43 protein-coding genes (2 of these 43 cut by a window edge) are annotated in these 57,671 nt (G+C 59.8%); 17 read left to right on the top strand and 26 right to left on the bottom strand.

The genetic code is table 11. The features are described 5' to 3' along the window. Together NG895_RS24870 and NG895_RS24865 are read right to left on the bottom strand one after the other, a co-directional pair. Positions 1-222, bottom strand: partial view of a hypothetical protein gene (locus tag NG895_RS24870; RefSeq protein WP_252855257.1) — the 5' portion only. The gene continues 15 nt to the left of window position 1, outside the view; 222 of the gene's 237 nt are visible here — the first part of the coding sequence; the start codon lies at positions 220-222; its stop codon lies beyond the left edge, outside the window. 158 nt (positions 223-380) lie between these two features. Next, positions 381-1,742 carry a hypothetical protein gene (locus NG895_RS24865; RefSeq protein ID WP_252855256.1) on the bottom strand — a complete coding sequence of 454 codons (1,362 nt, stop codon included), beginning with the start codon at positions 1,740-1,742 and terminating at the stop codon, positions 381-383. 274 nt (positions 1,743-2,016) lie between these two features. On the opposite strand from NG895_RS24865, the gene NG895_RS24860 reads away from it, so the two are divergent. The 4 genes from NG895_RS24860 (at position 2,017) to NG895_RS24845 (ending at position 8,160) form a co-directional block, all read left to right on the top strand. Continuing rightward, positions 2,017-3,081 (top strand): hypothetical protein, encoded by a 1,065-nt coding sequence (locus NG895_RS24860; protein WP_252855255.1) that lies wholly within the window; start codon positions 2,017-2,019, stop codon positions 3,079-3,081. Between the two features lie 290 nt (positions 3,082-3,371). Further along, on the top strand, positions 3,372-5,264 hold the full coding sequence (locus NG895_RS24855; RefSeq protein WP_252855254.1) for a peroxidase family protein: 1,893 nt from the start codon (positions 3,372-3,374) through the stop codon (positions 5,262-5,264). 608 nt (positions 5,265-5,872) lie between these two features. Further along, on the top strand, positions 5,873-6,496 hold the full coding sequence (locus NG895_RS24850; protein ID WP_252855253.1) for a hypothetical protein: 624 nt from the start codon (positions 5,873-5,875) through the stop codon (positions 6,494-6,496). Positions 6,497-7,110: 614 nt separating this feature from the next. After that, entirely contained in the window at positions 7,111-8,160 is a 1,050-nt protein-coding gene (locus NG895_RS24845; protein ID WP_252855252.1) for a TolB family protein, read from the top strand. Between the two features lie 41 nt (positions 8,161-8,201). Here NG895_RS24845 and NG895_RS24840 read toward each other — a convergent pair whose 3' ends face one another. Continuing rightward, positions 8,202-9,269: a glycoside hydrolase family protein gene (locus NG895_RS24840; RefSeq protein ID WP_252855251.1), complete on the bottom strand. Its 1,068-nt coding sequence runs from the start codon at positions 9,267-9,269 to the stop codon at positions 8,202-8,204. Between the two features lie 248 nt (positions 9,270-9,517). Here NG895_RS24840 and NG895_RS24835 point away from each other — a divergent pair, with 248 nt between their 5' ends. After that, on the top strand, positions 9,518-10,054 hold the full coding sequence (locus tag NG895_RS24835; protein WP_252855250.1) for a DUF4303 domain-containing protein: 537 nt from the start codon (positions 9,518-9,520) through the stop codon (positions 10,052-10,054). A 111-nt stretch (positions 10,055-10,165) separates the two neighbouring features. Here NG895_RS24835 and NG895_RS24830 read toward each other — a convergent pair whose 3' ends face one another. After that, positions 10,166-10,492, bottom strand: coding sequence for a rhodanese-like domain-containing protein (locus tag NG895_RS24830; RefSeq protein WP_252855249.1), 327 nt, complete (start codon positions 10,490-10,492; stop codon positions 10,166-10,168). Positions 10,493-10,820: 328 nt separating this feature from the next. Between NG895_RS24830 and NG895_RS24825 the strand changes: the two genes are divergently transcribed. Next, positions 10,821-11,639 (top strand): ZIP family metal transporter, encoded by an 819-nt coding sequence (locus tag NG895_RS24825; protein ID WP_252855248.1) that lies wholly within the window; start codon positions 10,821-10,823, stop codon positions 11,637-11,639. A 27-nt stretch (positions 11,640-11,666) separates the two neighbouring features. Here the strand turns inward: NG895_RS24825 and NG895_RS24820 are convergent, their stop codons facing one another. From NG895_RS24820 to NG895_RS24785, 8 genes are all read right to left on the bottom strand, one after another. After that, the gene (locus NG895_RS24820; protein WP_252855247.1) at positions 11,667-12,173 is read right to left on the bottom strand and encodes a gamma-glutamylcyclotransferase family protein; all 507 of its coding nucleotides are present in this window, start codon (positions 12,171-12,173) and stop codon (positions 11,667-11,669) included. A 27-nt stretch (positions 12,174-12,200) separates the two neighbouring features. Further along, complete coding sequence (locus NG895_RS24815) at positions 12,201-14,735, bottom strand: glutaminase family protein (protein ID WP_252855246.1); 2,535 nt, start codon at positions 14,733-14,735, stop codon at positions 12,201-12,203. Between the two features lie 156 nt (positions 14,736-14,891). After that, positions 14,892-15,332: a transthyretin-like family protein gene (locus NG895_RS24810; protein ID WP_252855245.1), complete on the bottom strand. Its 441-nt coding sequence runs from the start codon at positions 15,330-15,332 to the stop codon at positions 14,892-14,894. Positions 15,333-15,378: 46 nt separating this feature from the next. Continuing rightward, positions 15,379-16,449 carry a DUF1559 family PulG-like putative transporter gene (locus NG895_RS24805; RefSeq protein ID WP_252855244.1) on the bottom strand — a complete coding sequence of 357 codons (1,071 nt, stop codon included), beginning with the start codon at positions 16,447-16,449 and terminating at the stop codon, positions 15,379-15,381. A 68-nt stretch (positions 16,450-16,517) separates the two neighbouring features. After that, positions 16,518-19,550, bottom strand: a complete 3,033-nt coding sequence (locus NG895_RS24800; RefSeq protein WP_252855243.1) for a dockerin type I domain-containing protein — start codon at positions 19,548-19,550, stop codon at positions 16,518-16,520. 74 nt (positions 19,551-19,624) lie between these two features. Continuing rightward, positions 19,625-20,578, bottom strand: coding sequence for a PEP-CTERM sorting domain-containing protein (locus NG895_RS24795; protein WP_252855242.1), 954 nt, complete (start codon positions 20,576-20,578; stop codon positions 19,625-19,627). A 52-nt stretch (positions 20,579-20,630) separates the two neighbouring features. Further along, positions 20,631-21,875 (bottom strand): LamG domain-containing protein, encoded by a 1,245-nt coding sequence (locus tag NG895_RS24790; RefSeq protein WP_252855241.1) that lies wholly within the window; start codon positions 21,873-21,875, stop codon positions 20,631-20,633. A 35-nt stretch (positions 21,876-21,910) separates the two neighbouring features. Continuing rightward, the gene (locus tag NG895_RS24785) at positions 21,911-23,971 is read right to left on the bottom strand and encodes an arylsulfatase (RefSeq protein ID WP_252855240.1); all 2,061 of its coding nucleotides are present in this window, start codon (positions 23,969-23,971) and stop codon (positions 21,911-21,913) included. Positions 23,972-24,381: 410 nt separating this feature from the next. On the opposite strand from NG895_RS24785, the gene NG895_RS24780 reads away from it, so the two are divergent. The 3 genes from NG895_RS24780 to NG895_RS24770 all read left to right on the top strand — a co-directional run bounded on the left by NG895_RS24780 (position 24,382) and on the right by NG895_RS24770 (position 28,483). After that, the gene (locus NG895_RS24780) at positions 24,382-24,927 is read left to right on the top strand and encodes a sigma-70 family RNA polymerase sigma factor (RefSeq protein WP_252855239.1); all 546 of its coding nucleotides are present in this window, start codon (positions 24,382-24,384) and stop codon (positions 24,925-24,927) included. Between the two features lie 87 nt (positions 24,928-25,014). After that, positions 25,015-26,778: a FecR domain-containing protein gene (locus tag NG895_RS24775; protein WP_252855238.1), complete on the top strand. Its 1,764-nt coding sequence runs from the start codon at positions 25,015-25,017 to the stop codon at positions 26,776-26,778. Between the two features lie 13 nt (positions 26,779-26,791). Beyond that, positions 26,792-28,483, top strand: a complete 1,692-nt coding sequence (locus tag NG895_RS24770; protein WP_252855237.1) for an arylsulfatase — start codon at positions 26,792-26,794, stop codon at positions 28,481-28,483. Here NG895_RS24770 and NG895_RS24765 read toward each other — a convergent pair. The 7 genes from NG895_RS24765 to NG895_RS24735 all read right to left on the bottom strand — a co-directional run bounded on the left by NG895_RS24765 (position 28,449) and on the right by NG895_RS24735 (position 37,830). Next, on the bottom strand, positions 28,449-29,801 hold the full coding sequence (locus NG895_RS24765) for a GDSL-type esterase/lipase family protein (RefSeq protein ID WP_252855236.1): 1,353 nt from the start codon (positions 29,799-29,801) through the stop codon (positions 28,449-28,451). The two genes, NG895_RS24770 and NG895_RS24765, sit on opposite strands and share 35 nt — an antisense overlap. Positions 29,802-29,862: 61 nt before the next feature. Further along, positions 29,863-31,674: a hypothetical protein gene (locus NG895_RS24760; RefSeq protein WP_252855235.1), complete on the bottom strand. Its 1,812-nt coding sequence runs from the start codon at positions 31,672-31,674 to the stop codon at positions 29,863-29,865. Between the two features lie 61 nt (positions 31,675-31,735). Continuing rightward, complete coding sequence (locus NG895_RS24755) at positions 31,736-32,689, bottom strand: PEP-CTERM sorting domain-containing protein (RefSeq protein WP_252855234.1); 954 nt, start codon at positions 32,687-32,689, stop codon at positions 31,736-31,738. Between the two features lie 202 nt (positions 32,690-32,891). Continuing rightward, positions 32,892-33,674 carry a PEP-CTERM sorting domain-containing protein gene (locus NG895_RS24750; RefSeq protein WP_252855233.1) on the bottom strand — a complete coding sequence of 261 codons (783 nt, stop codon included), beginning with the start codon at positions 33,672-33,674 and terminating at the stop codon, positions 32,892-32,894. Positions 33,675-33,761: 87 nt separating this feature from the next. After that, positions 33,762-36,452 (bottom strand): FAD-dependent oxidoreductase, encoded by a 2,691-nt coding sequence (locus NG895_RS24745; protein ID WP_252855232.1) that lies wholly within the window; start codon positions 36,450-36,452, stop codon positions 33,762-33,764. A 47-nt stretch (positions 36,453-36,499) separates the two neighbouring features. Beyond that, a complete protein-coding gene (locus NG895_RS24740; protein WP_252855231.1) occupies positions 36,500-36,916 on the bottom strand; it encodes a hypothetical protein in 417 nt (138 codons plus the stop codon). Beyond that, positions 36,913-37,830, bottom strand: coding sequence for a DUF1559 domain-containing protein (locus NG895_RS24735; RefSeq protein WP_252855230.1), 918 nt, complete (start codon positions 37,828-37,830; stop codon positions 36,913-36,915). The genes NG895_RS24740 and NG895_RS24735 overlap by 4 nt, the downstream gene beginning before the upstream one ends. Positions 37,831-38,131: 301 nt before the next feature. On the opposite strand from NG895_RS24735, the gene NG895_RS24730 reads away from it, so the two are divergent. Beyond that, complete coding sequence (locus NG895_RS24730; RefSeq protein WP_252855229.1) at positions 38,132-38,752, top strand: sigma-70 family RNA polymerase sigma factor; 621 nt, start codon at positions 38,132-38,134, stop codon at positions 38,750-38,752. A gap of 35 nt (positions 38,753-38,787) precedes the next feature. Then, entirely contained in the window at positions 38,788-40,998 is a 2,211-nt protein-coding gene (locus NG895_RS24725) for a FecR domain-containing protein (RefSeq protein WP_252855228.1), read from the top strand. A gap of 103 nt (positions 40,999-41,101) precedes the next feature. On the opposite strand, the gene feoB is transcribed toward NG895_RS24725, so the two are convergent. Both feoB and NG895_RS24715 read right to left on the bottom strand, forming a co-directional pair. Beyond that, the gene (feoB, locus tag NG895_RS24720) at positions 41,102-43,141 is read right to left on the bottom strand and encodes a ferrous iron transport protein B (RefSeq protein ID WP_252855227.1); all 2,040 of its coding nucleotides are present in this window, start codon (positions 43,139-43,141) and stop codon (positions 41,102-41,104) included. After that, positions 43,138-43,404, bottom strand: coding sequence for a FeoA family protein (locus tag NG895_RS24715; RefSeq protein ID WP_252855226.1), 267 nt, complete (start codon positions 43,402-43,404; stop codon positions 43,138-43,140). Before NG895_RS24715 ends, feoB begins: the two co-directional genes overlap by 4 nt. Positions 43,405-43,512: 108 nt before the next feature. On the opposite strand from NG895_RS24715, the gene NG895_RS24710 reads away from it, so the two are divergent. Further along, positions 43,513-44,424, top strand: a complete 912-nt coding sequence (locus NG895_RS24710; RefSeq protein ID WP_252855225.1) for an Fpg/Nei family DNA glycosylase — start codon at positions 43,513-43,515, stop codon at positions 44,422-44,424. A gap of 256 nt (positions 44,425-44,680) precedes the next feature. On the opposite strand, the gene NG895_RS24705 is transcribed toward NG895_RS24710, so the two are convergent. Both NG895_RS24705 and NG895_RS24700 read right to left on the bottom strand, forming a co-directional pair. Beyond that, a complete protein-coding gene (locus NG895_RS24705; protein ID WP_252855224.1) occupies positions 44,681-45,211 on the bottom strand; it encodes a hypothetical protein in 531 nt (176 codons plus the stop codon). A 621-nt stretch (positions 45,212-45,832) separates the two neighbouring features. Next, a complete protein-coding gene (locus NG895_RS24700) occupies positions 45,833-46,423 on the bottom strand; it encodes a glycosyltransferase family 2 protein (RefSeq protein WP_252855223.1) in 591 nt (196 codons plus the stop codon). Positions 46,424-46,732: 309 nt separating this feature from the next. Between NG895_RS24700 and hisI the strand changes: the two genes are divergently transcribed. Continuing rightward, on the top strand, positions 46,733-47,125 hold the full coding sequence (gene hisI, locus NG895_RS24695) for a phosphoribosyl-AMP cyclohydrolase (RefSeq protein WP_252855222.1): 393 nt from the start codon (positions 46,733-46,735) through the stop codon (positions 47,123-47,125). A gap of 20 nt (positions 47,126-47,145) precedes the next feature. Further along, positions 47,146-47,610, top strand: a complete 465-nt coding sequence (locus tag NG895_RS24690) for a RidA family protein (RefSeq protein ID WP_252855221.1) — start codon at positions 47,146-47,148, stop codon at positions 47,608-47,610. A gap of 15 nt (positions 47,611-47,625) precedes the next feature. On the opposite strand, the gene NG895_RS24685 is transcribed toward NG895_RS24690, so the two are convergent. After that, positions 47,626-49,002 (bottom strand): MSCRAMM family adhesin, encoded by a 1,377-nt coding sequence (locus tag NG895_RS24685; protein WP_252855220.1) that lies wholly within the window; start codon positions 49,000-49,002, stop codon positions 47,626-47,628. 212 nt (positions 49,003-49,214) lie between these two features. Continuing rightward, positions 49,215-50,666 carry a trypsin-like peptidase domain-containing protein gene (locus NG895_RS24680; protein WP_252855219.1) on the bottom strand — a complete coding sequence of 484 codons (1,452 nt, stop codon included), beginning with the start codon at positions 50,664-50,666 and terminating at the stop codon, positions 49,215-49,217. 457 nt (positions 50,667-51,123) lie between these two features. Here NG895_RS24680 and metG point away from each other — a divergent pair, with 457 nt between their 5' ends. Further along, complete coding sequence (metG, locus tag NG895_RS24675) at positions 51,124-53,199, top strand: methionine--tRNA ligase (protein ID WP_252855218.1); 2,076 nt, start codon at positions 51,124-51,126, stop codon at positions 53,197-53,199. A 1-nt stretch (position 53,200) separates the two neighbouring features. Here the strand turns inward: metG and NG895_RS24670 are convergent, their stop codons facing one another. Continuing rightward, positions 53,201-54,367, bottom strand: coding sequence for an AraC family transcriptional regulator (locus tag NG895_RS24670; protein ID WP_252855217.1), 1,167 nt, complete (start codon positions 54,365-54,367; stop codon positions 53,201-53,203). Between the two features lie 258 nt (positions 54,368-54,625). Between NG895_RS24670 and NG895_RS24665 the strand changes: the two genes are divergently transcribed. After that, a complete protein-coding gene (locus NG895_RS24665; RefSeq protein ID WP_252855216.1) occupies positions 54,626-55,552 on the top strand; it encodes a sugar phosphate isomerase/epimerase family protein in 927 nt (308 codons plus the stop codon). Between the two features lie 74 nt (positions 55,553-55,626). Continuing rightward, on the top strand, positions 55,627-57,671 hold the 5' portion of the coding sequence (locus NG895_RS24660) for a serine hydrolase (protein ID WP_252855215.1). 832 nt of this gene lie beyond the right edge of the window; the window shows 2,045 of its 2,877 coding nt (coding positions 1-2,045); the start codon lies at positions 55,627-55,629; its stop codon lies beyond the right edge, outside the window.

Below are 57,671 nucleotides of genomic sequence, written 5' to 3'. Positions count from 1 at the left end.
GCTCGATTGAGGAATGGTGAACCGCGCTCGTTCGCGCGACGTGGCTTCGTTACGAATCTTTTTGCCCAGCACCGCGGCGTCATACCAACTGAAGCTCAGTTCCGGATTCGCGGCATGGCGACCCAGCATTCGCAAGGCGTCGGCCTGCTGCGAATCGTCGAACAGAAAGATGTAGCGTTCTTTGCCTTTGACCAGTGCAAGCACATTGATGTCGTCGTTCACAGCCGGGGCCTCCGTGCAGGCGGGTTCGTGCGGGGGGAAGTTGCGGGCCGCAGCGGAGCAAGCGGTGCAATCACACACCGCAGCTCAACGGCTATTACCTGCTGGGGCCGAATCCGCGGCCCGGTCTGCAAGTCTTGCCTAGACGCTGCTACAGGACCCTATCGGCTATTTGACCAATGCCGCACCACTCGGGTTTCGGTTGCTCCGCCACGCGCCGAGAGCATCTCGCTGATATGCAGGTGGCAACAGAAGCGAATGAAGTCTTCGCTGCGTTCCAAGTACGAACGCCACCCGCCAAACCGCGCGTCGTCGCGAAATTCGACATAGGCCGCAAGGGCCGAAGTGAATTCAGGATCATTACCCAAGAATATCCGAGTATGCGTCATGACGGGGCCGGGATTGTTGATGCAGGGAGGCCGCACAGGCGAAGGACCAGGTGGAATGAAACCGTGCGGATCAGGCCAATCGGGCGGCAACCCGCCCCCAAAATTATTTTCCATCCCCGGAGCGATTGCGCTAGCGGTAGCGATTGCATCAGACGCTGGCGGTGCTTGCGCTTCGTGGACGGCCACCTTGTATGTCGACTGCTTGCGCGGTCGCCACACGGTTTCGTCTCCTGGGTTGCTTTCCGCAGGTGCTTCGTAGGTTGGCGAAACATCCGCATCCTGTGAGCCGTGGCTTTCCTCGGCTGGGAGGTCGAAATCTGCGGGCTGCTGGTCCTTGGTTTCCGCAGGCAGCGCGTCGGTGTCAGGTTCTGCGGCGGTCGGTGGAGTCGAAGTGAAACGACTACGGATATCAACCGGTGGTGCGCCACTCTTTGACGTACCGCCAGGGGTAGAGTCCAGTCTGGTTGGCGGCTTGGGAAGCGGTGGTACCGGCAAGTCCTCGTCCGATGGCATCACCGACGGTGGATACATGGGCTGCGCGTCGATCGGTAGCATGTAGGCCGGTTCGCCAATCTTGCTGCAATCGGGCGATTGGGTTTTCATCTGCTCGCGGGCCAGGGCCATCTCCGCTTCGAACACGATGTCCTGCGGAATGTACTCCTCTTGCCGCGTGCCCCAAGGCAAACCATAGCCAGCCGGTATCTCGTGGAAGCCGGGGTTCGTGGCGTACCACTCGACCCGCATACCGCACCGCGGCGGATAGTAGGGGGTGTAGTCGGTAACCGCTCCCACCACTACGGCGTCGGCGCCCAGGATGTTGCCCAGGCGTCGCACTTCCTCGGGGTCCGCCGTGTTGATGTTGTTTTCCAGAATGGCTTCTTCCACCACGCCCAGTGGTATGACTTCGAAGCCCGGTACGGCCTGTAGCTCGGCAAAATAAGCCAGCGCGAACTGCCGTCCGTTGACGGTGGGTTCGTCGCTCAGGTTAAAGAACGGCAGCACCGCCACGCGGCTGAGCTGTGGAAACGGGTTGTGCACCACCGGCATGGTTGCCACTTCGGGAAGCACAAGGCTGCACCCCGTGGCGAGGGTGGTAAGCAGAATAAGCGAGCAAAGTCGCGTGAGCAGTCGCATCGACAGTTTCGCTTTGTGGCCGGCAGGCCCCCCTGCTAGCAACACAAGCACCCGGCGCGCACGCCCGTGCCTGCAAAGTACATCGGCACAATCGCGATAATCGCTTTAACCGAAAACCTGGTTTGTCGCGGCCCACTCGGACTGCTGGCGTGAACTACGCTTTCGGAACGCCGCGGTATGCCTGAGCGCATGGCGTCGGCCCTTTTCCCTCGCCGGCACTGAGTCTGGCGACACTCCCCTGCCCTACCCTGCATTTTCTGTCGTTGGAGAATTCATGATTCATTCGTACACTGCGCGACTGCTACTCACTGTGACTCTGCTTCTGACGCTGGTTGTCTGTGGCGATGGCTTTGCCCGTGGGCGTGGCGGCCCGCGCGCTGCTGGTGCCCGTCCGGCGGGTGCGGTGCAGCCCGGTGCACGTAACTTCAGCGCTGCCTCGGCCAACAACCTTCGCACGGCTGCTCCTAGACCGGGCAGCCAGAACTACGGCAACTTAAACGTCGGACAGCTCAACCAGACTCAGCAGAATGTAGGTCGGGCTGCCACCCCATCAGCCACTGAGCGACGAGCCACCTCGCCGCAGCAGGTGCAGCAGTTCCTCTCTGGTAAGGCTCAAAGCAATGCGGCGCCAAGCCAACCAGGCAGCCGCACCAATCAGATCCAAACGAACCGGTTCGATACCACTATTCAAAACTTCAGTTCCACAAACATCGAAGTGCAGACCAATCCCTCGGCTGGCAATGTGCAGTCGGCCGTCAACAACTGGCAAACGGGACCCGAGCCCTTCACCCCTGTCTGGTACGCCAACCACCCCAACGCCTGGCAAGCCACGCATCCTTACGCTCGCCCAGCGGCTGTTGCTACGGCCGCCAGCGTCCGGGCTTGGACCGCCGCGACGGCGTACCCCGCGTCCTATTCAGCCGGGCGACCGACGGACGCGGTCGGCGGCGACCCTTACTTCTACAATAGTGCGGCCTACGACGAGGCTTCCGGCGAGCCGGCCCCAGCTCCGCTGGCGGCCGAGGGCGGCGAAGAGTGGATGACACTCGGCACCTTCGACCTTTCACCGGGCCCCAACTCGCCCCCCACCCGCGTGATGCAACTGTCGATCAGCCGGCAGGGAAAGGTACGAGGCGTGTACTCCAACCAAACCACCGGCGCGACACAAAACCTGTCGGGCTCGCTCAACCGCGAGCAGGAACTGCTTACCTGGACTGCCGACGGTAAACCTTCGGAGGAGTATTCCACGACGATCAACGACCTGACATCCGGGCACGGAAAGGTTTTGGTCATGAAGCCCAGTGGGGCCTTCGAATGGATTGTCACCCGCCGCGATTGAGCCCCCCGGCTACAACAATCCATCCCGGAAACACACCCCGCCGCGGTGCCGCGCTACGATTGATTCGTCATCGTAACCGGCGCCGCGGTGTTGTTTTTGGCGGGCTGCCCTTCTCTACGCTGATGTGTTGTCTGCATCGTGGTGGCGAAGGAGCCGGAGAGTTCGTCGGACGATGTAGCCGGTACGGAATTCGTGTCCTGTTTTTCCATTGTGGCGGTCGGCAGCTTCGGGTATCATAAATCCCCTAATCTCATGGCCTCTAGGTCGATGTGAAACAGGGGTGCGATTCGATGATAAAAGCTCTATCCCAGGCCACGCTCGCTTTGGTGTTGGTCGCTGGATCGGCCCAGGCACAGTACCGCACGTACGACGGCACCAACAACAACCTTGGATTCCCTGACCGGGGGGCCGCTGGCACGGGGATGATTCGCTTTGGTTACAGTGCCCGGTTTCTCGACGGCCAGGGAAACATGATTGGCGACGAGCAGCGAGCCAATGCTCGGGATATCAGCAACGCCGTGTTCGCCCAAACACAATCGGTGAAGAGCGTTCGTGGCTTGAGCGATATGGCTTGGGCCTGGGGGCAGTTTGTGACGCACGACCTGGAAATGGTCATGACCGACGATGGTCCGGAGGTTAACGGCGAAGCCCCCATCGCGATCAACGACGCCGGCGATCCGCTGGGACCGGCGCCCATCCCGTTTGTACGTGCCAATTGGGAAGGTACGGGGGGACGCAGTCCACGGACTCCCGTTAACAATGTGACGAGCTATTTGGATGCGTCGCTCGTCTACGGAAACGACGCAGATCGCGCAGCCGCACTTCGCGCCGCAGGCGGTAAGCTGGCCATGGGCGCCAACAATCTGCTACCCAAGAACACCGCCGGCCTCGAAGTCGAGAACCACGGCCCGCTCCCGAGCACCGACATGTATCTGGCAGGCGATATTCGAGCCAACGAGAACCCGCTGTTGACGTCGCTGCAAACCGTTTTCGCACGTGAGCACAATCGCCTGGTGGATGCCATTGCTACGGCCGATCCCCAGTTGGACGACGAGGGCCGTTTCCAACTCGCCCGCAAGTTGGTGGGGGCGGAGATTCAAGCGATCACCTATAACGAGTTCCTGCCTGCTCTGATCGGCGATGGACCTACCACGCCCCGTGCGTCGGATCACGCCTACAGTTCCAGTAGCACAGCGGCGATAACCAACGCGTTTGCCCATGCCGCGTTTCGCTTGGGGCACAGCCAGGTGTCCAGCAATCTGCAGGTGAGGGACGCCGAGGGCAACGCCACGGACTTGCCGCTACGCAATGCGTTCTACAATCCCACGCTCATTGATGGCGATCCTGGCCTAATCGATGGCTTGCTTCGCGGGGCAGCCGCGCAGCGTGCAGAAGAAATCGACACGCTCATGGTCGACGATCTGCGCACGTCGCTGTTCGGGCCGCCCGGCGCTGGGGGTATGGACCTGGCGGCGATCAACATCCAGCGTGGACGAGACGCTGGACTGCCTGACTACCTCGATCTGCGACGCAACCATGGCCAACCAAGCCTCTCCAACTTCGCCGGTATCACTCACGACACTGAGCTCGCTGCGGCGTTGGCCGATCTGTATAGCAACAACATTTTGAACGTCGACGCTTGGGTCGGCGGCCTGGCCGAAGACCACGTGCCTGGTGCCAGCGTTGGCAATTTCTTCAAGGCCGTGATCGACAGCCAGTTTGCCCGCCTGCGCGACGGCGATCGCTTTTTCTACACCGGCGACGTGGCCGGGCTCTACCAGGACGGCGCGCTCGCCCCCGACATCGCCGCGATCGTCGACCTCGACACACTCACGCTAGCCGATGTGATCCAAAGCAATACCGACGTAACCGGCTTGCAAGACAACGTGTTCTACGTGCCTGGCTTCGTGGAACTCAACGAAGGCGACTTCAACAACGATGGCAAGGTAGACCTGGCCGACTACACCACCTGGCGCAACCACCTCGGCAACGGCATGAACCAGGATGCCTATGAATTGTGGAAGGCCAACTTTGGGTTGGTACTGGGTGAGGTGCCTGGCGTTCCCAGCGGCGGTCCGCGTCGCCTCGCCGTACCCGAGCCGTCGTCGGTAGTCACCGCTTGCCTGTTGGCTGGCGTGGCTGCGATCTTTTCGCGAAGCTCAGTGTCGATATCGGAGCAATAGCATCGACTCGCGCGCTCGCGTTTTGGGACAAGTTGGACAACGTCCCATTCATTGTCCCAAAACTCGCCCCGCGCCAGCCCCCATCGAATTTCTAAGTCATTTTAAGACAACACCTTACGACTCCTGCCGGTTTCAGGGCCTCTCGAGTTTTGGAACAGCTGTTGTTCCACAGCTTTTGAATCCACCGATAGTGGCCAATCGCTCTGCGAATGAGCGAAGCGCTCCTGGCGCACAGTTACTAACAACTTCTCAACCTTTAACACAACCAGGGGCCTCACGGCCCTCGCTCGCTGTTTGTACAGAATACTACGTGGCTCAATTAGATCACTCTGAAAGACAACTTCAACAGCGAAGTTTTTACACTGTCGAGTTGGTGGAGTTTGGCGGAAGCAGGCAGTCGGACTGGCAAGAATTCGGAGCGAGAGCAACACCAATCATCACTAATAGCAGACCAGCTACGCGAAGTTATGGCAGAACGGTGATATTTGTAGTGCGAAAAGAGTGCACAGGGCGATGTGGCCGCGGGAGCATGGAGTGGACAGCGGTTGCCGCACAGGAGTTTTAAGCCGAGGCAGTTTGGCGAGGCGGAGTCACGGAGATTATATTCAGTGAAGAAGCGTATCCACCATTTCCTCACTCCGAAAGATGCTGATTGTAGGTACAATGTGCGAAGGCGATTCACTCTCCAGAGTACCCTACTCGGGGTCAGCGTTTTCTGCATCATCGCGGCTATTGCTGTGGGTTTGAGTTGGTACATCTTGCACCGACGCCCGATTGAACAACTATTTGGTGGTTCCCGGAACGTTGCAATTGTAGCGCATCCCGAACGTGTTGAAGCATGGCGTGTGGGGCCGTTGCCGGAAAGTATCAACTGGCAGGACGCCCTATTCACGGATTATCCTATAACGTCAGGACCGTTCTTAGTTTCCGAAGCAACAGCCAGCGAAGTTTCAACAGCCTTGCTTTCGCCTCGTACATATGTATGGGACTCCGCGAAGTCGTGCGTTCCAGCATACGGAATGCGACTGTCCTTCGTTAACAAGTCTGGAAGAGTAGACATCTTGCTTTGTTTCGAGTGTGACGTCCTGCTTGTGGGTCGCGATGGCCACTTCATCAGCGGCGAAGATTTTGATTGTTCCCGTGCAGTCTTCGTGCGTGCCGCTAAAGAGGCATTTCCAAACGACGATTTGATGCAACAACTCGACGAAGACCGTTTTAACGACGGGACATAAGCGAAGTCCGTGCCAACCAAATGGTTGTGTCTCAACCCCACATTTGCACTGGTCCTGGTCCGGTCCTGCTGTTGTCCCTATCGCCCTTGGGGCGTCCGCTAGAATCCGCCTCGGCTTCATAGTCCTGTGCACTTTCCGACTGCTTGGAAATGCCGTTGAGCGTGACACTCCTGCGCACCTTACCCCTGCTCCATCTAAACCGAGAGGAACGGAATCACCGGAACAGTTCGCGCATAGCGTCAGGCAATCTCTGTTCTCTCCGTTTCCTCCTGTTCAATAGACACACCGCGGCCCAATGGCGGTCTCGGAAACGCTCCGGCTAGTGGATAATCGACTGCTCGACCGCTGGTTGGGTTCCCTGTTAACCCAGGGCCGCACTTGGCTCGTCCCTCGCCGGCGCTTGCCCTGGGCTATCATATTTCGCCCCTTCGGGGCTGCCCCAGCGTGATACTCCTCACTACTTTCGAGGTGGCCATCCATTACCCGCCCTACAGTCGTCACAACCGGCCAGCGCCCGACGCGCAGTATGAGCTAAGGTTTAGAAACACCGTACACGTCGGGTTTGTGTGCGGCACGGGATTCAGCCCTCACCAGCCGTCCGAGAGAAGTGAAACATGGCCTTTACATTGAGCGGAACGATCGCCTTTGCCAGCGGCAAGACCGGCGACTACGACATCTGGACCTGCGATCTCGAGTCCGGAAGCCTCAACCAGTTGACCTTCGGCAAAGGTTGGAACGATAAGCCCAAGTTCTCGCCCGATGGCCAGTGGGTGGTGTTTGTCAGCGACTTGACCGGCGCCCGCGAGATCTTCAAGATCCCGGCCACCGGTGGCGAAGCCATTCAGCTCACCGACTTGGGCGGACGGTGGGCCGACTCGCCGGCGTTCAGCCCCGATGGTAAGTACATCGCTTACGTTTCCAACGCGGCTGGTAACAACGACCTGTGGCTGATGGACACGGACGGTAACAACCAAACGCAGGTAACGACTCACGAAGGGGCCGATGAATCGGTCGCCTGGACTCCCGATGGTCAGGGGCTCTTATGGTCGAGCGATCGTGGTGAGGACGCCGATATCTGGCACTACGACTTTGCCTCCGAAGCTCGCACACAACTCAACGAAGACCGTGGCGGCGATTACACACCCGTGCCCAGCCCCGATGGCTCGTTGATCGCGTTTGTTTCCAACCGCCAGGAGAAACCCGATCCCGCCAATCCGTACAAGGACCGCGACAAAGACATCTGGATGATGACCAGCCAAGGCGAGCTGGCGGTCAAGCTCACCGAGAACCAGGGCGCGGACTATTCGCCCTGCTGGTCGCCGTGCGGCAACTACCTGCTGTACACGGCCGACGACAACCGCAAGGATTGTCACCTGCGGGTGCTGAATGTGGCGAACGTGGTGAAGGCCTACGCCACGGGCGAACTGCACAACGTCGAACGAGCGGCCGGCCACGTCCGCACCCAAGCGGTTGCGCTGGATCGCGAGCCACTCAAGGCCGAGGTCGACGCCACGCGGCATGCCACTTTCCTGACCGCCTGGTTGCCAGAGAGCTGGATGGCTTCGTGCTACCCGGCCGGCTACTTTGGGCTGGAGCGGAACCCCGCTTGGACGGGCGTCCGCGTTTCGGCCGGCAGCAGTGCGGCGAGCTCGACGCTGGGTTAGAATTGCTCAGCACGAACGTCGTCTGTCAAAGCGGCTTGCGCTTAACGACTATTCACCCGCCCCGCATTCTGTCGTAGATGATCCGCCTCGTCTTTGGTCAGGTGGATCACCGATCCATGCTTGGGCGAGCTGAAGTTGGTGCTCTTCATCACGCCTTCGTTGAAGCGTCCCAGGTTGGTGTAGGTCTGGAAGTCGGAGGTCTCGCTGAAGCCGAAGTTGTGGGGGCGAATGCCGAACACGTCGTACATTAGCACCCACTTGTCCTCGCCGATCCGCTTCCACACCGTGGGGGCTTCGCAAGCTTGAGGTTCGGGGTCGACCCAGTCCGGCTCGAACTCGTAGCCGGAGTTGATCGAGTCGCTGGCAGCGTGCTTCACGCCGGCACCGCCATCGTGCGGAGTGTAGAACATGTGGAACTTGTCGCCCACCTTGGTGATGTCGGCATCGATGTACGAGACGTCCTTCGGATACTCGAACAGCAGCTTCGGCTCGGTCTCCATGGCGGTGAAGTCGTCGTTCATGTAGGTGTAGTACACCTTGTTCTTGCCATTGCCGAACCGCATGGTGTAGTAGAGCATGATCTTGCCCTGCTCGGCGTCGAATATCAGCTCGGGCGCCCAGGCGCAGCCGATGTTTGCGAGGCTCGGAAATGCCTGATCGACCCGCAGGTTAGTGTGCGTCCAGTTCACCAGGTCGGTCGACTTCATCAGCACCAGGGCGTTGTTGTTGCCCCAACCGTAATCACTGCCCGGGCGTTGCCGCTCGGTATCGCGGAGCCCCGCGCGTTGAGCGAAGATGTGCAGGTCGGTCATCGCCATGTAGAAGACACCATCGGGCCCGCGCATGATGTACGGGTCGCGAATGCCCTGCTGCAGCGCGATCTCGCGGCCATCGATCAGCGGTTTATCGTTATTGAGCGCCGTGAAGCTGTACCCATCGTCGCTCAGCGCCATGTGCAGGCTATGATCGGAGTCGCTGAAGTAGACCATCAAGTACGCCGCCATGTCTTCTTCGGTCGGTACAGGCTCTTGCGCCTGTGCGGATCCGCATGTCCAGGCCAGACACGTGCCTAGGATTGCCACCGCCCACAGAGTATGAGACTCACGCATGTTGTCGCTCCTATCCTACGGGTTCTTACCGCTTCATTATATTGGAAAGGTGAGCGGGGCGTAACAAGCTGCGCGTGGCGTAGAAACGTAGGCCGTAACAAGCTCCGCGCCGTTACGGCGAAAATGAGTTTACGCGCCACGTACTTCATCTTGTGGCTCACGTACCTCTCTGACTCTTGCTCACCCAGCGCCGGTTGGTAGACTGCTTTTCCAGGCTAGCAATCCGACTCGATCATAAGAAACAACGAATGGACAGTGTCAGCGACATCGACTTTTCGAGCCTTTCGCAGCAAGTGACCCAAGCCGCGGCGGCGATTCTTGCCTACTGCGAACAGCAATCGCCCGACGCCAAGGTGGTGGGCCTGGCCTTCTGTCCCGACGAGGACGTGCGTTCGGTGTATTGGGTTGCCAATACCTCCGAGGCGGTCGAAGAGGATCCCTACTCGGAATTTGAGTTCGTTGATTGGCCGCTCAGCGAGGATGAACTCGGTCCGATGGGCAGCTTTGACGGCGACTTGGGATTGACCGAGATCTGGGATTCCGTCGATTCGTCCGGCCTGGACTTCGAAGCTTCCTTTGAGGTTTACCAGCAGGTGAAGGCAAAGTGCTTGGAGGCCATTGCCGAAGGACTTCAGAGGTTCCGGGCTGCGTCGTTGCAGGACCAAGAGGACTTTGCCCTGCTGGTAGCCATTCCCGACGACGACCCGAGCGACACCGTCCATTTAGTCAAGCAGCTGAACTCCGAGGCTGTCTATCAGCGATATACGGAAGCGACCGGTTTGTAAGGACTCCTTGTCCCCCAAGCTACACCATTTAGCCTCTTCGGGGCTGACCTTACTCGACGCCCTTACCCTCAATCGTAAACGGCCAGCTCTCTTCGCAGTCGGCTAGGTCCCTTAGCGTGACTCCAACGGTAGCCCTGCCGCCTGCCAATCGGCTTTGCCGGCCGCATACTCGTACACTTCGCCGTACCCCTCGTCCTCGAGTGCCTGGCTAGCCTTGGCCGCCAGGTCGCAGTCGCGGTCCTTGCCGTACACGACCACGGGCGTCTTCTTCCAGGGGACTGCTTGGTGCAGGTCTTCGGAGAAGTGTTCCGACCAGGGCACGTTGATCGCCGCGGGCAGATGACTGTCGGAGTATTCTCGCTGTTCGAGCACGTCGACCACGGCTACGTCGTCGTGTACCAATAGCAGATTCACTTCGTCGCGTGAGATAGTCTTCATCTTGTCCTCCTCTGAGTGTTTTCCGTTCTCCAGTCGTCGAATTGTCTTTGGCTGAAACTGCTGAATTCCAGTGTGCTGGTGATAGATAGCGCCTCGAACGCTCGAGAGCCATTCGATGAGCGGTGCAGGTTTGTTCTAACGCGCGCCTGGCTAGGCTACAAATGCCGCAACTGTGATGCCAACTGCAATCGCGTGATTGAACGGATTTGCATTCGTGTGCGAAGACAGGCAAGGTAGTTACTGCGGAGAAGAGACGCCGCCAGGGGTGTGTTACACTGGCAGTTTATCTCCAACACCAGAAGCAAGACGATCGTTCACTCCCCGCTCTATGCCTATTCCATCCGTATTTGAGGAATTACCCCCAGTCTTGCAGGCGTTAATCGCCGGACTGTTCACGTGGGGACTCACCGCACTGGGGGCATCGCTCGTGTTTTTTCTACGGGAGGTACCTCGCAAGTTGTTCGACGCGCTGCTGGGCTTCTCGGGTGGTGTGATGCTGGCCGCCAGCTATTGGTCCTTGCTTGCCCCCGCCATCGAGATTTCCGCCCACGGATCGCTGCCGAAATGGATTCCCCCCGCGGTAGGATTCGCACTAGGTGGTTTTTTTCTTTGGATGCTCGATTGCGTACTGCCTCACTTGCATATTGGGTTGCCGATCGAGCAGGCTGAGGGCCCGCCAACCACCTGGCACCGAGCCATTCTTTTGGTCTCCGCCATCACGCTGCACAACATCCCCGAAGGCCTGGCCGTGGGAGTCAGCTTTGGCGGGGCGGTCGCTGGTCTGACATCGACTGGACTCGCATCGGCCGTCCTGTTGGCGGTTGGCATTGGCATCCAAAACTTCCCCGAGGGCATGGCCGTCGCAATGCCGCTACGGGGCGAGGGAGTGAGTCGTTGGAAGTGCTTTTGGTACGGGCAGCTCTCTGCCGTAGTGGAACCCGTGGCCGCGGTAGTGGGAGCAGCGGCCGTCGTTTTTGCCGCGCCGATGTTGCCCTACGCCTTGAGTTTTGCGGCCGGGGCGATGGTCTATGTGGTCGTCGAGGAACTTATCCCCGAGTCCCAAAGCGCCGGCAACGTGAACCTGTCGACACTGAGTCTGATGGGAGGTTTCTTGGTGATGATGAGCCTGGACGTAGCGTTGGGGTGAAGTCCCGCCCCAGTCGCGCAGTCGCCACTATCCTGGGTCGCTGCCCTCGTAAACCGCCAATTCCCTCCGCAGGCGGACTTCATCGGCGTCGCGAATCACCTTTACGCGCTCGATCGCGGTTACGTATTCGTCGCTTAGTCCATGTTGCTTCGCGCCGGTGATAACGTGGTGTCGGTACCAGCAGAGCGGTTGCAGGGAGGAATCGATGGCGGTGGCAATGTACGTGAAGGCCTGCGTGCGATTGCCGTATTCATCGAAGACTTCAACTTGCTGCCTAGTGTAGCCGCGACCTGCGCCCTCCGCCTGGTCGAGCAGATCGACTTTCATGGGGTCGAGCACGTACACGACTCCTTCCACACGGTCGGCGTCGTTTCCCGTGAAATACGCGTCGCACTTCGCGGTGCCATCCATGCCCACCTTATGGAACCGGAGCGTGTGGCCCCGCAGTTCGCAGACTCCATGCACCGCTGCGCTCGGAACCCGAGCTTTCAGCCGCGGCACGGACATGTTGGAACCATAGGCGAAGTACTTCACGGCATCGCCGCTCCTGCGGATGGAAGCTCAGTCCTCGTACTCCACGGTTGCCAGGCCCACATCGATGTACTGCCCACCTTCGCTCTGATGGCAGTGCACGGCGATGACGTTGCCGGTGGGTTTGAGCGTGGCGAGGGCCTCGTCGCTGATTGGGTAGTTCTCGTAGCTGCTGGTGTACCCCTCGAACTTACCGGCCAGCACGCCGTTCAGGTAGACCTCGGCTTCCTCATCGTGGTGGATGTGCAGCTTGAGTTTCTGGGGAATCTGCTTCAGATCGAAGGTGCGGCGAAGCCAGATGTCCGAAGTGTTCCAAGTGGTGGCCACCAGGGCGCCAGGAGTCGAACGCGTTCCGAAACCGGACCGACCTTCACGCCAGGCCGAGGAGTCGAACTCGGGCTGCATCCACTCGTCAGCGGGTTTCTTGGAGGTCCACTGCCACTTCATCGGCGTACTGTCGGCCGTCGGCACGACGAGCGTCACCTTCGGCGGACGGGGCAGGTCGGCGTAGCCGTTGGCCTGTGTCTGGTCACGCGAGGCCCACTTGTCCCACAGGTCGCCGTTGTGCAGTAACTGCATGAAGACACCGCCCACCACGGGACGCGCGGTAAAGCCCACTTTCTTGCCCGTCTTGGTCTGGTACCAGTCGGTCATCGGCGAACGATTTGGTGTGTCGTTCAGGAAGCGGTGCACGGGGGCGACCAGGGTGGTGAAGTCGTCCTCGTTCTGCGTAAGCGTGGCGGTCCACAAGATCCAGTCGAGCTTGGTGTAGTCCTTGCGGTTGTCGAGCGGCAGGCCGTACTTGTTCTGCACCTCACGGTAGTAGTCCATCTCCTTGCGCAACACCGAATCGGGGAACAAGTTCAGCCCCAACACGCGATCCCACACCAGGTTGTACTTCTGACTCCAGGTGCCCGGCTTGTCGAAGGCCAGCCGATAGTGATCGCCGTCTTTGGCCGCATTCATCCACTGCTGTGCATATTGCTGAGCGATAGTGCGGTACTCTTCGGCAGTCTTGGTGTCGCCACGCAATTCGCAGAGCTGTGCGAACGCGCCCAGACCACAGATGGCTTTGGCCGACAGGTTGACGTTGTGGGCCATGTGCCCGGCAAAGTCGTCGGTGCAGAGTTGGTTTTCGGGATCGAAGCCGGTCTCGCGAAGATACTCGGCCCATTCGACCAGCCGCGGCCAGTAACGATCGGCGAAGTCGGCATTGCCGTCCAGCCTGGCGATGGCCGCCATCAGGATCAGCATGTTGCCCGACTCTTCCACGGGCATCTGGTTCTTTTCGCTCCGCTCGCCACCCCCGTACACCTGGCCGTTAGCCTTGGGGTAGGTGCCCAGGTCGTGTGGCGCAAACGGGAAGGTCCAGCGGCTGCTTTCGGCGTACTCCATGAACGGTACGATGAACGACTTGGCGAGCGAAGGACCGAACAGCAAGAACTGCGGCGACATGGGATAGAATACGTCGGACGTCGCGATGCAGCCGTTGGAGTGATTCTCTTTGCTGAACTGCAGCGGTTGACCATTAGCGTCGGCGACGAACTTGCCGGCCGCCAGGCACTGGCGATACGCCAGGGCCGCAATGTCGGCGTACTGCTCGCCACCGGCCGCCTGGAGATCGGCCATCAGCTCTGCATCAAACGACTCGCAGCGAGCTTGCAGTTTTTCGTAGTCCCGCAGTGCCTCACTGACCAGGCCGTCGCCATCGAGTCCGTTGCGACGCCAGTAGGGGCGAAGCGGGTGATGCATGAATTCGATGGAGTACAGGTCGTCGTATGCCAGCAATAGCCACTGATTGACCGGTTGCGCGCCTACTTCCACCGGTTGGAAGACCAGCGCCAAGGCGACTTCGCCACCTGCCACTTTGTCAGCGGGATCGACCTTCGCGGCTACGGCCGACGATTGCAGCAGCTGAGCGACGTCCTCCAGTGTGGTAGAGGTCACCGACTCGACCAGCGACTCGCGGGCGGCCAGGTAGAAGTAGCCCCAGTCGATTCGCAGGTCGTCGCCTTTTTTGCCCAGCACGTTCTGCTGGACCGATCCCACCCGCAGGCCGCTGGTGTTGTCGATGTCCAGCGGCTGGACTCTTACCTTCTGGCTGGGGTTGTTCACAGCGACTTCGCCAGCGGCGGCGAATGCCAGCTGCACCTCGTGCTCTTTGCCGTCGGTGGCGGTGAGTTCGTAGCTCAGGTAGGTGATCGGCCGGCTTAAGAGGTCGATGTCCTCGGGCACCGCGGGCGTGGTAAACGTGAGTTTCGCCTTTACGCCTGCTGCTTCCAGCACAAATACGCTGCGAGTCGGCAGTACCTGGTGCGAGGTTTGCTTGAAGGCCGGCAGGTCCTGCGGCGTGGCGCCCAGCAGACGGAACGTCTGGCCGTCGACGCGGATCAGGCTGGTCAGCCGATGCGGCTTGCCGGTCCAGTGTGTCGTATCGGTGTCGACCAGCGTCTTGCCAGTCGACCAGATACTGAAGTAGGGATCGCACGCCACGAGCGGGAACGCGGGAGGTGTCCAGGCGTCCTCGGCGGCAGCAACCTGCGCCAGACCGGCGGAGGTATTCAAGGCTAGCACAGCCAGACAGAGCCCAGCGGTTGCAAGAATCGAAGGGTAAGCGGAAGAACGGTAGATTTTCACAGTGTAACCCTGAAGCGTGATAGGTCCGACGCACGGCGCCGGCAATTGGAGTAATGAAAGTGGACACCCCGCAGCGCGTCGCACCTATTTCGATTTTAGTTCAAACCGCACGTCGCGGGCACCTTTGGATGGCACCGAGAGCGTGAGTTTCTCGCCGTTGGTGTAGGCGTCGTCGAGCAGTTCCTGGCGGACCACCACGGTCTGGCCGCGTCGGTTCTGGTCTTCGAGTTTGGTGAGAATCGAAACCCGATGATCGCCCACCACGGCGCCGTCGATCACTCGTTTGTCTGGCGTGATCGACACCAGGGTGAAGTGACCCGAGTCGTCCGTCACTCCGCGAGAGGTCGGCATCGCGCCGTCCACTGTCACGTCGTCGCAGGAGAGTACCACCTGGGCCTTGGCGATGGGTTGGCCATCGACGGTAACGACACCTTCGACGGGGGCGTAGCTCAGTTGATTGCCGCTGCAACCTGGCAGCACCAGAGTGCTACCGAGGCACAACGTGAGCAGAAAACTTCGTAGCATGAGAGCCTCGCTCCTCAATGAATCGATGTTGGGAAACTCGGTCGGCCTACCGTTCGGGTGGCCCCGTGGCGGCTTCCACGGCGGCGCCGACTTCTCCCCCTCGCATGGTGGCCAGTGCTTGCCAGACCAGGCGGTCGGTATCGACCCCCAACGTGTCGACGTGGCCATCGGCGTAGACGCACTGCAGGATGCCGCCGGCATGCAGCGACGACACCCCCTCTTCGCATAGCCAGTGCGGGCTCATGCCCAAGCTGCTGCAGGCCGTGAAATCGGTGAGTCCGAACATCGCCGCGTGTTGATCCTGCTTGATGAACGCGGCAGACAGCGCCGCGTAGGCCGCCGGAGCAGCCCACCCTGCGTAGTAGATCTTCCTGTGAGGGGCGCTCGACTTGTAGGACCGCAGGACGTGCCATTCGGTGATCGCCACGGTGGCCGAAGTGCCATCGGTAACGCTACGCAACCTCACAGGGCGCACGCCGGCTGGCTCGTAGACCACCGTTAGCACACCACGTTTCTCCTTGCCGGCTGGCTTCTCCGCCAATCTCGTGGGCGAGTTGCTGCCAATATTGATCACGTCGTATACGCGGCCCCAGGAGATGGTGCCAGCCGCGGCACCGCTAACGCCCTTGTACGAAGCCCGTGCGTGGGGCTGTCCGTTGTAGTCCTCGGGCCCTGGATCGCTGGGGCAGATGAACATTGGCAATTCCTGTTGCAGAATGGCCTGATTTGCCGCGTCGCTCATCGAGCGGGTGTCGTCCAGGGCATCGAAGATCTGCCCTTGCTCCATGTACGGGCCAATGGCCATCGCCCAGGTTTGCTTCAGATCGACGAACGAACTGTTCGGCGCGACGCGCGGTCTGCCAGAGGTCGGGTCCTGGTACACCTCGACGCCGGGAGGAAGCGACTTCTGGCTGGACTCGTAATTCAACATGCCCAGGGCGCACTGTTTCAGGTTGTTCGAGCACTGTGCACGACGCGCCGCCTCGCGGGCAGCCTGCACCGCGGGCAGCAACAGCGCCACCAGGATGCCAATGATCGCGATCACCACCAGCAGTTCGACCAGGGTGAATCCAGACACACCTTTCGTTTTCTCATTGCGTGTTGGGCAGATACGCATGGTTCTAAGGTCCCTTCGTTGGAACCACTTCGAGGAAAGCTCCGTTGCTAAACCATCGAAGTGGTTGATTATTTTCCACGGCGGCAAATAAGCCCCGCCGTAAGTGCCAGGCCCAGGATTGCCAGGCTCGCAGGTTCGGGCACCGAGGCATTGCCCTCGACGGCCGCCACGCTGCCGGCCATCGCTCCGAAGTTGGCTTTCCATTCGCTGTAGTCGGCGGCGTCGACAACGCCGTCGCCAGTTGCGTCGCCTTGCGAAAGTGTGGCGCCCGTGGCGCCGAGGTGATTCCGCCACACGGTGTAGTCGGCAATGTCGACAATGCCATCGCCGTTGAAGTCGGGCAGCGAGGGTGTCGTGCTGACGTACTCCACGAAACCGGCGTAGGCGGTGCCGTCGGTGTCGTAGAACGTGAACTCCAGGTCGCGGGTGTCCAGGGTCGTGTTGTAGATGACGCCCAAAGAAGCCGCGGCGGCCCCGCTCGACACGGTGGACGATCCACCGATGTACGATTCGCTTAGCAGCGACGAAGTCTGAATGCCGTTCAGCTCCCAACCAGCGCCGAAGACGGTGCCGTCTGGATAGCCGGCAGCGGCCTGCAAGCCGGTGTAACTCCCTTCGACCAGTCCCAGACCAGCGCTGCTGATTTCGTAGAAGTCCAAGACATTCTCACTGTCGCCGCCGGCAAGCGAGACAACGCCGGTCGCGGTGTTGACGAACAAGCGAAGCGGATTGATGTTGGCCTCCGTGGTCGACTCGATCGAAAAGTTGTCGAGCCGCACTGCCGTACCATCGCGACCGTCGAGGCCGACGTAGTTCGCCGCGTCGTCGCTCCAGCGAAATACTCCGCTGCCCTGCGACACGCCGTCGAAGAATACCTCGTAGGCGACGTGCTGTCCCGCGTCAAAGCTCGGTGCGGCAAACGTGGCGGTAATAGTGCCTGTGTTGGCACCGACGTCCAGGCCTTGCACGTTGCCGGTGTTGCTACCCCAGGCCAGCGTGTTGTTACCCCGCAGGGTGAGCCAGAAGTCGGAAATGACGTCGTCCTGAACAGCATCGCCGTTGTTCGTGAATCCGTTCAATCCACTGGTCATCACGGGGGAATCTGCCGGTAAGCTACGAGCGTCTCCCGCGCTGGCCGCTTCGGCCTCGGTCATGCCGATCGCGAAACCACCACCCTGCTGATTGCTCGTGCCGGTCATGCCAGCGACATCCAGCGACACGCTGAATCCACCATCGCTGAGGATGTCCGGATTGGTGAAATTATGGTTCACAATCGCGTTGGAAGTACCCAAACCAACGGCTAATTGCAGCTCTTGAGACAATATCTGTGTTCCGCCTCCATTGTCGCCGTTGCCGTCGACCACACCGGTGTCATTCCAGTCCGGATCGAGATGTGGCTGGGTGTAGACCCCGTCGGCCGGTAGTGTCGCCCCAACCGTACCGGTGATGCCAGTGGTAACCTCATCGATGTTGCGGTTGTCGGGACGATCGAACGTGTCGGAAAAGAGCACCACGGCTTGGGCCTGACCAGCGAACGCGGCGATCGCGACCAGTGCCAAAGCGGCCTTCGGGACCCTCTGGAGGACGCGCCGGAAGGCGAGACCGACCACGGCGAGCCCCAGAAGCACCATAGCTCCCGGTTCGGGCACACTGGTACCCGCTAGCAGGACGGCGAAGGAGCCGACGCCCTGATCGGCCTCGTACAGGTTCTTGAACTGCCGGTAGTCGAGTTGATTGACCAGGCCGTCGTTGTTGAGGTCGCCGTGCAGATAGCGCTCGAGCGGGGGCAACTCCGAAACATCCGAAATCAAGTTGTCCCTCACAGTCGGCCAGTCGAGGGCATCGACCGTGCCGTTGTCGTTATAGTCGGCAAACGCAAGTTCAGTACCCGTATATTCAATCAAGAAGGGGATGTCGTCGCCGTTGGCGTTGCGAAGTTCAAACTCCAGGTCTTCAAACGGACTGCGAATCCAGGCTTCGCCGAGGTCGATGCTGTCGGTAGCGGTTCCCGCGGCACCCAACGTGTACTCGCCAAGCGTGCCTTCGGAGATGTCCGACGCGATGCCCGACGGATGCGACGTATCGGTCAACGTGATCCATTCGTCATTTGTATCTAGCCCCTGTTGTTCGATAGTCTCCCACTGGTTGAGGTCGAATGCACCGCGTTCGGTTGTGATCGAATAGACCACCATCGACAGCGGTTGATTGGTGTCGTTGGAGAGCGTGATGTTGCCTGTGTCGCGGTTGATGGTAAGCGTCGGGACGGGAGGGGGTGAGGCGGACTCGATCAGAAACGAATCGAAGGCTACGTAGCCGTTGTCACGTCCGTCGAGACCGATGTAGTTTTCGTTGGTGCCACTCCAGGCGAAGCTGCCAACGCCTTGCGACACGTCGTTGTAGTAGATTTCGAAGTTCACATCCGACCCGCTGTTGAAATCGGCGATGCCGAACACGACTTCCACGTTGCCATTGTCCGCGCCGACATTAATGATGCCCGAACCTCCGTTGCCACCCCATTGCAGATTGTTGTTGGCCTTCAGGGCAATCCAAAAGTCGCTGATCGGATTGGCTTGCGAATTAAACGCACCGAGGAAGGTCGATACGCCGTTAGCACCATTTGCATCGCCGGCCATGTCGGCTTCCGCCTGCGACATGCCGATGGCGAATCCACCGCCCTGCCCACCATTGCCGCTGGCTCCCTCGGTCTCAGCCACCACCATCGAAACGGACAGACCCCCATCGGTGAGAATGGCCGAGTCGATGAAGTTGTGATTGACATAGGCGTTCGAAGTACCCGCGCCAACGGCCAACTGGAGAGTTTGATTAATAATCTGAGCACCGCCACCATTGGTGGCATCGCCATCCTGCGGCCCCGGGTCGTTTGCCGGATCGATAAAGGGCTGGGTATAGACCCCGTCGGCCGGTAACGTCGACCCAACCGTACCGGTGATGCCAGTGGTGACCGCATCGATGTTGCGGTTGTCGGGCCGGTCGAACGTGTCGGAGAACAACACGATGGCCTGTGCGGAGTTCGCACCGATCCCCAGCAGGGCCGCGATCGCCACAGTGAATTTTGAAAGTGAGTTACTTGTGCGTTTCATTTCCGTTAATCCTCTGCGGCGCCGTGGCCATTCTGGAAGATCAGTAAGTCAGTAGTGAAAGATCAAATTCGCGTCTACGACTTCCGCCGGCAACACACGATGCCAGCGCCGACCGCCAGCAGCGTCAGCACCGCCGTGGAAGGTTCGGGCACGCTGACCGTGAAGTTGTCGAAGCTAACGTAGCTACCGTGGCGGGCATCGATGCCGATGTAGTTTTCGTCGGTCCCCGTCCAGACGAACGAGCCGATATCAATCGGCTGGTCGTTGAAGAACAGGCGGTATTGCACCGACGTACCGTCGTTGAAGTCGGGTGCATAGAACACGGCCTTGATGGTGCCGGTGTTGGCTCCCACGTCGATGCTGTTGAGATGCCCCGGACCAAACACGCCCTCGCTGGCTGGGAAATTGTGTCCTTTGGTGCCGACTTGCAGGAATCCATCGCCTCGCAGCACGGCCCAAAAGTCGCTCACGGCCACATCGGATACTTGATTGCCGCCGTCCTGCAGACCGTCTTGCATCTTGAAGTCGCCATCGCCCGCACCAGTATTGCCGTTCTGGGCGTCGCCCGTGCTCAGGGCTTCTGCTTCGCTCATGCCAATGGCAAAGCCACCGCCGTGTCCGCTGCCTGCGCCGCCATCGTAGCCCGTCAGGTCGAGCGAGACGCTGAATACCTTGGAGCCCAGGTTCACAAAGTTGTGGTTAACAAAAGCATTGGAAGTTCCAGGTCCCACAGCCAGGCGAAGTTCATTCTCATGAATCTTTGCCGACCCTCCATCGCCGGCACCGCCACTTGCGCCGCCGCCGGGGTAGGCCGGGTCGACAAACCCATTGCCGTAGACGCCTCCAGCAAATGCGTTGCCGGTGTTGTTGGTGATGCCAGTCATGGAGCCATTCAGATCAAACTCCGTTTCTCGATCGAACGTGTCCATAAACACAACGGCCGCTTCGGCAGTGACATTCATCCCGGTGGCACAGGCCACGGCCAGTAGTGCAAACAGCTTGGTCCAGTTGTCAAACATTAGCTTCATCTCCCAGTTGCAAGAATAGAGAAGGCCCGTGTGGGCAGATCGATGATGAGTATTAGCCTCTGGAGTATCGTGTTGCTAAAGCCAGGCCCACAGCGCTGATAGCCAGCAGCAGCGCTGCGTCGGGTTCTGGTACAGCTACCGGGAGGTTGATTGGTTGGGAAAAAGCGGCCACGCCGGCGCTGATGCCAGTGGCTCGCAGTTGGAACCAATCGTCGACGTCGGTGTCGCCGTCGAGATCGAGGTCGCCCAATCCGAGGGTCACGTAGTCGCCAAGGGCAGGGCCCCCGCCTACCGTGGTGCCCGGATTTGGCGAGAGCCAGCCCGCGATGAAGGTATCGATGTCACCGGCATCCAAGGTGCCATCGAAATTGATATCGCCTTTCACCCACTCGATGTCGTTGTGTTGATCGCCGTCGGTGTCGGAGAAACTGTAACCGGCCTGCTCCGGCAGAAAGACGTCGGTGAAATAGCCGTTGTCGGTCGTGTAATCGAAGGTGCCGAATCCTCCACCCAGGACGAACATTTCGACATCGGACACCAAGCCGATAAAGCGGGGCGTGTACACGGACGGTGGGTCCACGAGGTTGTCACGTTCCACATTGGCACCAATCGCCAGGGAGAGATCGGACGAAGGGTAGTCGCCCGTTTGAGTAGCAACAGCCCGACCATTCACCCAGCCAAAGGCACCTCCGCCATCGCCATTGGGGCGTACCTGGGCGAGGTGAACCCACTGGTCGGATACAGCTTGCGTGTTGCCAATCTGCACGCTGGTGCGGATCTCGAAGCCAAAGTTGCCACCAGAGTTGATCAATACCTGGTGAACGTCGCCATCGTCCAAGATGGATTGCTCGGTACCATTATCAGCCGCAGTCGGCTTGGCCCACAACTGATAGCCGCGATCCGTAATGCCTGTGTAGTCGTTGTTCGGCCTGGCGGCCTCGGCGGGAATGTTCAGATTCGGCCCGTGCAGATACTGCGTCGTTCCGTCGAATGAGATGGCGTAGTCGTCGAGCGTGGCGTTGGCGTGGGGGCGATCGGCCGAGATGTTGACGTACAGCGGCGACCCAACGGCGGTGAGATCGGCCAGTTGCGAGGGAGATTGGCCAAGCTGTCCCGAGCTGTCGTAGGTGAAGGTGACCGCGCCGTTGTTGCTTGCCGACTCGGCAGAGTCGTCGCCCATGCGATACCATCGGTCGAGGGTGTAGGCCGCATCAGCATCCAGGCAGGGGAGCATCAAGCCAAGAAGCGCAAACGGGTACAGCACTCGGGATGCATCTTGCCACGTGATCGCCTTCATCGTGCCACTCCTTGATGTGTCATTAAGCTAAAGTGTTATGGACGCTGTTCAGTCGAGGTCGAGGACCGAGAAAATAAGTGAAAACCAGCCAGGAGCCCGGCCGCCACGACCAGCGAAGAAGGTTCAGGGACGCCCTGAGATGCACCGAACTCGGCGATCAGCTGCCCCTGACCGCCAAGTTCGAATGCCTGCCGCATGAGGATGAAGTCGTCGACGTCAGTGTCGCCGTCGAGATCGACATCCCCATGGGCGAACGTCTCCATGCTTCCAACGGGGGCTGCATCGAGCCATCCACTGACGAACGCCTCAAGGTCCAGCGTGGTGAGCTGGCCATCGCGGTCGAAGTCGGCCGCCGACCAGGGCAGGGTACCGGTAACTTTGTTCTGGTAGGCCCAACGCTCGTAGCCGGCCAGCATGAATGCGAATTTGTCGGCAAACTCCGGATTGTCCGAAAGGTCATTCGCTTCGGTTGGATCGTCGGCCAGGTTGTAAAGTTCCCATTCGTTGATACCGGCGCCGCCGGTGGTGCTGCCGAAGTTGCTCGATACGAGCTTCCAGTCGCCGGAGCGAAACGCGCGGTTGCCCTCGTGTTCCCAACCAAGTTCGCGGTCGTCGACTGCCGTGCCTGTAGTGAGGTAGTCGGCCAGGCTTTCCGTCAGCAGAGCCTGGGTCTGGTAGGTCTCTCCCGACAGATCGGTCCACTCATCGGGATACTCGGTACCAGCCAGGGCGAGTAGGGTGGGCATCAGATCGCGAACGTCGCCAACTTGGTTGCTGATCTGGCCGGCCAGCGACGGATTGAGGCCGTTGTTCCACTGAATGATGGTGGGCGACTTCACGCCCCCTTCGTGGGTGTAGTGCTTGTAATTGCGAAACGGCGTGGCACTGGCGTTCGCCCAACCCGAGCCCAGGAAGATGTGCTCGTCCACGGCGTTGGTCGTCGTTCCCATGCTGTCGAGAGCGGCACCGGTGCGAGGAGTTTCGCCGGCATTGAATCCATACTCGTGCCACTCGGCGTCGGCTCCGTTGTCGGACATGAACACGACGATGGTGTTGTCGAGTTCGCCATTAGCTTCCAGATTGTCCAGAATGCGGCCGATGTTGTAGTCCACCCGCTCGACCATGGCCGCGTAGATGGCCATGCGGCGCGTGAGGTCGTCCTGGCGGTCGCTGCTGAGGCTGTCCCAGGCGCGGATCTGATGCAGGGCCTCGCCGTGTCCGGTGTTGGCCACATCGCCCCGCTGGGGAAGATCGACACTCGGATCGATCAGGCCCAGCGACTTCATATTCGCCAAGCGATCTTCGCGAATCTGGTCCCAGCCGACCTCGTACCGGCTGACCAGCGGATCGACCCACTCGTCCCGGGCTTGCAGAGGAAAGTGAGGGGAACCATAGGCCACGTAGGTAAAGAACGGAGCGTCGGTTCCTTCGCTGGCGTTTTTGTCGCGATTGTGCTGCAGGAAGTCGAGCGTGTAGTCGGTAATGGCGTCCGTTTGATAGAAGGTGCCGGGCTCGCCAGGGCTCGTGCCGCTGGTGGTATAGCTGCGTTCGGCCACCTCGTCGGACAACAATCGATAGGAACCCTGGAAGTTGTCCTGACTGTGATTCTCCGTGTATCCCCAATAGTCATCGAAGCCACGCACGCGAGGATCGCGAACATGACCATCGGGAACCGAGCCGAAGTTCTGGGTGTTGCCTAGGTGCCACTTACCACTCATGTAGGTGTGATAGCCGCTTTGTTGCAGTACCTCGCTGATGAACACGTGGTTCTTGGGCAATTGAGTGCCGTCGCCGGCCAGATTGGGCAACCCCACGGCGTGCGATTGTTGTCCGGTCAGTAGGCTGGCTCGAGTGTTGGAACATCGAGGTGCCACGTAGAAATTACTCATCCGCACACCGTTGGTCGCCATGCTCTCCAGGGCGGGGGTGTTCATCTCGCCACCAAAGGGCGAGACATCGGAGTACCCCAGGTCGTCGGCCAGCACGACCAGGATGTTCGGGCGGTCAGCCGCAAGAATCTGCGCCGCGGACGCAGGGAGGATCACACTGCATGCAAGCGCGACGATGCATCGCTGGATGCGACACCGGACATTCATAGTTGCTATGTTTTCTGTGTACGAGTTCCGCCGACAGGTGGAGAAGTCGAGCACCACTCGTTGGTGCGATGGGAAGAGGCCGCCTATTGCCTTTCAGATCGACTTAGCGTCGCGCAACCGCCTGGCGGGTTTCTCGCCGGCGGGCGTCTCGGCTATCTTCCTATTGGCGAGCAGTCGGCCGAGTCTGATTGGAGAAGTATGAAATTATCTTGAAATCTTCGCTGCCCGCATTCCGGCTTCGGTCATGTGCACCCGACGGGCTTATTTCCGTCGACTTTCCCAGAAAGCGAATCAGATCAGGTGTTCACAAACCAACTGTTTAATAGGGACATTGCAGTCTTATCCCGAGAAAATTCATGGCGAAATAACCGCACATCTGAGATGATGGCGGCAGGCGAAAGTTGTCGGTGATGGAAAGCTTTGAAAGCGACTCTCCGCAGGAGCAACGTTTTGTCCGGCTCTTCGCGCAAACGCAGAGGGCGCTACACGCTTATATCGTGGCCTTGGTCTACGATCCGAACGTGGCGGCCGACTTGCTGCAGGAAACCAACATTGTGCTGTGGAGAAGGTTCGCCGACTACGAAGAGGGAATGTCGTTCCTGGCCTGGGCGCGCGGAATCGCACGCCGCACCGTACTGAACTATCGCCGCAGCAGTGCCCGACAAATCGCCACGCTCGATCCCCAGTTGCTTGAAGAGCTAGCGACCCGACTTTCGAACATCGCAGAGGAACCGATCAGCCGATTGGAAGTGCTAAACGAGTGCCTCCGCAAACTCAAAGACACGGACCGTCAATTGATCATGGCTCGCTACGAACCCGGCAACTCCGTCAACTCGATGGCGGACAAGCTGAGCAGGCCGGTGAACAGTGTATCGCAATCCTTGTCACGGATTCGACGAGTGTTAGCCGACTGCATGGAACGCAACGTACAAGCTGCGCAGCGGTGCGCCGATTAGTGCCCCCACCAACCTCGCCCCTGAATCTTCCACCTAATTCATAACGTTTTCAGGTTACGCACCCTTTCATCTGGGTAAATTCCATCTATGGATGCCAAAAAAGACCACCTGATCAGCAAGTTGATCGAGCAGCAGCTTGAGCCTGCGGAGCTGGAAGAGGTACAGGAGCTCTTGCGATCGGACGAGCGCGCGGTGGAGCAGTACTTGAAACTGCTGCAGGTTCACACCGAACTGTCCGAGGCGGTGGCGCCGGTCCGGGCCTTTAGCGCCGAGGAACTGCTGGCCATCCAAGCGATCGACGAGAAACTCGATCGGTATGTAAGTTCGGGCACCGATGAGGACGAAAACGCAGAGCTGGCCCCGGCCCCAATAGCCCACCCGACCCCCCATCACCTCGGCCACCGCTCGGCTTGGCTGGCGTGGAGCATCGCCGCGGCGTCGCTGGCGGCTACGGTGGCGCTGCTTGTTTGGCCGCGGGATGAAGCGGTTGTTCCCACCAATTCCCTGGCGAAGCCCACCCCCGCCGTGGCGACCACGGATACCGTGGCCACGGTGATTCGCAAGGTCGATTGCGACTGGGAAGAGGACCGTTGGGGCGTGAACACTTCGGCCGCAATCAAGGCCGGGCAGCAGATCAACCTCTCGCGGGGCTTGCTGGTGTTGAGGTTCAACTCGGGGCCCGAGGTGACACTCAGCGGTCGCACCACGTTTATTGCCAGGTCCGAGACCAGCGCCCAGCTGATTCAAGGCACCCTCAGTGCTCGAGTACCGGAACAGGGCCGCGGTTTCACCGTGGAGACCCACGCCGGCGACTTCATCGATCTGGGGACCGAGTTTGGCATGATCATCACCGAAGAAGGAAGCGTGGAAACGCACGTCTTCGAGGGCCAGGTGCGGGCGGAGCCAACGCCCACCGCGACGTCCAGTAGCGAGCACGTGCTGCTCGAGAAAGGCAAGGCCTGGAGCCGTACGGACTCGGGCGGTACCAATGCCGAGGGAGTATCGCAGCCTCAGCGGTTCATGCGGCCGCTCGCCACAGGATCGGTAGCCGCCGGCACGAACATCCCGGTGACCGATCGTCTGGTGCTGTGGTTTGACGCCGCCCAGGCCACCCAACGGGACGACGCCGGCCGCGTATACGCGTGGGGCAACCTCGCGGATAACGACCATACAAGAGCGGTCGACGCCTGGCAGGTTGAATCATCCATGCGGCCCACTTGGCATGCTAAAGCCATGAACGGTCATCCGGCGCTGCATTTCGATGGTGAATCGGGGTTGGTCACTGAGCCGCTCAGCATGGGACCATCGCATACTTCGGCCGTAGTGTTCCGCTTGGAGCCAAGAAAAGCCATCAAGCGGATCCGCGCCCGCAACGAATATCGCCACTTGGGCGTCCAGCTGTTAAACCTGAATGGCCCACCTCACACGGTGCTGCAGGTCAATGAGAATCTCACGCTCGAATCGCGGGTGCACCTGGGTTGGCTCAAGGATCACGTCGATCCGGTCGACGTGGGGGTCATCCGAACACTCGTTCCGCTAGATCGCGGACTGCACGTCGCCGCGTACACGTACGACGGCGGAAACTCGAAGGCGTCGTTGTGGCTCGATGGACAACTGGTAGCCGAATCGAACGACGCCCCGCGGCTTCAACCTACCTCGGCACCTCGTTTCCTGGGGGCCCACTTCGAACGAAAAGGGTTTGGATTCACAGGTTTTATTTCCGAGTTTGTGGTACTGGATAAACCACTTTCCAGCGCAGAGATGCGCAGTCTCAATGAATGGCTAGACGCCAAGTATAGCTCTAAGCTGCAGGTGTCCGACTCGCCGTTGGTGCCTCTGGCGGCTGAATAGGTGAAAACGGTAAATGCGAAGTTTTTTCAGGTCGGATGCTCTTGTTGTTCTTGTCGGACTCTTACTAACCAACCCTGTGCTGGCTGCAGCGCCGGCGGCGACCAACGATCGACCCAACTTCGTGGTCATCATGGTCGACGACATGGGATTCTCCGACCCCGGCTGCTACGGCGGCGAGATCAACACTCCCAACATCGATCGGCTGGCCTCCGATGGGCTACGGTTCACGCAGTTTTATAACTGTTCGCGATGTTGCCAGACACGTGCCAGTTTGCTTACCGGCGCTTACCCCGAACGGGTTGGCATGCGTGACTTCGGTCGCTCGATGGATACCGATGTGCCGACGCTGGCTGAGAACCTCCGCCGGGGCGGCTACGCAACCAGCATGAGCGGCAAGTGGCACCTTACCGAATTGCCCGCGAAGCCTACCGGCGCTCAGCGCATTCTGTGGATGAACCACGAACTGCAACTCAAACGCCCCTTCGGCAACAAGGCGACCTATCCCACGCGACGCGGGTTCGAGAACTTCTACGGAATCATCTGGGGTGTTGTCGACCACTTCGATCCCTTCAGCCTGACCGATGGCGAGACGCCCGTGGCGGATGTGCCCGACGACTACTACGCGACGGACGCCATCACATCGCACGCGGCGCAATACATCGAAGACGCGGTGGACACCGACAAGCCATTCTTCCTCTACGTGGCCTACACGGCTCCGCATTGGCCCATTCAAGCGCCGGCAGCCGATATCTCGAAGTACCACGGCAAGTACAGCGACGGTTGGCAGTCGCTTCGCCAGCAACGTTTCGCTCGGCAGCAAGAGCTCGGCCTGTTCGACACCTCGGTACCGCTGGGCGAATTGTCCGGCCGGTCACCGGAATGGGACAACATGTCACCGGAGGATCGGGAGTTCGAAGCCGCAAAGATGGAAGTCCACGCCGCGATGGTCGACCGCGTCGACCAGGGTATCGGCAAGCTCATCGCGGAACTGAAACGGTCTGGCGTGTACGAGAACACCTGTATTCTGTTTCTGTCCGACAACGGAGCCTCGCCAGAGATTCCCGGAGGCCCCGGCTACGACCGCTACAGTGGCACTCGCGACGGACGCACCGCCTGGCGGGATGCCAAACTACGCCGGCCCGAGAATCGAGCTAAACTCGGCACCGAGGAAAGCTATACCGGCATCGGTCACACCTGGGCGAGTGCCGTGAACACGCCGCTTCGTTACTGGAAAATGGAATCGTACGATGGCGGATGCCGCACACCGATGATTGTCCACTGGCCCCAAGGAATCGCCAACCGACGAGGCGAATTTGTCGCCGACGTGGGCCACGTGATCGACATCGCCCCCACGCTGTACGAGCTATCGGGTGTCCAGCCGGTTGCCGAAACACTGTGCGACGGCACGAGCCTGGCCCCCGTGTTGGCTGGCGAACCAACGCTCGAGCCCAGGCACCTGTTCTTCCAGCATGGAAACGGGGCGGGCGTGCGATACGGCAAGTGGAAGGCCTCGAAACGATCGGGCGAGAACTGGGAGCTGTTCGACCTGTCTCAGGATCCTGGCGAGACCACCAATCTGGCTTCCAGCCACCCGGAACAGCTCGACGAACTACTGAGTGCCTGGAACACCTGGCAGGCAGATCTCGCCGGCACGACGCTCGACACGGCCGCTACCAGCGCTGCTGCCAAAGCGGCCAAGCAGTAGCGAACATCAGCGCACCCAGAGCCAATGCAACGGCATTTGGCTCGGGTAGAGATTGATAGCTACCGTCCCCAATCGCCGCGGCGTCCGAGTACGAGGCGGCGAAATTGGCCTTCCAGGCCGTGTAATCGCCCGCGTCGATCACGCCGCTCGCATCGCCATCGGCCCCCGTTCCGACGGTCACTGTCGCTCCGAGCGTGTTGCGCCACACCGTGTAGTCGGCGAGGTCGACCACTCCGTCGCTGTTGGAGTCGCCTGCGATCGTCAGCCGTTCGTCTACTCCCGTGGTGTAGACCACGAGGCCCGAATGCTGGACACCATCGAACGTCTGATAGTTGAAGGACAGGTCCAAGGCCCCCGAGGGCGACCATGCCGCGCCCAAGTCGAACCGCTCATCGACCGCCAGCGAACCACTGCCGGTGGGATTCAGCTCGCTCAGATGGCTGGCGGCGGGATTGGCTTCGTGCCAACCATCCAGCTGCTGGTCGGCCATGCTGCTCCACGACGTTTTCAGGGCGGCCGCCGGCGAATTGATGGTGTAGCTGATGATCTCCAGCGAATCGTCCGACTGGTTGTGCAACACGGTCCGTCCCGATTGCACGTCCACGAGCAATACCAGGCCATTTTCGCCCCCCAAGCCATCCAGCACCGCTGGCGTGACGAGTCGGGCGTAGCCGGTGGCATCCGGATGGGTACCATCAGACACTCGCTGCGAGAATTCAGCAGGTTGATTCGCTTGCAGCTTCTTCCACACCGGAAAGTTGTCGATCAGCAGCAGGTTTTGCTCCGCCGCCACGTCGCGGTACATCTGATAGTAGTCGGGCAGCGCGGGACGCTTGGTACCCGACTGGTTGCCGTTGGGGGCGTCCCAAGACGGGTTCATCGTCTGCAGCACGATTTGTGAGGCCGCGTTCTGTTGCTTGATCCTGGCGATCATCTCTTGCAGATTCGACCGCGCCATTTCGACAGTGATGTCCTCGTCGATGTTTCCCGCAGGATACTCGGTGAAGGCATCGTTCATCGCAAATTCAATGAACACCGCGTCGGGCTGCTTGCTTAGTACGCGACGGTCGAGTTCCGCCAGCCCACTGGCCGATGCCTTACCGCTCAAGGCGGCATTCACCCAGGTGATTTGACCTGGGTACCTGGCGTTGAGCTCGCTGGATAGCTGATGGACCCACGCGCCGCCGGCGGTGAGGCTGGTGCCGTAAACAACAATAGTCTGTGGTTGACCATCATCGAGCTGCTGGATGAGCCAGGACGTTGCGGTTGGCTTCCCAGTGCGCGGCGTCTGCCCCAGGGCACGTCCTCCCGTCTGCATGGCCAGTAACGCCAGAACGCACGCGACCCGGCCGATACAACGCAGTGTCTCCGATTGTCGACTAGACCGCTGCACGCACGCCACCTTGGTGCTGACGAACGATGGACAATCCGGTCAGCGCTGCCAGTGCAAGTATCACCGCAGTGGGCTCGGGTACGGCCTGGTTGCTGACGTTACCAATCGCCGAAGCGGCGAGCGACGTGCCGAAGTTGGTTTTCCAGGCCTGATAGTCGCCGGCGTCTATCATGCCGCTCCCGTCGCCGTCGGCTCCGGCGCCGGCGGCCACGGTCGCACCGAGCGTGTTACGCCACACGGTGTAGTCGGCGATATCGACCTCGCCGTCGCCGTTGTAGTCGCCCACCAGCGTAGTCGGCACTTCGGCCAGCTCGCCGAAGTCGACCGTGCCAGTCAAGTAGGAGCCATCGGGCGTCTGGTAGTTGAATGAGAGGCTATCACCAAATCCGGCGGAAGTGTCCCACACCGTACCCAGGCTAATCTCGTCGCCCACACCAGCCAATAGCGGGTCGGCGGTGTTCAGCTCCGACAGATTTGTCGCGGTGGGATTGGCCACAAACCAGTCGCTCAGTCCCGAACCACTGAAGCCCGGCAGTAGCGAACCGGCATCCGAGCCAATGGTGTAGCTGATCAGTTCGAGGGACTGGGCTGACTGATTCTGGATGGTTCCCGCCCCCGTATCGGGGTCGATCACCAACACCAGGTCGTTGATCCGTCCCACCGGCACCACGGCGGCGGACACGTAGTTGCCCGATGGCAGCTGGTAGTTAAACGATACGTTATTCACCTCCACTCGATTCACCCCCAGCGGGGCCGAAGTGTCGGCCGCTAACGGGGTACCAAAGTCGTGTTCGTCGCCCGAAGATAACGTCAGCTCACCTTCGGGGTTGAGCTCCGAAAGATTCTGGGCGGTCGGATTCGCTTCGAACCAGCCGGCCTTGGCGCCATCGTCTGTGAACGAATGCCAGTTGGCGTCGGAGCTCACCAGTGGTGTTACGCCGGAACTGAGCGTGTAGTTGATCAACGACACGTCGGTGGAATGTCCTGCTGGGTTCATTAATCGCGTGGCACCCGTGAAACGATCGACCTCGAGCACCAACCGCTGCTCGACCGAAAGCGTCACAGCATTGTTCGCTGTCGACACGGCAAACGCCTGGCCAGGGTTACTGAGCAACGAGGGATCGGAAAGGATCTGATCGAACTCGCCACTGACTGGAGCGCCCGATATGATGGTCCACGAATCGCCGGTATTGGCCGTGAATCCGCTGGAGGGCGTGGCTTCGACGCGGAGTGTGCCATTGACGTCGATGGTCTCGGAGACCTGCACGGGATTGCCGAACGACCCCGCGCTGCCAAGCTGGGTGACGAGTGTTGAGGAGGCCGTTTGCGAATACTGCTGAAGGCTCACACTGCCCAGGTCGTCGCGAAGCACCAGGGTTCCGCTGCCGGCGCCACCATTGGCCAACCGACCATCCCCCTGGCCACCGGACGCCTCCTGAACCACAATCGATCCACCATTCCGGATAACGAGCGTGCCCGCCGAACCGCCATCTTCGCCCAGTCTAATCGCCGCAGGCGAGACTGGCGTGGCGTCGGCTCCATCGATCATGGCAATGCCGCCATTGGAAATAGACGCGTACTCGCCCACACCACCGAAGGTGCGATCGGGCTGGAAATTCTCGCCACCGACTGACTGCCAGTTGCTTCCCTCGCCCGCCCCGCTGGCTCCCTCGGTCCAGGAGGCTTCGGCTCCCTCGGGCCCAATCCAGTCGGTGCGAGTTTGACTCCAAGCGACATGAGGAATGGCGAGCAGGGCGAGTGCCGCCAGCTTCGCCGTAAACCGCGCTGCCGTAATCATGAGAGGCTCCACTATGAAATCCTGTGATGTCTGTTTGCGATGGCTGTCTTAACGAGGGTGCTTATCGCCGTTGGCGACGCTTCCGCACGACGAACATCGCGGCGACTCCTCCGATGGCGAGCATGGCCGAAGTGGCTGGCTCGGGAACCGGCGACCACTGGATGGCCGACAGGCTACCACCTGCTGCCAGGTAGTCGGTGCGCCACAGATAGAAGTCGAGATGGTTGACGATACCGTCGAGGTTGGCGTCGCCCTGAGAAAACGTGGTGCCCGTCAGATAGTTGTCACGCAGGATGAAGAAGTCGTCGATGGTAGTGCCGTCCATCATGTTGAAGTCGGTACCTTCCATCGGCACGTCGCCATTCGTGAGCAGCGTCGGCGGCAAGGGTGTACCCTCGGTGCCGGTGTCGGAAACAAAGACGGCCGTTTTGAACACGTCCTGTGTCTGGGATACCGTCAAGATGAACGTCGCAATGTCATTAGTATCGGCCTGCAAGAACGAGGTGAGACTGCCGCCAGTGAAGGTCACCAGGTCGCCCGCATCGGACTGCTCGGAGAAGGTGAACGTATCGAGCAGCGGCACCAGATCGTCGTTCACGCCGTTGCCTGTCAGGTCGGTCTCCGGCCGCACGGTTGTCACACTGCCATCGCCGGTAAGATACGGGAAGCTGGCGAACGTGACGGATGCTTCATCGAAATTCTCGTCGGCTCCCAGATCGGGCACACCGTACAAGTACAGGATGTCGCCGGCATCGAACGTATTGACAGCCTGGCCAGTACTCTCGCCGCGTGGCAATTCCAACTGCACGCCGCCGGCCGTAATCGACTCGGACAGGCCCGAGAGGTCGAACTTCAGCAGGCCGATGCGATCGTTGCCACTCGCTTCTCCATCGCCACCTTGGTTTTTGATGCGGAGGAAACCATCGTTTTCGGTGTTGTTGTTCCGTCGCACCACGACATCGCCACCGGTGCCGGCAATGTTGGTAAGCGTCTCTGCGCCCGCTAATTGGGCCATGACCACTGCTGCAATGAGAGTTGTTAGATACGCCTTGTTGATCACGGCCAGGTTCTCCTTCGCAAAAACAAGAGGGTGAGCAGTTCGTGTTGTATAGTTCTGTTGGTCGATCAAATCATGCACGACCTCGTGGCGTCGGACACGCGGTCCGGCGCCACGATGGTTCGTGCTATAAGGGTTCGCATCAGTGTGTAACGCCGGGCTACCTCGTGCGTTGCTTCGGAACAGCGGCCACGCCGATCCCTGCCATGCCCAGCAGCGCCAGGCTCGAGGGTTCAGGGATGGGAGCGTTGCCGTTGGTCAGCAAAGTAGGAGGCATGCCAGCCGTCCCTGTATCGGCGACGAACACCGGTGTGTCAGTGACAGGCGTGAGCGTCGCAGTGACCAGGAAGGTTGCGATGTCGTTCGTGTCATCTTGCAGAAAGCCCGCGAGACTGGCCCCCGAGAACACCAACAAATCGCCCGCATCCGGTTCGTCGGCGAAGGTGTAAGTGGCCAGCAGCACAGCGAGTTCATCGTTCACGCTATTGCCTGTCACATCCGACACCGGACGAGGGTCCGTCATGCTGAGTGCTCCCGTCAGGTACGGAGAACTGGCAAAAGTGGTTGTTGTTTCATCGAAGTCCTCGTCGGCGGCCAAGTCAAGAACCCCGTACAGGAACAGCGTGTCTCCGGTGTGAAAGCTGTTGGTCGCCTGCCCAGTACTCTCGCCGCGGGGAAGCTCCAGTTGAACTCCGGCACTTGTCACCGCTTCAGTGAGCCCGCTCAAATCAAATTTGAGGAACACAACTCGGTCGTTCTGACTGTCCTCTGCATCGCCCGATTGATTTTTGAGGAGCAACAAATCGTCTCTGTTTTCCGAAGCAGAGCCCCGCCTGACGTTCAGGTCGCCTCCGTTACCGAACAAAGTGGTGATCGTTTCGGCGGGCGCCACCGAGGCAAGCACTCCCGTGGCAACTAGTGATAACAAGCAGTTCTTCAACATGGTGATACTCCTGAGCAAGACAAGTGATGACGACCGATTCATTAGCTCCGAACGTGATCGTGAAAAGGATTGGTGGTAGTAAAAGGACTAGTCTGCGGCATCCAGCAAGCTGCTGGAGCGAGCTTCGACAAGCAGTGGCAGGTAATGAATTCGCAACTGGGCGCGATAACGCATCGCGGCGGCCAGCGGAGCGAGCACTATGGGGTAGGTGACTGCCGCCGGAGTGGGTACATCCAGGTTGTTGAGCAACGACAAATCGCCTCCCTGCGCCACGAAGGCGGTCCGCCACATGTAGAAGTCCTTGTGGTTGACGATGCCATCGGAATTCGCGTCGCCGCCGGTTCCCAGCGACACCTCTTGCAGGTAGTTGCTCCGAATAAGCAGGAAATCGTCAATGTCCACGGAGCCGTTGCCATCGACGTCGGCGGTAACCACGCCTGAGAGCTTCACGATCTCCAGGGTGTTGAGGAAGCCCCGCATCTCGCCCACGGTGATTCCTTCGACGACGAGCACCAGATCCTCCCCATCGGCAACGCTGATGGTTTGGGCGAGGAAGCTGTCCTCATGAAACCATTGTTGCGACGTCTCGTTAACCACGAGTGAGGGCGCGAGGCTGCCGTAGCTCGTGACGGAGCTGCTACCCTGCACGGTCGTGGCATAGATGTTGTAGCGTTCCTCGACACTCGTGTTGGTGTTCTTTGCCGTCAAGAATACGTCGTAAGTACCTTCGGACAGACCGCTGATGCGGACGCCCAGGTCGACCTGACTGCCTTTGCCATCGTTGACGAACAGGGCACTGCTGGCGTTGCCGGCGTAGATGTCCGTGTTAAACGCGCTCCCGGAGCTCAGCGTGTTGTAACCCGCCGCGTTCCAGTCGATCGATTGCACGCCGGGCGCGCTCTTGCCGAGATCGACGCTCAGCGATGTGGCCCCGCCGTTGGAGTCGACAATGCCTGCCGAGGTATCACCGGTAATGACGTTCCACGACTCACCCGGGATTCCGCCAAGCAGATGCCCAGGGCTGTTGTCGTCGTCGCTGACCGTGGCACCGAAGTTCAGCAGGATGCCGGGATCGTTGGAAACGTAGCCCGCACCGAGCACCTGCCGGCCGCGGACGAGTCGCGAACGCAAGAGAGCGTAGGGCAGATCCTGCGATGCGATGGATCGTTCGGAGATCAGCGAGGCCGCCGCCCCGGCCGATTGCCCGAGCGTCATGAACACCGGTTCCATGCGCAACGAACCGTAAGCAATGTGACTGGCGCTCACGGCCACCGGCACCAACAGGTTCGATGCTTCTCCAGGACGTGGCACCATGGCATCGTAGCTGATGGGGTAAGGCCCCTCGGCAGGAGCGACCTGCACGTCGCCCTCGTTTTGAACGTGCCCGGCGTCGTCGACGTAGCGCTGCACGTTGTGCGAGTCCATGTTGTAGCCACCCATGCCGACGGAGTTGGTTTGCTCGAAACCTTCCTCTTGGTTCACGTGGTGCTCGTTGATGACGAAGTCGCTCACCATGCGGCGGGCCTCGCGAACGTAAATCTGGTTGGGCCAGTGCCCGTTGTCGGTGAATTCATCCAGCGGCAACCCCCAGTCATCCCAGGCATTGCGAATGCTGGAAGGAATGCGGGGATGGTTCTGCAAGGTCCACACAAAACCGATTTGAAACTCGCGATGGGCCTGCTCCATCTGCTCGCGGGTGGCATAATCGGCCTCTGCGTAGTTCACGCCCGTTTCCAGGCAGTAGTTGCCGCCGATGAAGTCGGTTGAGATGCCGCTGTCGTTGTTCGAGTCGGTCTTGTTGTTGGGCATCGGCGAGAGCTTGAAAAACCGGTCGCTCTGCCCCGCTTCAATCGCCCGAAATAGGATTTCGTAGTCGGCTTCGTTGTAGTTATCGGGCTGAAGAACAGGCGTGCGGTTGGCCGGGTTGTTCGAGAGCACCATGCGGTAGTTGTAGGCTTGTAGCCGCAGATCGCCTTTGCCGTCGACTCCGCCGGCACTGGAATTCACCCCGGGCAAGAGCCCACTGCTCGGATCGCCCGCGACCACATAGGGATCGATGCCCGCCGGCAGTTGGTTCTTGACGGAGTTGGCCGTTTGAATGCCATTGAGCGACTCGTTGTAGCGGCTGTTCGCTTCGCGGCCTACGGTGTAGCTCACCCCGGCAGCTGCCATCAGGTCGCCTTCGTAGGTGGCGTCGATGAATGCTTTGCCTTGAAACGTGCCACCTTCGACCGTGCTAATGGATGAGACGGCCTGCCCACTCATCTCCACACCGTTAGCACGGTCAAGGTGGCCTGCCACTACAGGGATGTTGTGTTCAGCAACCAGGTCGTCGAAGACTTGTTCGGCCACCTTCGGTTCGAAGGTGAACATCATCTCACGCTGATTATCTGGATCGAGATAAGTGCGGCTGGTGTAGTTCTGACGGGTTTCGAGTGTCCAGGCGTCGTCGTCGAGATAGTAATCGTAGATACGGTTGTAAAACTCGCGGCTCAGCCCGCCGATGGAATCGCGGCTGCCGATGTCGGTCCAGCCAAGGCCGTTGGAGGTCAGCCCCCCCAAGCGATGGTCGGGCGAGACAATCACCACCGACTTGCCCATGCGAGCTGCCTCCACCGCCGCGGTGACCGCCGCCGAGGTACCACCGTACACCACGACGTCGTACTGTTCCGCCTGCACAGGCGCCAGCACAGCCAGCGAGGCGAATGCCATCCATAACAGTCGACCAAAGAAGGGCGCGGTGCAGAGATATCGATACCTGATTCGTAGTTTGGGCATGTAGTTCGTTGGCTCTAGCAGCGATGCGATTTCAAAGAATGGAGGCTTCAATCGGTCAGTCGGAAAACGTAAGGTTCCGTGCGATCGGGCTCGACCTCGATGGTGAGTCCGCTGGTGCTGAAGTCGGTGTACCGCCGAGGAATAAGCAGCTTGCCGAGCCCTACTTCGGCGGCGTTCGGGTCGGCAGGTGCCTGGCGGGCGGAGATGCGCACTTTATTCTCGCCAATCCGGGCTCCGGGAGCCTCGCCCAGGGTTTCCAGCTGGAAGGTCCCATCGGATTGGATGCGACCTCGCGCAATCGGTCCGCTGGCTGGCTGAAACATGACGACACCGGTGTTGAGCGGCTGCCCCTTGTAGAACACCTGCCCGCTGACGGGCGCGTATTCATCGCTGGCACCACATCCAGCGATTACCAATAGCGACGGGCCGAGCAGGCCGTACAGGATTCGAGTGGGCTTGCTCAATGCAGGTCCCCCATGGATACGATCTCTCCACCGTCGACTGTGCAGGCGGCTTGGAAGACATCTAGGTTGATGTCGTCGACGATGAACTGCACACTACCGTCGAGCACCGCGAAGTTGGTTCCTCCGGGGTGCAGGCTCGTAAATGGCAAGTGATTGAAGGGCGTCTCATCGGCCTCGCGATCAACCGGCGTATTGGGCGTGAACGCAGCGACCTTGAATTGGTAGCTGACCTTGTCGTCTGGGCTGGAAAGCGTCGGGATGGCCATCCAGGGCCGAATGTTGCCGGGCAAGTCGGAGTACGCACCAGGCAAACGGTCGACGTGAACGAATTCGCCAAACAGCAGGGTGTTGCTGGTGCCATCGACGACCTCGCGCAACTTGCGCCCGCCATCCCCCCAGCCGAAAACACCATTGAGTGGCAGGTCGCCAAACCGGGGTGACGACTCCCGCGGCTGTCGGGGGATAACGAAGGCGCCCCCTGTACCCTGATAAGTTGACAGTGCCCCTTCGGAGTTGGGACTGCCAGGTCTTCTCAACACGGGTTCCTCGGGATAGTTCGGACAGACCAATCCGGGTACGATCTCCATCCGCATCGGGTCGCTGTACGACTGATAGGTGGTGCGATCCAGGTCGATGCGATCGAACAGAGCCTGCTGCTCGAGATAGGGCAGCAGGTAGGTAAACGCGCCGTGCCTGCCCTGACCGGGAGAACCTGGCGGCAACGCGCCGGAGTGGTTGGAGATGTAATTCTGGACCGCGAGGCCCAGTTGTTTCAGCTTGTTGGTACACTGGGCACGCCGGGCCGACTCGCGAGCCGCCTGCACCGCAGGAAGTAGCAAGGCGACCAGGATACCGATAATGGCGATCACCACCAGGAGTTCGACCAAAGTAAAACCGCGCTCTCGTTTATCCATAGTTGCGATGGGACGGCTATCCGTCTGGCTGGACAGTAAAAAAGGAAACCTGCAGAAGCAGGCAGCGCATATCGAGCCGATTGAGGAGAAAATCGGAAACGAGGCCGCCTGACCGTTCTATGGGAGACTCTGCCGGTACCCGGTCGGAGGTGGCGAAAAAAGTTGCACTCTTGAAAAGATCGCTAACATCGACCGTAGAGATTCGCGACCATGCCCCACGGCGCGGAATTTTCGACTTTTTGATCACCTTTTTCGCCACCATCCAGCCACCGTCGGCAGAGTATGGATTGAGGCCTTAACTATGGGCATACCCAACCAAGCTTCGTACGCAGAATCTTCTCTCGACGGGTGCGGCACCGAGCAGATGGACGACAAGCAAATTTCCGACGCTGGTGGTGGAGGCAATGAAAGCGTCGATGTCTTCATTCGCCTGTTGACGGACCACCAAGTCGACCTGCAGGCTTTTATAATGTCGTCGCTGGGCAACCACCCCGACACGCTCGACGTGTTGCAGGCCACTAACATCGCGCTGTGGAAGAAGGCTACCGTTTTTGACTCCAAGGCTCCGTTTCTGCCGTGGGCTATCGGGGTCGCCAAGTACGAGGTGCTCGCCTTCATGCGGAAAAGGCGTCGCGACCGGCATACGTTCTCGCCCGAGGTGGTCGAACTACTGATGGACGTGGCGGCCCAGCGAACCCCCGAGACAAGCTGCCGCAGCCGCGCCCTGATGGAATGCATCAAAGAGCTTCCGGAGCGGAACCGCGAGTTCCTGCAGATTCGCTACGCACAGCAACAATCCGTCCAACAGGTGGCCACCAAGACCGGCAGAACCGTCGATGCTGTGAAGAGCCTGTTTTTGCGAATCCGCCGCGCCTTGGAGCACTGTATCGACCGGCGTCTGGCGATTGATGATCAACTGTAGTGGCCTAGAATCACACGAGCGTATCACAAGATACCGTGGATAACCAACCCGACAATGCGACGCCGGATCGAAGCGCACTCGAAGCGTTACTGGCCACCGTTGCGCTGGGCGAGGCGACTGACGAGCAACTCGACCAATTGAACGATATACTGCTCCGCGACGAGAAAGCTCGCGAGCTGACCTGCGACTTCATGGCCGGCGAAGCCGTTCTGCAGCGGCACTTTCAACTGGTCGATCGAGTCGCCACGCTGCACGGCTCTGCACACGAGTTGCAGGACGCCGCGGACCTGGAGGATGGTCCGACCGACCACCGGTCTTCGTTAAGAACGGGTCCCTGGAATTTGTCACCAAAGACCCGTGGCCTGTTCTGGAGCGTGGGCGTCGCAGCCTGCCTGCTACTGGCGTTGTTCGTCTGGAATGGCGACGACGACGCACCCCAGCCCTCCGATAAGGAAGTTGCCGCCAACGAGTCGGCCGCTTCCCAGCAGGTGGGTACATTGGTGGTCGGTGTACCTCCGCAGGAAGTGCTCGCGAGTCTAGAGAAACATCGCAAGCCGGTTCGTGTGGGGGACACTATCTCGACCGACGACAAAATCACCTTCTTGCACTTCGATTGTGGCGTCGACGTCCTGCTGATGGGGCCAGCCGAATTGAGTGTGGTCTCGCCGATGAGAGCGGAGCTGAGTAAGGGAACGCTGACCGCTCGCGTTGCAGAATCGGCCCACGGATTTCGTATCGACACTCCCAATTCAAAGGTCACCGACCTGGGCACCGAGTTTGGTGTATCGGTGGACGATTCGGGAGTTACCGACACGGTCGTGTTCTCCGGAAAGGTAGCGATGGAGTACCGCCAGTTGCCCACTGCAGAAGAAAGCCGCAGTACTATTCCGCTCCACAAACCGTCGCGAAGCCAACTGCTCACCGAAGGCAACGCGTTGCGTGTCACGCAGGAAGGTCTCGCCGAACGAATCGTGTCGGTTACGCGCTCCGACTACCCGCTGCCCGGCACGACACCCGCCATCTTGCCCGATGCCGGTCCGGTCATTCGCGACGTGTGGGATAACCTATCGACACGCGACACCTCGAAGGCGTACCAGATTGTCCACAATGGCTTCCGCGAGGATGCCGGGGCGTTTGTCGACCGCAAGTACCAATGGAATGGCATTTCGGCCAAGTATGGTCTGCCCAGAGTGCTGCGAGGCGGCGACTACGTGATGCCGTTTTGCGACGACAAAGTGCAGGATCGTATCCAGGTGACCGTCGACCTGGCCCGGCCCGCGCGCTTGTTCGTGCTGCTCGACAATCGATTGAGCATTCCCGGGTGGCTTCGCAGCGAGTTCACGGATACCGGCTACGATGTGGGCATCGATGAAGACGCTTTCTCGGTGGAGCGATCGTGGCAGCAGCTGGGCGAGGGGCCCGGAGTAAGCCTCGAGCGTTCTTGCTCGGTGTGGTATGTCGACGTTCCGAATCCGCATCCCGTTGTGCTGGGCGCGCTCGATCCTCCGATCCATTGGCGGGTGATGTATGGCATTGTGGCCGTACCGCTGGAGGAAGCCCTGAGCACCCGAGACGAACCGGTCGCTAATCATCAGCCGAAGATCGGATCGGGTCTGATCCATCGCGGACTGTTGCCCGAACCCGCGACCATCTGCGAGATCGAGCGAGGCATGCAGTATGGCGAACTGATGATGGGGCTGCCCACGGCCAACGATTTTGGGGCCGTGAAGAACGGACTCTTGTTCCGAGCCGAAACGCTGGATGGACTTTTGCTACCCCATCCCGATACGACCGTGCTGGAAGGCAATGTCGCGCCGGCTCTTAACGATGGCCTGCTTGCCGACTCCTACGACGACCTGAAACACAACTTCTGGTACAATGGCCAGGGGCGTTTCTCTATCGACTTGAAACAATCTACGAAGCTGCAGTCCATCCGCACTTATTCGGTGCATTGGCTCGATCGTAGCTTCCAGAACTTCACGGTCTGGGGTTCCCAATCGGAGAAGATGCCGCCGGTCGACTTCGAAACCGCCGCCGGAGCCAAAGGTTGGGAACTCATCGGCATCGTGAACACCGATGTGCTCGACCCTGGCGGGCTGCACGCCAGCGTGCTATCAGCGGGCGAGGAGGGCATCGGTCCCTATCGCCACCTGCTATGGGTGCTCGAATACGCCGATCGCTCGACGTTCCTGACCGAAATCGACATCTTCGAACTGGGGACGGCTCCCGCTCGGCCGATGCCCTAGAGCGTTGTCCTCTTAGGTGCACCGGTTTGACTTGCTGTCGTGTAGGTCCGCTGCTTTGTCCGCCCGCATCGACGGATAGCAACTCGCCGGCGGCGAAACCACCCTAGCCCAAACCAAACGCCGCAGCGGTCTGGTAGGTCACCAGGGCCGCGCCGTAGGCCAGCACCGTCATGTAGCCGAATTGGAAGGCGGTCCAGCGCCAGCTGCCGGTTTCGCGCTTGGTTACTACTTGGGTAGGCAGGCACTGCATGGCAAGTACATAGAACACCAGCAGGCTCAAGCAAGCGGCCGTGGAGAACACTTTGGTTCCATCGGTGTGAGTGGAGTGACGCAGGCGGTCGGTAAGTGTGGCCGTTTGGTCGTGGTCGACTTCGTCCCCCAGGCCGTACAGTACCGACAGCGTGGAGACGATCACCTCGCGGGCCGCAAAGGAGCTAACCACGCCGATACTCATCTTCCAATCGAATCCCAGCGGGGCGAACACTGGTTCGATGGTCTGGCCGATGTGGCCGGTAATCGAACCTTCCAGCGAGTACTCGGCCATCAAATGTTCGGCAGTTTCGGTGTCGCCAACTTCTTCAAGTTGGATGATGGTCGTTTGCTGCTCGGCAGTCAGGTCCTCAAAGGAAGTCTTGGGATAGGTAGAGGCCGCCCACAGTACGAACGTGATCAGCAGAATGGTCGTGCCGGCGTTCTTGATGAACACCGTAGCCCTATCGTACGTTTGCAGCAGGGCGTTGCGCAGTGAAGGCAGGCGGTAGTTGGGCAGTTCGATCACCAGTGGACGGGTCTCGCCGGGCAGCAGCGTTCGCTTGAACAACCATGCCATGGCCAAGGCTGCGACAATGCCTAAGGCATAAGCGGCGGTGAACACCGTGGCGGCCATCACTGGACTATTGGAAAACAACAGTGCAATCACCAAGGCGTACACGGGCACCCGAGCCGAGCAGGTCATCAGCGGCAGCACCAGAATCGTGGCCAGTCGGTCGCGGCGATCTTCGATGACGCGGGTCGACATAATCGCGGGAATGGCACAAGCGTGCGCCGAGAGCATCGGCACAAACGCCTTGCCGGGCAGGCCCACGCGCTGCATCAGCCGATCCATCACAAACGCGGCACGTGCCAGGTAGCCAGAGTCTTCGAGCAGCGACAGCATGAAAAACAAGATGCAGATTTGTGGCAGAAATACCAGCATGCCACCCACACCGCCGATGATGCCATCGACAATCAGGCTGCGGAAGTCGCCGGCCGGCAGCCAGCGGCCCAGCAGGTCACCAGCCGAGGCCGTGAGTCCCTCGATCCAGTCCATCGGATAGGAGGCCAGACTGTAGATGGTCCAGAACGTGGCAAACATAACGGCGGCAAAGCCAATGAGTCCTACCACTCGGTGAGTCAGGAAGCGATCGATCTTCTCGGTAGTGCGTCCCAACGTGACCGAAGGATCACCGGCCGCGCGTCGAGCCACCGACTCGGCCCAATCGTACCGCCGGGAGAACGCGCAACCAGCGCACCCCGAGCAGGCACACTGCGTTTGCACCGGCAGCCCCACTGGCGAGCCTACTAACTTGCCGATGGCCGAGTTCAGTTCGCTGAATCCTTCGCCAGAGCGGGCCGAGACAGGCAGCACCGGGCAACCGAGGTCGTGTTCGAGCTTTTTGCGGTCGATATGAACGCCATGCTTGGTGGCCAGGTCCATCATGTTCAGCGCCACTAGCATCGGCCGCTCGGTGGACCGCGACGCTTCGATCAGTTGACTGGCGAGGAACAGGTTGCGTTCGAGATTCGTGGCGTCGATCACCAGCACCAGGGCGTCCGGCTTTACGGGACCTTCGCCCACAACGACCTGACGGGCGACGCGCTCGTCGGGCGTCGTGGCATCCAGGCTGTACAAGCCAGGCAGATCGATAAGCTCGGCCGAATGGCCGGCGATGCGCACCCGGCCGCGACGGTGTTCGACCGTGGTGCCGGCAAAGTTGGCGGTCTGAGCGCGAAGACCAGTGAGGCGGTTGAACAGCGAGGTCTTGCCCGAATTAGGATTGCCCACCAGAGCGATTACAGGTCCGCGCGCGGCGCTGCCCGAATCGTTCGCAACCGGTAACGGCGCGTCCTTGGTCGGCGTTGGAGCTGGCGCGGCAGTGCTCATGCTTCAGATGGAGGGGAAGGAAGACACTCGAGCTCGACGTATACAGTATCGGCCAGCCTGGAGGACATACCGACTCGTGACCCGACCACACACACGATCAATGGATCGCCGTTTTGAATCAGGGACAGGCGGCGTCCGCGGCACACTCCCATGGCCTTGAGCCGGTCGGCATCCTGCGACTCGGCATCCACGCGGACCACGCGAAACACCCCACCTGCGGGGGCCTCGGAAAGGCGGGCGGGTTGGGTGGAGGTGGGAGGCATAAATGCTTGGCGGCCGCTTTTAATGAGACTGCGTCTCAATTCAGCTCCTATCGTACCGTTCCACGCATTTGTGTGGCAAGGGGCAAACTGCGAGTAAACTCTAACTTCATGCCAGAGCTGCCTGATGTGACCGTGTACTGCGAAGCACTCCAGCGACATTACGCTGGGAGGGTGCTAGTGCGCGTGGATATCCGCAGTCCCTTCGTCGTGCGGACCTTCGAGCCCGACATCCATGAGCTAGCTGGGCGCGGGGTGGAGGGCTTCCGTCGCATTGGCAAGCGCATCGTCTGGACATTCTCCGATTCGCTGTATCTGGTAATGCACCTGATGATCGCCGGCCGCTTACATGAGCGTTCCGCTGGTCGACGCCCCACCGGCAGAAACGATCTAGCGGCCTTTCACTTTGCCAGCAGTGCCGGCGGCCCAATCGAGCGAACATTGATGCTCACCGAGCAAGGCAGCAAACGGCAAGCGTCGCTGGTGGTGCTAGCAGGTCTGACGGAAGTCGACGCCCTCGATCCGGGTGGACTGGAAGTCGCTGGGGCAACACTGCCCGAGTTCCGCGAGCGACTGACCAGCGAAAACCACACCCTCAAGCGGGCACTCACCGATCCACGCATACTTGCGGGTATTGGCAACGCCTACAGCGACGAGATCCTGCATGCTGCGGGGCTGTCTCCCATCAAATGGACCAGCAAGCTGACGGAAGATGAGTTCGAGAGACTATTCGAAGCAACCCGCAACCAGTTGACGCACTGGACAGACCTGCTGCGCGAGGAGGTTGGCGATGGATTCCCCGAACGCGTCACGGCCTTCCGTCCGCAGATGGCCGTGCACGGTCGCTACGGCGAGGCCTGTCCCGTTTGCGGTGGCAAGGTGGCCCGCATACGATATGCGACGCGCGAGACAAATTATTGCCCCCAGTGTCAGACGGAGGGAAAGCTGCTGGCCGATCGTTCGTTGTCGCGGCTGCTCAAAGGCGACTGGGAAAAACTGATGGGAGATGAAGAGAATCGATGAACCAATCATTGCCTGAGCAGTTGATTGGCCACAGTTGCTGGGACGTCGCTCTTGCGTTCAAAAGAGCGGTCGGCTGGGTCGGTGCCGTATCAAAGATAGCTAATAGTTCACAACCGACCGCTACTTCGGGGAGGGGATGCCAGCCCCGTGTGAGGACCCGCTGCTAGTGCCATGAACAAATGCCCGTGGCGTCGTTTCGACATGGGGGACTCGACAAACATGTCGCGAGCGACGTCGCGCGCCAGATTGACTGGCACTAGTGCAGCGAATCCTGGATGAAAGTTTCGGACACAGGACGTTCGGCAATGCGTCCCACTTCGTCTTGGGTGCGACGCTGTCCGACTGTGTGCCAGGCACTCACGCCCTTGAGTTCGGGCATGATTTCCACCAATTGCTCGATGAGCATCAGCGACATTCGCTCGATGCCTTTGTCTTTGGTCGATTCATGTATGGCCTGTGCGGTTTTCATCACTCTCAACATGCGTGCTCGAGTAAGCACGGGGCTGGAGAGTGGTGCATCGCAGTCGACCAGCAGGCTCGCCAGCGGGACCTCGAGTGCTTGTTGCCAGGCCACTAGCTGCGATAGCGTAAGGTTAAAGTACGGGTCTTCCTGACGGCGTACCTCTTCGGCAGAAAGCCCCAGCTTGCGCGTGATGCTGCGCACCGAAACCCCCTGTTGCCGACGTACTTCGGCAACTCGATGGCGAGGGCGTTTCTCGTTGGTCGATGGCAGTGGCAGTGGAGTTTCTCCCGACTTCACGGTATCCCAATTGTCAGCAACGCTCATCTTGGTTGCCTCCTTCTCTCGTTCCGGAAAAGATGCTCATGCAAATGCCGCACCTCGCAAAAGGTGAAAGCCGCAAATGCATTGGGCCCCGACTAACATGGAGTTGTCGGTGCGGTTTCTCTGTTCATTCAGGCCCATTTAGTCCCCAACTGATACGCACCAAGGCGATCAATAGACGCACTTAAATCAAGAGAAGCACCAGATAAATCCGAAGCTGCATGCGGCTTCGTGCGTCATACTAGTTCGCCTGACGTTTCTCAGCCCAATCTGAGACTGTCATGCCGTTGGCCGCGTGCCCGGCATAGAGCTTTGTGCGGCAGACACCTCGCTGCCTGCGAGGCTGATGAGGACGTTGTCGCCCCTCACCGAAGCAATACTACAAGGCGAAAAAACGGCGGGCAAGAATGCCATCACCGGATAAGAAAACCCACAAAAAAAGGTTTGCGGGCGGCCGTTCAATAATGAGACGATCGCCTCGGTCGCCCGCGACCCGACTGTAGGATTCTGCGGCGCGCGGTGAAGGCCACTGTATTGAAATGGCGCAGCCAACTTTTTTTGGCCTTTTTTTCCGAAATCGCCGCCAACTGGTCGACTTCGGTTCACCGTGGTCGCTATCGAGGTTTATTCGCCCAAGGCAAAGTTGGCCAACGCTCCCATGAAGTTGGGACGCGGCAGCGGAGGAATCACGCCGACACCCTGCTTCTGCTGCCGTTGATCGCGGCGCGCGAGCTGACGTTCGTCACTGCTGCTGGCAGCCATGAGTCGCTGAAAGCCGGAAAGTCGCGAGTGAGCTGATGCCATCGCGTCATGCATGGTCGAGACTCGCAGGTCGTCGATGCTCGTCGGCTCTGCGATCCCATTGCCGCGGCGTTGCGGTTGTTGTTCCTGCCACAGTTGGCGAATCTGGTTGGCATCAATACGAGAGGCACCGTCATGCACCAGCACGAACTCGCCCGCCAGTTCCCGCCGCAGCGAGCTCAGCGCGGTTCCCAGCCCTTGTCGTACCGCGTGACGGACGACGCGGATCTGCGGATACCGCATCGCCAGTTCGTTGGCGACATCGTAAGTGTCGTCGTTCGAGCCGTCGTCGACGACAACTACCTGCATAGCACGGACAATCTCGCCGGCCACCTCCAGCACATCGGCCACGTCGCGGGCCAGGGTTGCTTCGGCGTTGTGGACCGGTAACACAATCGTCAGCTTGTCAGTCACGGATCGATTCTCCTGCCACGAGGAACTGGGAGGGGTGTGGCGCGCAATGCGGGGCGAGCACCAGGACACTTGCGATTGAGAGGTGCGTAAAATTGCTATCGGAGTTTGCACCCAAAGAAATTCAACCCCAGCGAAAAACCTCGGGTTGAGCGAGCAATTCCACCAGAATGGATGCTGAGGGTCGGACGCAATGTCCGGCGCGAGTGTCGCCAGTGCTGATTGTACCGCTGGTTGGCGGTAACCCGTTCGGGTATGCTCAGTCTAGTAGGACTTTTGACTCCGAATCTCCCCGCAATTCGCCTAAAACCCATGTCTCAGGAAGTTCAACCCGACTTCGCCAAATCTGACGGACTCGTGCCCGTGGTGGTGCAGCAAGTGGGCACAGGTGAAGTGTTGATGCTGGCTTACATGAATCGCGAGGCCTACGACGAGACGCTCGCGACGGGCAGGGCTGTGTACTACAGTCGCAGCCGTGGTGGGCTATGGCGCAAAGGAGAGTCGAGCGGCAATATTCAGCAGGTGCGGCGAGTGCGAATCGACTGCGACCGCGATACCCTGCTGTTAGAGGTCGACCAAGTGGGCGGTGCTGCTTGCCACGAAGGTTACCCGTCTTGCTTCTTTCGGGAGATCACCCCCGCCGGGGCGACGATTATTTCCCAGCGGGTGTTCGATCCCAGCGAAGTTTACAAGCAAACAGAATAAAACCAATTTCGAGTACCACGATGAGCTTTCAAGCCGCATTGGATGCATTGAACCTGGAACTGCCTCCCGCCCCCAAGGCTATTGGCTTGTACCGCCCTGTGATTGTGGTGGGCAATCTGGCGTATACCTCGGGGCACGGACCGCTGATGCCCGATGGCAAGCTTACTACCGGCCGGGTGGGAGATCAGCTAACTGTGGAGCAGGGTTACGAGGCGGCGCGGCAAACGGGCCTCGCCACGTTGGCCACTTTGAAAGATAATTTCGGTTCGCTCGATCGGGTGGCCCGCTTGGTGAAGACTTTCGGCTTAGTGCACGCCACGCCCGACTTCACCGACCATCCGGCCGTGATCAACGGATTCAGTGAATTGATGCGGGAAGTGTTCGGCGAGGACTGCGGTATCGCTGCTCGCAGTGCGGTGGGCGCCGCTTCGTTGCCCGCTGGCATGTCCGTGGAAGTGGAGGCGGTGTTCGAACTGGTGGGCTAGCGTGTTGCCGCCGCTTTAGAACTCGACGGTTTGCGGATCGATGGCCAGCGTAAGTGGCGGAACCGGTACGGGCAGCGCGCCGTCGTGATGGAACGTCCGACTTTCGCCCAGCTTGAGGGCTTCGTCCTGGCACTCCTTCAGCCGGGACATCACCGCACCATGATCTTTGGCGTCGTTCGTGTCGGTCAGTGAGCACACGAGAGATGCGTACAAATTGGTGTCGGCGCGACAAAATGTCGTTTCTTTCACTTGTTGGCGAAGCCGTTCGCAGCGCTCGTTGGCTTCGGCCACGTTGTCCCCTGGCAGCGTGACAAGCAGATCCCCGTCGGGTGTCATTGTTACTCGCTGGCCTGGACCGAGCTCCTTGGCGACAATGTCTTGAACACACTGTAGCATTGCCTGGGTGTGTTCGAGTTCGTCATCTCCGTCGAGCTGCAGCGACAGGGTCGCTACCTGAAGTGGATTGTTGTCGACCGGCTCCGCAATCGCCTCGTCGATCGACTTAATCAGTTCATCCATCAGTGCGAGGGAGTCACTGGCGGACCGAACGGGTGCGGCTTCGTCGTCGTCTTCGCTCGTTTCGCTGGCAATGAATCGTTTGTTCGACTTGGTCACTTCGTCCGGCTCCGTTTTCTGGCCGAACGATAGTTCGTTTGCCGGCTCCGCGTCTTTAGTGGCTTGGGCTGAGTTGACGTTATCGGCGGTTTCGGGAATTGACGCTGCCAGTTCGGCGGCCGATCCAAGAAGTTGCTCGTTGGACTCCATCAGCTTCCGTCGCACGACCTCGGTGTCGATGTCGGCCAGAATTTCATCGATCTCTTGGTTAGCCCGACGGACGTCATCGGTCTGTTTGTTCAAGAGTTCACGCACACTTTCGTCAGTGGCCGACAGATCTTTGTCGTCGGCGCTGTTGAGCGATTCCACCGCCTCGGACGTTTGATCGAGGTAGGCGTTATTCGCCTGCTTCATCTCGTCGGCAAATTCATCCACCGCCTCGCGATCTTCCTTGGCTTCGGCCAGCTTCCCGCTGACTGTTTCCAGCTTCTGTTTGAAGCCAGCAATACCGTCGAGAATAAACCGGTAGCTGTCTTCGCTCGACGATACTTCTATGGCAGGCTGGTCGGGCTCTGCGGCGGTGTCCATTTCTGGCGCCGGGGCTCCTTCGACCGGTGCCTCTACCGTGACTTTCTCGGGGGCGGGTTCCGGTTTCGGCTGTGGATCTGGCTCAGCAGGCGATCTGGGGGGCTCGGCCACGGGCAGGCCAAGTGGCTCTTCGTGGTCTTCTTCACGATCTCGGCGCGATGGAATGCCTGGTAGCACCCCGATGTACACCCCCAGCGCATACCCGATGCACAGGTTCAGCGAGGCGATGAAGGCGATGTACGCGGCCATCTTGGATCGATCCAGCTAGACGTGGCAGCCATGCAAACTCCCCCGGCCGCTCATATAAAGGCCGGGCGTGCTGAAGAGTAGCTCACGTACTATCTGGATATCGGAGCTGGTCATCCACCTTTCGCATGGCCGCAGCGGCACTGGTCGACTGCTGTGGATGGATTGGTTTGAGACGATTGTACCACCATGCACACGGCACCGTGCCGATCGTACTACCGCATGACGTTGCCAAGTTCTTCCACAAACTGAGGTGAAACTCGATCTAGCTGAAGAATAACGCTCTTGCCGTTGGGGTCCCGCGGACGAACGATCACGGTGACCTCCGAATCCACGGCGCGACGCGCAATTTCCTGCAAGGCTGCCCGCTCGCGACCAGATAGTTCCGACGGCTGAGCGGCAGGCGCTCCGGCGGCAGGCGGCGTGTCGGCGGGTTGCGGTGGAAAAACCGACATCGAACGGTCGTTTTCGCTAGGAGTCTGACCACGCGCTTCGAGTCGGTTCGACGATGTGTCCGGCAACGGAGTTAATGCACCGGTTTGGGCAACTCCTCTCGAACTCGATGGCCGACTGTAGACGTTCTGCAGGCCCAACGCGTCGAGCCCCACGTGCACCGAGGCGAGGCCCGAGTACAGGCCTTCGTCGCCTTCGTTGTCCGCGGCGAAGCACACGCCGATCAATTCGCCACGGCTGTTGAACAGTCCACCGCCGCTACGGCCCTGAACCGGCGCACCGGATGTTTCTACATTGGGCGCGCCGTTGTATCGATTGACGGCTGTCACGCGCGAATCACGCACGGTGGGGTCTGCCCCGCGATCGCAGCCAACGCTATACACGCGGTCGTTGGTTTTTTCGACAAAGCTGGCGGCCACGGGCGCCACTTTAGCGGGTTGGGTGGGACGGAAGGCAACCAGGGCCACGTCGCGATCCAGGTCGCAGTACAGCAGTTGGCCTACCGAGCGGTCCTTCACCTCCAGTCCGGCGGGAGTGACGGTAAACTGTTCGACAACGATTTGAGCCTCAAACTTCTCGTTCGAAGACTGCTGCTGCGTGGTGTCGCAGCGAAACAGGTGGCCACAGGTAACGATCAGAGCGTCCTCTTTCAGCGTGTCGACAATGGTGCCGGTGCCGTACGACTTGCCGGTGGAGTCTTCCACGGTGATGCGAACGCTCGATTCCAGCAGTTTCTTGGCGATGCCCTGTCCTGGCGGCACCTCGTTGGGAGGGCCCGCGAGACCTGTCTCCTCCAGCGGGCGATTGGGCAGCGAAGGCGCGGCTTGAGCCCCGCCATCCCATCCCATGGGCTTGGTAGGCTGGCGCTGTCCTGGCCTTACACCTGCGGCAGCGAACATGCGCTGGATGCTGTTGCGATCGCCGCCGAGTTGTCGAGCCGCTTCCTGGCCATCTTGCACCATGATCAGGCAAGGAACGCGGTCCACGCGATGGCGAGAAGCTAACGCCGGGTGCTCCATGATGTCGACGTGGCGAATGGGATAGCCCTCGCTCTCCATCGCGGCGAGCGTTGGTTTCAGCTGTTGGCACGGGCCACAGTAAGGACTGGAGAACACCCACAACTCGGTCTTGGCACTGGCCGGCACCGCGAGAACTATTGCCGCCAGGGTTAGTGCCGCGACGTACCATTTGTGGGAGAACTTTTGTCGAGCCATTGATTCCCTCCTTGGAATCCGTGTTGCAACCGCCCACCCGTTGCCCTTGCCCCTAAGCTGGGACTCGCCAGACCGGGCATTCGCTTCCTGCGAAGGCCAAGCTAGCCGAACAACGGTGCGTGACATCGAGTTCACTGGCCGATCGAACAGCAACCAAGCTGTCCGTTTGCCGGCCAGGGGCGGCAATGTCGCGGACTTTAACAAAAGTGGCAAGATCATTCTGAAAAGTGCACTGCTAGCATGCACCCGCCCGCCAAACACATAATGCCCAAGCGAACCACTTTTCAAGGGCTTTGTCTTGCGACAAGAGTGTTATCCGAAACTAGTCAATTTTGGGCAAAAAGTGCTCGTCGCGGGGCGTGCCTCGTCGCCAGCGGACTGGCGGGTTACAATCCGAGCACGCTAGCAAGCGCTTCGCCCCTCGCTCCTGAACCCTCGATCCTCGCCCCTTTATTTCATGCGTCGAATTCTCGTTACCTCCGCCCTGCCCTACGCCAATGGGCCGATCCACATCGGCCACCTGGTCGAGTACCTGCAGACCGATATTTGGGTCCGATTCCAGAAGCTCCGCGGCAACGATTGTCGTTATTTCTGTGCCGACGACACGCACGGCACGGCCATCATGATTTCGGCCAAAAAGGCCGGCGTCAGCGAGGAGGAGTTCATTGCGAGGGTGAGCGAAGACCATCAGCGAGACTTCGGCGATTTCAACATCGAGTTCGACAATTACGGCAGCACGCATAGTCCCGAGAACCGCGTGCTGTGTGCAGAGATTTGGAAATCGATTCGCGATGCCGGCCTGGTGAAAGAGCAGGAAGTCGAACAACTCTTCGATACGCAGGCCAACACCTTCCTGGCCGACCGCTTCGTCCGTGGTACCTGTCCCAAGTGCGGGGCTACCGACCAACCAGGCGACAACTGTAGCAGCTGCGGCACTACCTACACACCGGCTGAGTTGGTCGATCCCGTCAGCACCCTGAGTGGCACGACGCCCGAGACTCGCACCGCCCTGCACGAATTCATCGAGCTCGAGCAATTGCACGGTTTCCTGGACAAGTGGACGCAGACTTCCGGTGCACTGCAGCCGGAGATCGCGAACTACCTCCGCGGGCACTTCTTGGGCGAGGCCGACAAGCCCGAACCGCTACGCGATTGGGACATCAGCCGCCCTGCCCCATACTTTGGCTTTGAAATTCCCGACTCGCCCGGCAACTATTGGTACGTCTGGTTTGACGCTCCGATCGGCTACATGGCCTCCACAAAACAGTGGTGCGAGCGCGAGGGAGAGAACTTCGACGATTGGTGGCGGTCCGACGACTGCGAAGTGCACCACTTCATCGGCAAGGACATCACGTACTTCCACACGCTGTTCTGGCCCGGCATGCTCAAGACGGCCGGCTTCTCGCTGCCGACCAAGGTGCACATTCACGGCTTCTTGACCGTCGATGGTGAGAAGATGTCGAAGAGCAAAGGCACGTTCGTCGCCGCGCGAACGTACCTCAAGCACTTGGACCCGGCCTACCTGCGTTACTTCTACGCTTCGAAACTCTCCAGCAAGGTCGACGACCTCGATTTGTCCATCGACGAGTTTATCGCCAAGGTAAACACTGATCTGGTGGGCAAGGTGGTTAACCTAGCCAGTCGCAGCGCGAAGTTCGTCTCTCAAACCGGTTTGTCCGATCAGTATCCCGACGATGGCGGTCTGTTCAAAGCGGCTGCAGAGGCGGGCGAGGAGATTGCCGCGGCGTACGAAGCATGCGACTACAACAAGGCGATGCGGGTGATCATGGCGCTTGCCGATCGGGCGAATCCGTTCGTCGAAGAGAACAAGCCATGGGAGTTGCGCAAGGACGAGTCGCAAGCCGAGCGGCTACAGGACATCTGCAGCGTGGCGCTCAATCTATTCCGCCAGATCGTCGTATACCTGGCTCCTGTTCTGCCGAAGCTGGCCGAACAGACCGGTGAGCTGCTCAACGATCCGATTACAAGTTGGGACCAGGCACAATCGCCGCTCACGGGTACCCAGGTCAACAAGTTCCAGCACATGCTCAAACGCGTCGAGGAGACAAAGGTTCACGCCATGATTGAAGAATCCAAAGAGGAATCCGCCGCCAACAGCGCTCCCGAGTCGGAAACTTCTGCAACCGAAACCACCGACAAGTGGAACGACCCAGGCGACTGCCTGGATGCCGAGCCGTTGGCCGAAGAGTGCACATTCGACGACTTTTTGAAGGTCGACCTGCGAGTGGCTCGTGTCGTGGAGGCCGAGCAGGTTCCCGAAGCCCGCAAGCTGCTGCGGCTCAAGCTCTCATTGGGCGGCGGCGTCTACCGGCAAGTATTTGCCGGCATCAAGGCTGCCTACGATCCCGAGAAGCTGATCGGACGCAAGATCGTCTGCGTGGCCAATCTCGCCCCTCGCCAAATGAAGTTCGGTCTGAGCGAAGGAATGGTTGTCGCTAGCGGACCCGGCGGCGAAGAGGTGTTTGTGCTTTCGCCCGACGAAGGTGCCAAGGTCGGCCAACGCGTGCACTAGGTCATTCGTCGCGGAATCGTCGACGATACTCGGTAGCTGTTACTCCGTGGTGCTTGCGGAATACTTCGCAGAAGTACTTTGCCTCGGCGAAGCCGGCCCGCTCTGCGATGGTCGAAATGGCGTATTCCGTTTCGGTCAACAATAGCCTTGCGCGGCTCAGTTTCACGCGCGTGATCTCCGCCTTGATGGTTCGGCCCAAGGTCTTCTTGAATCGCCGCTCCAGGGTGCTTGGTGCCTTCGCTGCGCGGGAGACCACTTGGCTTGCGCGAATTCCTTCCGTGGCGTGTTCGCGAATGTAGCGAATGGCGTCGGCCACGTCGCCGTCGTCGATGGCCAGCATTTCGGTGGAGCGACGTGCCGCGATGCCGCGTGGCGGACCAAGAAACGTTCGCATTTGCTCTGGCTGTTCGCCCTGCATTAGACGTCCCAGCAACTCGGCCGCCGCAAAACCGATACGGCTAGGGTTCACGTCGATGCTCGACATCGGTGGCGTGCACAGGTTGCAAAGGTGGGGATCGTTGTCCACGCTCATCACCGCCACTTCGTCGGGCACCGACAGATCAGCGCGGCGGCAGGCGTCAAGGACCTGCTGTCCGCGATCGTCATGGCAGGTCATGATCCCCACGGGCTTGGGCAATTGTTCGAGCCAGGCGGCAATCTCCTGCTGTTGCTCCTCCCAGGTGTGGGCCCGCTGTTTCTGTTGTTCACCCAACCAAGTGCTGCAGGTTTGCCCCCCCTGCTCGACCAGTTTCACGAAGTAGTCGCAGCGGAAGTCCTGATTGGGATTTTCACCCCGCGGTGTGCCACAGAAGGCAAAGTGGCGGAGCCCCAGGTTGCGCATGTGTTCGTACGCCAATTCCGCCACGGGCCGGTTGTCGACGCCAATGAAGGGAATATTCAAATCGGGTAGCGCACCGCGGACATCAACCGCGGGGATGCCGGTGGACAGAATAGTGTCGGCCGTGCTCTGGCTATTGATGCGGGCCAGGATGCCATCGCCTTTCCACTCAGTAAGCCACTCGGGCGGCGCGTCGTCCAGGCCGTGCGGTTCGAAGTAAATCGACCACGGCCCATGCTCTTGCTGGTAGCGGGCCACGCCCCTGAGCAGGCCTCGAGCGTACTCGCGGGAAGTTTCTATCAGCAACGCAACGTGGGGTACTTTCGCCATCTCAATATCCGCTTGTCAAAATCTTGCCCCCTGATAGCTAATGACGAAAATAACGGGTTTCTCACCCGGGATACCAAAAAAACGTTGAAATTGCTGCATTTTTTTGGCATTCGATTCCGTCAATGCGGATCGACGAGTAGAGGCAGATACGTCAAAAGTTGATTCCAGGCCCAAAAACGCAGCGTGAGTGCGCATACTTCCGTCGTCGTCGGCCGAGTTGCCATTTAGGCTAAAAGATCCCCCGAAGGAATTTTCCCAATGTCCCCAGCAGCCCGAGATACCCCCAACACGCTTCAGCAGATAAACCGCCGGCATTGGCTAGGTGGCGCCGCTGCCCTATCGGCCGCTGCGGTGCTGCCCCGTTCGATTGCCGGAGCCGCCGAAGCTGAGAGCCGGACGCCGATCATTTGCGCCTTCATCAAGTTTGTGCAGTCGCTCAGCTACGATGCCCTTGCCGAGCAGATTGCGGCGATTGGCTACGATGGCATCGAGTCGACTGTCCGCAAAGGTGGGCATGTTGACCCGCAGCGTGTAGAAGAGCATCTTCCACAATTGGTCGAAGCGGCTCAAAAGGCGGGCATCCAGGTCACCATTATGACGACCGATGTACTGGGGCTCGATCAACCGCTCAGCGAACGGGTCCTCCGCACCGGTGCCGGCTTGGGCATCAAGAAATATCGCATGGGCTTCTATCGATACGACTTGAAGCAGGACATCATCCAGCAGCTTGACGAAATCCGAACGCGCTTGCGAGAACTGGCGGCACTGAATCGCGAACTGGGAATGACAGCCGTTTACCAAAATCACTCAGGAGCCAATTTTGTGGGGGCACCGGTGTGGGATGTCCATTACTTGCTGGATGGCATTGATCCCACCGAGATCGGCAGTGCATTCGATATCCGGCACGCGACCGTCGAAGGTGGTTTGTCTTGGCCTGTACAATACAATTTGATGAAGCCTCACATTGGCGCCGTGTTTGTCAAAGACTTTGTCTGGAAAGGCAAGAAGGTACAAAATGTGCCTTTGGGCGACGGGCGTATCGATCCCAAGTTCTTTGCCATGCACAAGGCATCGGGCATTCAGTGTCCTTACTCAATCCACGTCGAATACCTGGAGCAAGCCGGCACGAAGCAAAACATGCAGGCTCTGGCCAACGACCTCCAACAACTCAAACAGTGGCTTTAGCCACTTCCCCCGCCCCGCATCCTGTACCCAACCCACCCGGATGCAGCCTTTCCTATCATCCCCTGTGGAGCACCATGCTTGACGCGAACCTCTCCCGCCTGCGAGTTTTCACCTTGCTATTTGTCCTCGGTGGTCTCATGACGCTGACTGCCGGAAGTGTGCTTGCCGAAAAGAAGTATGATGTGCTGATTCAGTCAGGGCGTGTAGTCGATGGAACAGGGGCTCCGTGGTACATCGCCGATGTAGCAATTCGCGACGGTAAGATCGTCGCCATCGGTCGGCTGGACGCAGCGGATGCCGAGAAGACGATTGACGCCACCGGATCGATCGTCGCGCCGGGATTCATCGACATGATGGGCCAGACCGCTACGCCCATGTTAGAAGATCGGCGGACGGCAGAGAACCTGTTGCAACAAGGCATCACGACGATCAACGCGGGCGAAGGTTCCAGCGAAGCGCCGCTATCTGACGATCGCGCGGCCCAGGTTGGTTGGCAGAACATGTCGGAGTACTTCCAACTGCTCGACCTCGGCGGTCTGCCGGTGAACGTGGTGCAGACAGTGGGGCACACGCAGGTGCGACGGCTGGTCGTGGGCGAAGTGGACCGTCGCCCCACCGAGGATGAACTGGAGGAGATGAAACAGCATGTCCGCGAGGCAATGGAAGCCGGCGCGATTGGAGTGTCCACAGCACTCATTTACCCTCCGGCCGTGTACGCCAAGACCGACGAGATCGCCGCGCTGTGTTCGGTGGCGGGTGAATACGGTGGTCGTTATTACACGCACATGCGCAACGAGGGCGACCAACTGCTCGAGGCCATCGACGAAGCACTCGAGATCGGCGAAAAGGCGGGCACACCAGTCCATATCTATCACCTCAAGGCGGCTGGCAAACAGAACTGGGGCAAGATGCAACTGGCTCTGGCCAAGATCAAAGAAGCTCGTGCCGAAGGCCGGCAGGTCGCTGCTGACATTTACCCCTACGAGTTTAATGGCCTCGGACTGGAAGCCTTGATCCACCCCCGCCATTTCAGCCAGGGATCCGGTAAGCTCTTTCGCCGCCTGGACGACGAGTCGTTGCGGGCGGAGATTCGGGAGGAAATGGAAGAGACCGACGGCTGGGAGAACTGGTACCGCCATGCTGGCAGCGACTGGAACCGCGTGATGATCGGCAATTCGAACAGCAAGCGGTACGCCAAGTGGCATGGCCAGAGCATCGCCGAGATTGCTGAAGCCGCCGGCGAAGATCCTTGGGACACTTTCTTTAACCTGGTGCCCGAGAGTGCGTTCGCCATGCCGATTACGATGTCGCAGGCTAATATTATTCGGGCGATGCAGGAGCCTTTTGTTTCGTTCTGTACCGATGTCGGCCCCGCTTCGCAGTCGCGCAGTGTCTCCCATCCACGTTCGCATGGGGCGTTCCCGCGGTTGTTGTCGCATTTCGTTCGCGATCTTGGCGCCATCTCCGTGGAGCGAGCCGTGGCCCAGGCCAGTGCCGTGGCCACCAACGAGGTGTTGCTGCACGACCGTGGTCGCATTGCTGTGGGATTAGCTGCCGACGTCATTGTGTTCGATCTGGATGAAGTGGAAGAAACCGCAACGCCGGCCGATCCACGGAGCATGCCCAATGGAATGCAACACGTTCTCGTCAACGGCAAGCTAGTGCTGGAGAACGGCAAGATGACCCGCCGCAGACCTGGATACGTCTTGCGGGGGCCCGGCTACGATCGTGAAAAGGCTCCCTATAACGTGATGACTGGCGAGCGGGACGACAACTACGCCGCGTTGGACGAAGTGATGCAGAAGTTCCTGGCCGAACACCGGGCGCCCGGCGCAACCTTGGCGATTACCGAGAATGGGCAACTGGTTTACGCCCGAGGTTTTGGCTACGCCGACATTGGCGAGAAAGAGCAGGCCGTTCCCACCAACCTGTATCGTATCGCCAGCGTCAGCAAACCCATCACAGGAGTTGCCACACTGCAACTGGTGGACGAAGGGAAGCTGGACCTCGACACGCCCGTCTTCTCGATTCTCACCGAGTACGAACCCCACCTGGAGCAGGGCGCCGAACTTGACGCGCGCCAGCAGGACATCACCATTCGCCAACTGCTGCAGCACCG

Origin of the sequence: Aeoliella straminimaris, assembly GCF_024054565.1 — a bacterium.
Lineage (GTDB): Bacteria > Planctomycetota > Planctomycetia > Pirellulales > Lacipirellulaceae > Aeoliella > Aeoliella straminimaris.
Note: the sequence above shows the minus strand (reverse complement) of the source record. Positions and strands in the feature narration are given on the sequence as shown.

Excerpts from the sequence above, each read along its gene's own strand:
- NG895_RS24830 (WP_252855249.1), bottom strand. The coding sequence starts at position 10,492 with ATGAAGACTATCTCACGCGACGAAGTGAATCTGCTATTGGTACACGAC.
- NG895_RS24810 (WP_252855245.1), bottom strand. The coding sequence starts at position 15,332 with ATGCTACGAAGTTTTCTGCTCACGTTGTGCCTCGGTAGCACTCTGGTG.
- NG895_RS24715 (WP_252855226.1), bottom strand. The coding sequence starts at position 43,404 with ATGCCTCCCACCTCCACCCAACCCGCCCGCCTTTCCGAGGCCCCCGCA.
- NG895_RS24690 (WP_252855221.1), top strand. The coding sequence starts at position 47,146 with ATGAGCTTTCAAGCCGCATTGGATGCATTGAACCTGGAACTGCCTCCC.
- NG895_RS24670 (WP_252855217.1), bottom strand. The coding sequence starts at position 54,367 with ATGGCGAAAGTACCCCACGTTGCGTTGCTGATAGAAACTTCCCGCGAG.
- NG895_RS24790 (WP_252855241.1), bottom strand. The coding sequence starts at position 21,875 with ATGAAGGCGATCACGTGGCAAGATGCATCCCGAGTGCTGTACCCGTTT.
- NG895_RS24745 (WP_252855232.1), bottom strand. The coding sequence starts at position 36,452 with ATGCCCAAACTACGAATCAGGTATCGATATCTCTGCACCGCGCCCTTC.
- NG895_RS24800 (WP_252855243.1), bottom strand. The coding sequence starts at position 19,550 with ATGAAACGCACAAGTAACTCACTTTCAAAATTCACTGTGGCGATCGCG.
- NG895_RS24705 (WP_252855224.1), bottom strand. The coding sequence starts at position 45,211 with ATGAGCGTTGCTGACAATTGGGATACCGTGAAGTCGGGAGAAACTCCA.
- hisI (WP_252855222.1), top strand. The coding sequence starts at position 46,733 with ATGTCTCAGGAAGTTCAACCCGACTTCGCCAAATCTGACGGACTCGTG.
- NG895_RS24780 (WP_252855239.1), top strand. The coding sequence starts at position 24,382 with ATGGAAAGCTTTGAAAGCGACTCTCCGCAGGAGCAACGTTTTGTCCGG.
- NG895_RS24855 (WP_252855254.1), top strand. The coding sequence starts at position 3,372 with ATGATAAAAGCTCTATCCCAGGCCACGCTCGCTTTGGTGTTGGTCGCT.
- NG895_RS24750 (WP_252855233.1), bottom strand. The coding sequence starts at position 33,674 with ATGTTGAAGAACTGCTTGTTATCACTAGTTGCCACGGGAGTGCTTGCC.
- NG895_RS24685 (WP_252855220.1), bottom strand. The coding sequence starts at position 49,002 with ATGGCCGCGTACATCGCCTTCATCGCCTCGCTGAACCTGTGCATCGGG.
- NG895_RS24860 (WP_252855255.1), top strand. The coding sequence starts at position 2,017 with ATGATTCATTCGTACACTGCGCGACTGCTACTCACTGTGACTCTGCTT.
- NG895_RS24865 (WP_252855256.1), bottom strand. The coding sequence starts at position 1,742 with ATGCGACTGCTCACGCGACTTTGCTCGCTTATTCTGCTTACCACCCTC.
- NG895_RS24825 (WP_252855248.1), top strand. The coding sequence starts at position 10,821 with ATGCCTATTCCATCCGTATTTGAGGAATTACCCCCAGTCTTGCAGGCG.
- NG895_RS24680 (WP_252855219.1), bottom strand. The coding sequence starts at position 50,666 with ATGGCTCGACAAAAGTTCTCCCACAAATGGTACGTCGCGGCACTAACC.
- NG895_RS24735 (WP_252855230.1), bottom strand. The coding sequence starts at position 37,830 with ATGGATAAACGAGAGCGCGGTTTTACTTTGGTCGAACTCCTGGTGGTG.
- NG895_RS24710 (WP_252855225.1), top strand. The coding sequence starts at position 43,513 with ATGCCAGAGCTGCCTGATGTGACCGTGTACTGCGAAGCACTCCAGCGA.
- NG895_RS24835 (WP_252855250.1), top strand. The coding sequence starts at position 9,518 with ATGGACAGTGTCAGCGACATCGACTTTTCGAGCCTTTCGCAGCAAGTG.
- feoB (WP_252855227.1), bottom strand. The coding sequence starts at position 43,141 with ATGAGCACTGCCGCGCCAGCTCCAACGCCGACCAAGGACGCGCCGTTA.
- NG895_RS24775 (WP_252855238.1), top strand. The coding sequence starts at position 25,015 with ATGGATGCCAAAAAAGACCACCTGATCAGCAAGTTGATCGAGCAGCAG.
- NG895_RS24765 (WP_252855236.1), bottom strand. The coding sequence starts at position 29,801 with ATGCAGACGGGAGGACGTGCCCTGGGGCAGACGCCGCGCACTGGGAAG.
- NG895_RS24785 (WP_252855240.1), bottom strand. The coding sequence starts at position 23,971 with ATGAATGTCCGGTGTCGCATCCAGCGATGCATCGTCGCGCTTGCATGC.
- metG (WP_252855218.1), top strand. The coding sequence starts at position 51,124 with ATGCGTCGAATTCTCGTTACCTCCGCCCTGCCCTACGCCAATGGGCCG.
- NG895_RS24730 (WP_252855229.1), top strand. The coding sequence starts at position 38,132 with ATGGGCATACCCAACCAAGCTTCGTACGCAGAATCTTCTCTCGACGGG.
- NG895_RS24805 (WP_252855244.1), bottom strand. The coding sequence starts at position 16,449 with ATGCGTATCTGCCCAACACGCAATGAGAAAACGAAAGGTGTGTCTGGA.
- NG895_RS24795 (WP_252855242.1), bottom strand. The coding sequence starts at position 20,578 with ATGAAGCTAATGTTTGACAACTGGACCAAGCTGTTTGCACTACTGGCC.
- NG895_RS24845 (WP_252855252.1), top strand. The coding sequence starts at position 7,111 with ATGGCCTTTACATTGAGCGGAACGATCGCCTTTGCCAGCGGCAAGACC.
- NG895_RS24760 (WP_252855235.1), bottom strand. The coding sequence starts at position 31,674 with ATGATTACGGCAGCGCGGTTTACGGCGAAGCTGGCGGCACTCGCCCTG.
- NG895_RS24755 (WP_252855234.1), bottom strand. The coding sequence starts at position 32,689 with ATGGCCCAATTAGCGGGCGCAGAGACGCTTACCAACATTGCCGGCACC.
- NG895_RS24770 (WP_252855237.1), top strand. The coding sequence starts at position 26,792 with ATGCGAAGTTTTTTCAGGTCGGATGCTCTTGTTGTTCTTGTCGGACTC.
- NG895_RS24665 (WP_252855216.1), top strand. The coding sequence starts at position 54,626 with ATGTCCCCAGCAGCCCGAGATACCCCCAACACGCTTCAGCAGATAAAC.
- NG895_RS24840 (WP_252855251.1), bottom strand. The coding sequence starts at position 9,269 with ATGCGTGAGTCTCATACTCTGTGGGCGGTGGCAATCCTAGGCACGTGT.